Origin of the sequence: Isoptericola sp. NPDC060185 (genome assembly GCF_042728595.1) — a bacterium.
GTDB lineage: Bacteria > Actinomycetota > Actinomycetes > Actinomycetales > Cellulomonadaceae > Isoptericola.
In genome coordinates, this window is record NZ_JBHWYY010000005.1 from 1 (window position 1) to 44448 (window position 44448).

At 74.5% G+C, this 44448-nt stretch carries 38 protein-coding genes; 16 read left to right on the forward strand and 22 right to left on the reverse strand.

Translation table 11 applies throughout. From position 1 onward, the window contains the following. Positions 1–42 precede the first annotated feature (42 nt). Positions 43–1155 (reverse strand): histidinol-phosphate transaminase, encoded by a 1113-nt coding sequence (gene hisC / locus ACFWDO_RS03135; protein WP_380326170.1) that lies wholly within the window; start codon positions 1153–1155, stop codon positions 43–45. A 60-nt stretch (positions 1156–1215) separates the two neighbouring features. On the opposite strand from hisC, the gene ACFWDO_RS03140 reads away from it, so the two are divergent. Beyond that, on the forward strand, positions 1216–1614 hold the full coding sequence (locus ACFWDO_RS03140; RefSeq protein ID WP_380326167.1) for a phage holin family protein: 399 nt from the start codon (positions 1216–1218) through the stop codon (positions 1612–1614). A gap of 42 nt (positions 1615–1656) precedes the next feature. Here ACFWDO_RS03140 and ACFWDO_RS03145 read toward each other — a convergent pair whose 3' ends face one another. The 3 genes from ACFWDO_RS03145 to ACFWDO_RS03155 form a co-directional block, all read right to left on the reverse strand. Continuing rightward, positions 1657–3480: a hypothetical protein gene (locus ACFWDO_RS03145; RefSeq protein WP_380326164.1), complete on the reverse strand. Its 1824-nt coding sequence runs from the start codon at positions 3478–3480 to the stop codon at positions 1657–1659. Further along, entirely contained in the window at positions 3477–3752 is a 276-nt protein-coding gene (locus ACFWDO_RS03150; RefSeq protein WP_380326161.1) for a hypothetical protein, read from the reverse strand. The genes ACFWDO_RS03145 and ACFWDO_RS03150 overlap by 4 nt, the downstream gene beginning before the upstream one ends. A 202-nt stretch (positions 3753–3954) precedes the next feature. Beyond that, complete coding sequence (locus ACFWDO_RS03155; protein ID WP_380326158.1) at positions 3955–4869, reverse strand: sigma-70 family RNA polymerase sigma factor; 915 nt, start codon at positions 4867–4869, stop codon at positions 3955–3957. Between the two features lie 106 nt (positions 4870–4975). Between ACFWDO_RS03155 and ACFWDO_RS03160 the strand changes: the two genes are divergently transcribed. Together ACFWDO_RS03160 and purB are read left to right on the forward strand one after the other, a co-directional pair. Beyond that, complete coding sequence (locus tag ACFWDO_RS03160) at positions 4976–6337, forward strand: FAD-binding oxidoreductase (RefSeq protein WP_380326155.1); 1362 nt, start codon at positions 4976–4978, stop codon at positions 6335–6337. Between the two features lie 93 nt (positions 6338–6430). After that, positions 6431–7939: an adenylosuccinate lyase gene (gene purB, locus ACFWDO_RS03165; RefSeq protein ID WP_380317531.1), complete on the forward strand. Its 1509-nt coding sequence runs from the start codon at positions 6431–6433 to the stop codon at positions 7937–7939. 102 nt (positions 7940–8041) lie between these two features. Here the strand turns inward: purB and ACFWDO_RS03170 are convergent, their stop codons facing one another. Beyond that, the gene (locus tag ACFWDO_RS03170) at positions 8042–8893 is read right to left on the reverse strand and encodes a helix-turn-helix transcriptional regulator (RefSeq protein ID WP_380317528.1); all 852 of its coding nucleotides are present in this window, start codon (positions 8891–8893) and stop codon (positions 8042–8044) included. A gap of 203 nt (positions 8894–9096) precedes the next feature. Between ACFWDO_RS03170 and ACFWDO_RS03175 the strand changes: the two genes are divergently transcribed. Further along, positions 9097–9885 (forward strand): SDR family oxidoreductase, encoded by a 789-nt coding sequence (locus ACFWDO_RS03175; RefSeq protein ID WP_380317525.1) that lies wholly within the window; start codon positions 9097–9099, stop codon positions 9883–9885. Positions 9886–9900: 15 nt separating this feature from the next. Here the strand turns inward: ACFWDO_RS03175 and ACFWDO_RS03180 are convergent, their stop codons facing one another. Next, entirely contained in the window at positions 9901–10872 is a 972-nt protein-coding gene (locus ACFWDO_RS03180) for an SH3 domain-containing protein (RefSeq protein ID WP_380317522.1), read from the reverse strand. Between the two features lie 155 nt (positions 10873–11027). On the opposite strand from ACFWDO_RS03180, the gene ACFWDO_RS03185 reads away from it, so the two are divergent. Beyond that, positions 11028–12653 (forward strand): family 10 glycosylhydrolase, encoded by a 1626-nt coding sequence (locus ACFWDO_RS03185; protein WP_380317519.1) that lies wholly within the window; start codon positions 11028–11030, stop codon positions 12651–12653. A 137-nt stretch (positions 12654–12790) separates the two neighbouring features. Here the strand turns inward: ACFWDO_RS03185 and ACFWDO_RS03190 are convergent, their stop codons facing one another. Together ACFWDO_RS03190 and ACFWDO_RS03195 are read right to left on the reverse strand one after the other, a co-directional pair. Continuing rightward, on the reverse strand, positions 12791–13603 hold the full coding sequence (locus tag ACFWDO_RS03190) for a hypothetical protein (protein ID WP_380317516.1): 813 nt from the start codon (positions 13601–13603) through the stop codon (positions 12791–12793). Positions 13604–13657: 54 nt separating this feature from the next. Next, a complete protein-coding gene (locus ACFWDO_RS03195; protein WP_380317513.1) occupies positions 13658–14581 on the reverse strand; it encodes a hypothetical protein in 924 nt (307 codons plus the stop codon). A 221-nt stretch (positions 14582–14802) separates the two neighbouring features. Here ACFWDO_RS03195 and ACFWDO_RS03200 point away from each other — a divergent pair, with 221 nt between their 5' ends. From ACFWDO_RS03200 to ACFWDO_RS03220, 5 genes are all read left to right on the forward strand, one after another. Further along, entirely contained in the window at positions 14803–15204 is a 402-nt protein-coding gene (locus ACFWDO_RS03200) for a hypothetical protein (protein WP_380317510.1), read from the forward strand. A gap of 51 nt (positions 15205–15255) precedes the next feature. After that, positions 15256–16935 carry a phosphoglucomutase (alpha-D-glucose-1,6-bisphosphate-dependent) gene (gene pgm / locus ACFWDO_RS03205; protein WP_380317507.1) on the forward strand — a complete coding sequence of 560 codons (1680 nt, stop codon included), beginning with the start codon at positions 15256–15258 and terminating at the stop codon, positions 16933–16935. Between the two features lie 113 nt (positions 16936–17048). Further along, on the forward strand, positions 17049–17513 hold the full coding sequence (locus tag ACFWDO_RS03210) for a MarR family winged helix-turn-helix transcriptional regulator (RefSeq protein ID WP_380317504.1): 465 nt from the start codon (positions 17049–17051) through the stop codon (positions 17511–17513). Positions 17514–17579: 66 nt separating this feature from the next. Further along, complete coding sequence (locus ACFWDO_RS03215) at positions 17580–20114, forward strand: MFS transporter (RefSeq protein ID WP_380317501.1); 2535 nt, start codon at positions 17580–17582, stop codon at positions 20112–20114. Between the two features lie 2 nt (positions 20115–20116). Next, a complete protein-coding gene (locus tag ACFWDO_RS03220) occupies positions 20117–20953 on the forward strand; it encodes a YceI family protein (RefSeq protein WP_380317498.1) in 837 nt (278 codons plus the stop codon). 39 nt (positions 20954–20992) lie between these two features. On the opposite strand, the gene ACFWDO_RS03225 is transcribed toward ACFWDO_RS03220, so the two are convergent. The 4 genes from ACFWDO_RS03225 to ACFWDO_RS03240 all read right to left on the reverse strand — a co-directional run bounded on the left by ACFWDO_RS03225 (position 20993) and on the right by ACFWDO_RS03240 (position 24531). Then, positions 20993–22261 (reverse strand): glycosyltransferase, encoded by a 1269-nt coding sequence (locus tag ACFWDO_RS03225; RefSeq protein WP_380317495.1) that lies wholly within the window; start codon positions 22259–22261, stop codon positions 20993–20995. A 146-nt stretch (positions 22262–22407) separates the two neighbouring features. Continuing rightward, a complete protein-coding gene (locus ACFWDO_RS03230; protein ID WP_380317492.1) occupies positions 22408–23397 on the reverse strand; it encodes a DUF1524 domain-containing protein in 990 nt (329 codons plus the stop codon). A 62-nt stretch (positions 23398–23459) separates the two neighbouring features. Then, a complete protein-coding gene (locus tag ACFWDO_RS03235) occupies positions 23460–23798 on the reverse strand; it encodes a GNAT family N-acetyltransferase (RefSeq protein WP_380317489.1) in 339 nt (112 codons plus the stop codon). Between the two features lie 61 nt (positions 23799–23859). Next, positions 23860–24531, reverse strand: a complete 672-nt coding sequence (locus tag ACFWDO_RS03240) for a YitT family protein (RefSeq protein ID WP_380317486.1) — start codon at positions 24529–24531, stop codon at positions 23860–23862. A 95-nt stretch (positions 24532–24626) separates the two neighbouring features. On the opposite strand from ACFWDO_RS03240, the gene ACFWDO_RS03245 reads away from it, so the two are divergent. Continuing rightward, positions 24627–25928 carry an MFS transporter gene (locus ACFWDO_RS03245; RefSeq protein ID WP_380317483.1) on the forward strand — a complete coding sequence of 434 codons (1302 nt, stop codon included), beginning with the start codon at positions 24627–24629 and terminating at the stop codon, positions 25926–25928. 22 nt (positions 25929–25950) lie between these two features. On the opposite strand, the gene ACFWDO_RS03250 is transcribed toward ACFWDO_RS03245, so the two are convergent. The 4 genes from ACFWDO_RS03250 to ACFWDO_RS03265 all read right to left on the reverse strand — a co-directional run bounded on the left by ACFWDO_RS03250 (position 25951) and on the right by ACFWDO_RS03265 (position 34427). Then, complete coding sequence (locus ACFWDO_RS03250; RefSeq protein ID WP_380317480.1) at positions 25951–27270, reverse strand: MFS transporter; 1320 nt, start codon at positions 27268–27270, stop codon at positions 25951–25953. 352 nt (positions 27271–27622) lie between these two features. Continuing rightward, the gene (locus ACFWDO_RS03255; RefSeq protein WP_380346788.1) at positions 27623–31354 is read right to left on the reverse strand and encodes a hypothetical protein; all 3732 of its coding nucleotides are present in this window, start codon (positions 31352–31354) and stop codon (positions 27623–27625) included. Between the two features lie 107 nt (positions 31355–31461). Continuing rightward, positions 31462–33093: a hypothetical protein gene (locus ACFWDO_RS03260; RefSeq protein ID WP_380317471.1), complete on the reverse strand. Its 1632-nt coding sequence runs from the start codon at positions 33091–33093 to the stop codon at positions 31462–31464. Positions 33094–33233: 140 nt separating this feature from the next. Further along, a complete protein-coding gene (locus tag ACFWDO_RS03265; RefSeq protein ID WP_380317469.1) occupies positions 33234–34427 on the reverse strand; it encodes a VIT1/CCC1 transporter family protein in 1194 nt (397 codons plus the stop codon). A gap of 253 nt (positions 34428–34680) precedes the next feature. On the opposite strand from ACFWDO_RS03265, the gene ACFWDO_RS03270 reads away from it, so the two are divergent. Beyond that, positions 34681–35259 (forward strand): ribonuclease H, encoded by a 579-nt coding sequence (locus tag ACFWDO_RS03270; RefSeq protein WP_380317466.1) that lies wholly within the window; start codon positions 34681–34683, stop codon positions 35257–35259. Between the two features lie 109 nt (positions 35260–35368). After that, positions 35369–36301 carry a DNA-3-methyladenine glycosylase family protein gene (locus tag ACFWDO_RS03275; protein ID WP_380317463.1) on the forward strand — a complete coding sequence of 311 codons (933 nt, stop codon included), beginning with the start codon at positions 35369–35371 and terminating at the stop codon, positions 36299–36301. A gap of 87 nt (positions 36302–36388) precedes the next feature. On the opposite strand, the gene ACFWDO_RS03280 is transcribed toward ACFWDO_RS03275, so the two are convergent. The 4 genes from ACFWDO_RS03280 to ACFWDO_RS03295 form a co-directional block, all read right to left on the reverse strand. Next, the gene (locus tag ACFWDO_RS03280; RefSeq protein ID WP_380317460.1) at positions 36389–36583 is read right to left on the reverse strand and encodes a hypothetical protein; all 195 of its coding nucleotides are present in this window, start codon (positions 36581–36583) and stop codon (positions 36389–36391) included. Positions 36584–36737: 154 nt separating this feature from the next. Continuing rightward, a complete protein-coding gene (locus tag ACFWDO_RS03285) occupies positions 36738–37418 on the reverse strand; it encodes a DsbA family protein (RefSeq protein ID WP_380317458.1) in 681 nt (226 codons plus the stop codon). Positions 37419–37501: 83 nt separating this feature from the next. Beyond that, positions 37502–38992 carry a flotillin family protein gene (locus tag ACFWDO_RS03290; protein ID WP_380317455.1) on the reverse strand — a complete coding sequence of 497 codons (1491 nt, stop codon included), beginning with the start codon at positions 38990–38992 and terminating at the stop codon, positions 37502–37504. 42 nt (positions 38993–39034) lie between these two features. Next, entirely contained in the window at positions 39035–39508 is a 474-nt protein-coding gene (locus ACFWDO_RS03295) for an NfeD family protein (RefSeq protein WP_380317452.1), read from the reverse strand. Positions 39509–39704: 196 nt separating this feature from the next. On the opposite strand from ACFWDO_RS03295, the gene ACFWDO_RS03300 reads away from it, so the two are divergent. Together ACFWDO_RS03300 and ACFWDO_RS03305 are read left to right on the forward strand one after the other, a co-directional pair. Next, entirely contained in the window at positions 39705–40343 is a 639-nt protein-coding gene (locus ACFWDO_RS03300; protein ID WP_380317450.1) for a histidine phosphatase family protein, read from the forward strand. Positions 40344–40405: 62 nt separating this feature from the next. Then, complete coding sequence (locus ACFWDO_RS03305) at positions 40406–40939, forward strand: PH domain-containing protein (protein WP_380317447.1); 534 nt, start codon at positions 40406–40408, stop codon at positions 40937–40939. 17 nt (positions 40940–40956) lie between these two features. Here the strand turns inward: ACFWDO_RS03305 and ACFWDO_RS03310 are convergent, their stop codons facing one another. Further along, entirely contained in the window at positions 40957–42237 is a 1281-nt protein-coding gene (locus tag ACFWDO_RS03310) for a metallophosphoesterase family protein (protein WP_380317444.1), read from the reverse strand. A gap of 157 nt (positions 42238–42394) precedes the next feature. Beyond that, the gene (locus ACFWDO_RS03315; RefSeq protein WP_380317441.1) at positions 42395–43945 is read right to left on the reverse strand and encodes a DUF222 domain-containing protein; all 1551 of its coding nucleotides are present in this window, start codon (positions 43943–43945) and stop codon (positions 42395–42397) included. Positions 43946–44086: 141 nt separating this feature from the next. Between ACFWDO_RS03315 and ACFWDO_RS03320 the strand changes: the two genes are divergently transcribed. Beyond that, positions 44087–44448 (forward strand): hypothetical protein (locus ACFWDO_RS03320; RefSeq protein ID WP_380346790.1); only part of this gene is annotated, 362 nt, incomplete at its 3' end.

Here is a 44448-nt window from a genome sequence, read left to right on the forward strand (position 1 = left end):
GTTTCGGACCGAAACAGGGCCAAACGCCCGCTCACAACGAGATCAGGGGCGCCAGGTGGCGGCGACGGCGAGGAACGCGTCGTTCGCCTCGACCTCACCGATGCTGACGCGCAGGCCGTCGCCGGCGAACGGGCGCACGAGGACGCCGGCCGCGGTCGCCTCGGCGGCGCGGGCCATGGTCTCCTCGCCCAGCGGGAACCAGACGAAGTTGGCGTGCGTCTCGGGCAGGTCCCAGCCCTGCGCGCGCAGCGCCGCGGTGACGCGGTCGCGTTCAGCGACCAGGGCGTCGACCCGCACGCGCAGCTCCTCCTGCGCGACGTGCTCCAAGGACGCGAGGGCGGCCCGCTGGGCGATGTGGTTCACGCCGAACGGCGTGGACACCGCCCGGATCCCGGCGGCCAGGCGCGGCTCCGCGACGGCGTACCCGACGCGCAGGCCCGCCAGGCCGTACGCCTTCGACAGCGTGCGCAGCAGGACGACGTTCGCGTGCCGGCGCAGCAGGTCCACGCCGTCGGGAGCCTGCGGGTCGCGCACGAACTCGAGGTAGGCCTCGTCGACGATCACCAGCACGTCGCGCGGGACCGCGGCGAGGAAGGCCTCCAGCTCGTCGGCGTGCACGACCGGCCCGGTGGGGTTGTTGGGCGTGCAGACCATGACGACGCGGGTGCGCGGCGTGACGGCGGCGGCCATGGCGGGCAGGTCGAGCCGCCCGTCGGCGGCCACGGGGACGGTGACGGCCGTGCCGCCCGCGACGGCGACCACGATCGGGTACGCCTCGAACGAGCGCCACGGGAACACGACCTCGTCACCGTGCTCCACGACCGCCTGCAGCACGTGCCCGAGCACGGCCACCGAGCCGTTGCCCACCACGACCTGCTCGGCCGGCACGCCCACGTGGGCGGCGAGCGCCTCGACCAGCTCCGTGGCGTACATGTCGGGGTAGCGGTTGGTCTCCTCCGCGGCCTTCGTGATCGCCTCGAGGACGGACGGCAGCGGCGGGTACGGGTTCTCGTTCGACGACAGCTTCCACAGCTTCGCCCCCTCCGCGGGGCGGGCGCCCGGCACGTACGGGGGCAGCGCGGCGACGGCGGCGCGCAGCGGGACGGCGGATTTCTGGACGAGCGGCGAGTCGGCGGGGGATGTCACAGCGGTCAAGGATGCCACCTCGCCTCCACCCTCCCCCAGGTCCGGGCCCTGACGTGCCACGATGGCCGCATGAACTTCATCGTCCGCACCCTTGTCACGGCTGTGGCGTTGTGGCTGAGCGACCTGATCTTCACCAACCTCGAGATCAAGCCCGCGTACGACGGCGACAACCTGCTGACCTACGTCCTGTCGATCCTCGGCGTCGCGCTGGTCTTCACGATCATCAGCAGCTTCGTGAAGCCGATCGTCAGCATCATCTCGATCCCGCTCCTGATCCTCACGCTGGGGCTCTTCTACCTCGTCATCAACGCCTTCGTCCTGTGGCTCACCACCTGGGTCACCGACCAGGGTTGGTTCGGCGACTGGGGCGTCGACGTGAGCGGCGGCTTCTGGTGGTTCATCTGGATCGCCCTCATCCTCGCGGTGCTGCAGGCGATCATCGGGGCGTTCGCGCCCAAGAAGGGCTGAGCCCGCACCGCTCGTCTCGATGCAGCCCCTTGGTGCAGCATCTCAGTGCAGCGTCGCCCCCGTCGGGACTCCCGGCGGGGGCGACGTCGTCCCAGACGACGTCGTCCCCGGCGCCAGCACGACCGGCGTGCTCTCCCCGGCGCCGCTCTCCCCGGCGCCGTTCTCCCCGACCCGGCGGGCCGCGAACAGGCGCGTGCTGGCCCGCGCGCCGCCGAGCAACCGCTCCAGCCGTCGCGTCACGCCCGCCGTCGGCACGTTGCCGGACCGCTCCACCGCCTCGAGGGTCCGCAGGTGCGTGGGGATCCCGTGCGCCAGCGAGATCGAGCCCGACGCGGTGAGGTCGACCGGGTCCGTCGAGTCCAGCAGCCGCCGCGCCACCGTGACGCGGTCGGCGGTCGCCGGGTTCCCGGCGGCGGCACGCCCGTCGGTCGCCGACACGAGCTCCTCGTCGTTCTCCAGGTGCAGCACGGGGACCCCGGCCGGGGTGGCGAACGTGGCCGTCGGCGAGCCCGCGGTCACGACGCCGCCCACCGGGTGCTTCGCCCGGAAGGCCGGCGACGCCGCGAGCGCCGTCGCCGCGATGCCGCCCAGGCTGTGCCCGACCAGCACCACGGGCTCGTCGTCCGCGGCGCCGGCGTCGTCGAGCGCCTGCTCCACCGCCGCGGACACGTCGGCACTCTCGTGGGCCATGAGCTGCAGGTCGGTGGCGGCGTCGAACGGGTTCGACGTGCCCAGCATGTCCTGCGTGCCGGGGATCAGCACGGTCCACGTCGTCGTTCCGTCGTCGTGGGTCACGCGCTCCACCGCGAGCGTGCCCTCGGGCGCCCCCGCCGCCGGACGCCCGACCACCCCGCTGCCGTCCGGATAGAGGTCGCCCAGGCGGGCGAGCGCCTCGGAGACGGTGCCCGACGGCGCGTCCGCCCAGGCCGGCGGCGGCCCTGCCAGGTCGGCGTCCGTGAGCGCCAGCACCCGCACCTCGGACGCCGGCAGCATCGCGTCGACGAGGTCCGCGAGCCCGCCGGCGCCCCGGGTGACGCCGTCGACGAGCGCGCCGGGGCCGCCGTCTCGGAACCGCTCGAGGTCGCGCCACCGCCACGGGACGGCGAGCGAGTAGCCGCTGGCGAAGCCCCCGACCAGGTCGTCGGCCTGAGGCGCGATCACCCTCCAGAAGTTCGCCCAGGTGCCGTCGTGACCGCCGATCACCTCCGCGGCGCGCGGGGCAGGCGGGGTACTGGCCTGCACGCCGAGCAGCCCCGCCTCGGTGCCCTCCTCGGCGGACGTGCCGCGGACCCGGTCGACGAGGGGATCCACGATCGGCTCGACGACGGGGGCCACGACGGGAGCGAGCCGGTCCGCGACCGGGCCCCCGAACGGCAGGCCGAACCGGTCCACGTACCGCTTCCCCGCCGCGACGACCTGCAGGGGGACCGTCAGCGCCCCCACCGCTGCGCCGAGGCCCAGGGTGATCCATCTCAGCCCCGCACCGGCGGCGTGCTCCGCCAGGCTCTCGGCCGCACGGTAGAGGCCGGCGGCGATCCGCAGCCGGCGCGCGCAGCGGTCGGCGCCCGACGCCCGGTGGCGCAGGCGGGCCGCCACGTCGCCCAGCCGGGCGGCGGCCGCGGAGGCGACGGCGTCCTCGTGCGCCGTGGACGCCGCGGGGAACAGGCCGCCCGCCGGGTCCTGCTCCCACTGCTGCCGGTGCAGGGCCGTCCGGGCGGCGAGGCACCTCGTGGACGCCCGCCGCAGCTGGTCGGCGACGTCGTCGAGGAGCAGCGCGGCGCCCTGCACGGCGTCGGCGTCCACCCGCGCGAGCCCGCGACCGCCGGTGACGGACAGCGTCTCGGCCGGGGGAAGTCGCTCGCTCACCGCGCCAGCACCGCCGCCGCCTCCTCGACGAGCTGCCGGTCGGCGCCGAGCCCGGTCAGCAGGTCCGCGACCTCCTGCCGGAACCGGTCCGCCGCGTCGGACTCCCAGGAGACGGCGAGGCTGTGCCGTGCGTCCGCCGCGGCATCGTCGACGTCGCCGCAGGCCCTCACCGCCAGCATCCTCGCCTCGGCGGCCGGCGTGATGCCGAGGGTGGCGTTCGGGACGGACGGGGCCGGCGGGACGGGCGGGCACGGGGAGGGCGGCGAGGTCATGCCCGGGACGCTAGGCGGACGGACGCGCCGTCCACGGTCGAGCGACCGCCGCCTGTGGACGAACACCGGCTGGGGGCAGCGTCCCGGCCGCGGGGCGCGGCGGGGACGTCCTCTCCAGCGACGTCCACTCCAGCGACGTCCACTCAAGCGATGTCGTCTCAAGCGACGTCCACTCAAGCGACGTCCTCTCAAGCGATGTCGTCTAGAGAGACAGCGCGCCGTTCAGCCTCGCGCGGTCGGACAGGATGTCGATGCCCACCACCCGGCCGCCGCGCACGGTGAAGGCGAGCACGGCGTAGACCGTGCCGTCCTCGACCACCGTGACCAGCCCGGGCGACCCGCCCACCAGGGCGAGTCGCGAGAACCGCGCGGTGCCGAAGTGCAGGCGCGCCTGCCCCGCCACCGCCGCCGCGCCGCGCAGCACCCGCGACAGCTCCCCCGGCCCATAGTCGAGGCGCAGCGTGACCTCCGGGTCGAGGAGCTCCACGAGCCCCTCCAGGTCGCCCGCCTGGGAGGCCGCCAGGTACGCGGCCACGACCTCGCGACGCCGCGCGACGTCGTCCTGCGCAGGCACGGCGTCGCGCACCTTGCGCCGCGCGCGGCTGGCGAGCTGGCGCGTCGCGGGGAGCGACCGGTCCACGAGCGGCGCGATCTCCTCGAACGGCACGCTGAACTGGTCGTGCAGCACGAAGGCGACGCGCTCGGCGGGCGCCAGGGTGTCCAGCACCACCATCAGCGCGGCGCCGACCTCGTCCGACTCCACCGCCCGCCGCTCCGGGTCGTCCAGCTCGTCGACCGGCGCGACGAGCAGGTCGGGCAGGTGCCCGCCCCAGTCGGGTCCGTCCCCCGGCACGCCGCCCCACGGCGTCTCGCGGCGGGTGGACCGCGAGCGCAGGAGGTTGAGGGCCACGCGGCCGACGATCGTCGTGAGCCAGCCGCCGAGGTTCTCCACCCCGGCCGTGCCCGCGGCGTGCGCGCGCACCCACGCGTCCTGCACGGCGTCCTCGGCGTCGGCGGTGGAGCCCAGCACGCGGTAGGCGACCGTGCGCAGGTGCGGGCGGAACGTCTCGAACTGGTCCGCCATGAGCTGGCCTGCCGTGAACTGATCCGTGCTCATCGGTCACACTCCTTCGCCGCGCCGTGTCAGAGAGGGGACAGCGCACGCTGCCGGTGCCCACCCCACCACGCGGGTACGACACCGGCCCATCACCGAGGAGCCCCGCATGACCTCCCTGACCTCGCACGACACCGCCGTCCGCAGCCTGGCCGCGGCCCTCTCCGCCGATCTGACCGGCCGGCTGCTGCTGCCCGGAGACGACGGGTTCGACCGGGCGTCGACGCCGTGGAACCTCGCGGTGCGCCAGCCCGTCGCGGCGGTGGTGGAGGCCGCCGACTCCGCCGACGCCGCCGCGACGGTGCGCCGTGCCGCGGCCGCCGGGCTCACGGTCGCCGCCCAGGCCACCGGGCACGGCGCGACCGGCGACGTGGCGGGTACGGTCCTGCTGCGCACGGGCCACCTCGACGACGTCCGGGTGGACCCGCTGCGCCGCACGGCCCGCCTGGGCGCGGGCGCGTCGTGGGGCGCGGTGCAGGCCGCGGCCGCCCCGCACGGCCTCACGACGCTCCTCGGCAGCGCCCCCGGCGTGGGCGCCGTCGGCTACACGCTCGGCGGCGGGCTCGGCTGGTTCAGCCGGGTGCACGGCCTGGCGGCCGACCACGTGCGGTCGTTCGACGTCGTCGACCCGTCGGGCGCGCAGGTCACCGTCACCGCAGCCACGGACCCGGAGCTGTTCTGGGCGCTGCGCGGCGGGGGCGGCGACCTCGCCGTCGTGACCGCGATGGAGATCGACCTGGAGCCGGTGCCCGCGTTCTCGGGCGGCAAGCTCGCGTGGCCGGCCGAGCGCGCCGCGGAGGTGCTCGCCGTCTTCCGCGAGGTCACGACGGCGGCCCCGCCGGAGCTCAGCGTGTGGCTGTCGCGGGTGGAGGCGCCGGGCGCGCCGGCCGTCGTCGTCGTGCACGCCGCCCACCTCGGCGACGCCGCCGGGGCGCGCGAGCTGCTGCGGCCGTTCGACGCCGTCCCCGGCATCCTGGGGCCGGGAGTCGACGCCGCGATCGGCCCGGTCGCGCTGGCGGACGTCGGCGACATCACCGCCGACCCCACCGACCCCGCCGCGGGGAAGGGCCGCGCCGAGCTGCTGCGCGGCATCGACGACGAGGCCGTGGAGCGCCTGTTCACCACCTCGGTCGCGCCACTGCTCGTGCTCCAGCTGCGGCACCTGGGCGGCGCGCTCGCCACGCCCGGGGACGGCGCGGGAGCGCTGGGAGCGATCGACGAGCCGTTCCTGCTGTACGCGTTCGGGCTGGCGTTCGAGCCGGGGATCGCGGCCGCCGTCGGCCACCGCCTCGAGGCGCTGCCCGCCGAGCTCGCCGGGAACGCCACGCTGCGCAAGCCGGCCACGTTCCTCGCCCCGGGCGAGAGCGCGGCGGCCGCGTACGACGACGCCGCCCTCGCCCGGCTGCGCGACCTCAAGCGCGCCCGCGACCCACGTGGCACGATCCGGGGGGACTACCCGCTCCTCGGCTGACCTCGACCGCGTTGTGAGCGGAGGATTGGCCCTGTTTCGGGCCGAGACAGGGCCAATCCTCCGCTCACAACATCGCACGGGGCCCGTGGGAGAATGTGGGCCGTGACCTCCCCCGCGCCGCAGACCTCGCCGTCCGACGTCCCGACCCCCGCGACCGACCGCGTCAACCTCGCGGACGTCACCCCGCCGATCGCCCTCGGGCCGCTCGACGGCCGCTACCGCGGCGCCGTCGCGCCTCTGGTGGACCACCTCAGCGAGGCCGCGCTCAACCGGGCGCGCATCCACGTCGAGGTCGAGTGGCTGGTCACGCTGTGCAACGGCACGGCCGAGACCCCCGGCGCCGTCGTCCCCGGCGCGCCGACGCTGACCGACGCCGAGATCGCCTACCTGCGCGCCATCCCGGCCACGTTCGGGGCGGACGAGATCGCCGAGCTGGCCGCCATCGAGCGGGAGACGGTGCACGACGTCAAGGCCGTCGAGTACTTCATCAAGCGCCGCATCGCCGCGGCCCCCGAGGCCCTGGGCGAGGCGACGAGCCTGCCCGCCGCGAGCGAGCTCGTGCACTTCGCGTGCACGTCCGAGGACATCAACAACCTGTCGTACGCGCTCATGGTGCAGGGCGGCGTGCGCGACGTGTGGCTGCCCGCCGCGACCGCGCTGACCGACCAGCTCGCCGGCATGGCCCGCGAGCACGCCGAGGTCCCGATGCTGAGCCGCACGCACGGGCAGCCGGCCACGCCGACGACGATGGGCAAGGAGCTCGCCGTCCTCGCGCACCGTCTGCGCCGCCAGCTGCGCCGCATCGAGGGCGCCGAGTACCTGGGCAAGCTCAACGGCGCCACCGGCACCTACGGCGCGCACGTCGTCGCCGTCCCGGGCGCGGACTGGCCGGCGGTGTCGAAGGCGTTCGTGGAGCACCTGGGCCTGGTGTGGAACCCGCTGACCACGCAGATCGAGTCGCACGACTGGCAGGCGGAGGTCTACGCCGACGTCGCCCGCTTCAACCGGATCCTGCACAACCTCGCGACCGACGTGTGGACGTACATCTCGCTGGGCTTCTTCACGCAGATCCCCGTGGCGGGCGCCACCGGGTCGTCGACGATGCCGCACAAGGTCAACCCGATCCGGTTCGAGAACGCCGAGGCGAACCTCGAGATCTCCTGCTCGCTGCTCGACACCCTGTCGGCGACGCTCGTGACCTCCCGCCTGCAGCGCGACCTCACCGACTCCACCACGCAGCGCAACATCGGCCCGGCGTTCGGCCACTCGCTGCTCGCCATCGACAACGTGCGCCGCGGCCTCAAGGCGCTCAACGTCAACGCCGCGCTCATGGCCGACGACCTCGACCACAACTGGGAGGTGCTCGGCGAGCCCGTCCAGTCCGCGATGCGCGCCGCCTCCGTCGCCGGCGTCGAGGGCATGGAGAACCCGTACGAGCGCCTCAAGGAGCTCACCCGCGGCCAGCGCGTCGACGCCGCCCGGATGCGCGAGTTCGTCGCCGGCCTCGGCCTGCCCGACGACGTCGCCGCCCGCCTCGCGGAGCTCACGCCCGCGTCGTACACCGGCATCGCCGCACGGCTCGTCGAGGACTACCTGGCCTGACCAAGCCCCTCGCCCGAGCGCCGAACAGGCGGTTGCGCACCTCATACGCCACGAGAAGGTGCACAACCGCCTGTTCGGCGTCGAGCCCGGGTGCGTGACCCGTCAGCGCGCCATCGCCTGCCGGCCGAGGACGGCGAGCAGCGCGAGCTTCTCCTCCGCCTCGGAGCGGGGCGGGGCGGTGAGCACCAGCAGCGCCTGCGTCTGGTCCTCGGTGAACAGCACCTGGCAGTCCAGCTCGACGGGGCCGACCTCCGGGTGCAGCAGGGTCTTGTGGTCCGCGAAGCGCTGGTGCACCTCGTGCCGGTCCCAGAGCTCGGCGAACTCCGGGCTGCGCCCGCGCAGCTCCCGCACCAGCTCCCCCGCCCGCGAGCGCGGGCCGAGCATCCCGTGCGCCGCGCGCAGGGTGGAGACGAGGGATCTCCCCTGCCGGTCGCGGTCGTCCTCGGGATACAGCAGCCGCTCGCCCGGGTCGGTGAACCAGCGGTAGACGTCGCTGCGCGCCCAGCCCGTCAGCGCGGACCGGTCGCCGAGGAGGGCGACGGCGAGGTCGTTCGCGACCAGCGTCTCGCCGAGGGCGGAGAGCACGAGGGCGGGCGTGTCGGACAGGCGGTCGAGCACGCGCAGCAGCGCGGGCGACACGTGCGACGACATCGTCACGCGGTCGGGCGCGCCGCGGCCGGCGACGCGGAACAGATAGTCCCGCTCGTCGTCGGTGAGCCGCAGGGCCCGCGCGAGCGACGCGAGCATCTGCTCGCTCGGCTGCGGGCCGCGCTGCTGCTCGAGCCGCGTGTAGTAGTCCGCGGACATCGCCGCGAGCGCCGCGACCTCCTCCCGCCGCAGGCCGGCGGTGCGGCGTCGCGCGCCGGCGGGGAGGCCCACGTCGGCGGGCTGCACCGCCTCGCGGCGGCGGCGGAGGAACTCGGCGAGCTCTCGACGGTCGGCGGCACGGTCCATGCGTCCTTCAGGAGCCGTGCGTCCTTCAGGAGCCGTGCGTCCTTCAGGAGCCGTGCGTCCTTCAGGAGCCGTGCGTCCTTCATGAGCCATGCGCCCATCGTCCGCCGTCGCCGCCGGCACGACCAGACCGCAGCCAGGGACCGCCGGTCCCCCGATGACCGCTCCTCTCCCGCCCCGGCGGCGCTCGACGCACGGTGGACGGCATGGACATCACCCGCAGCACCGTCTTCATCCCCGGCGCGACGAGCGGCATCGGCCTCGCCTTGGCCCTGCGCCTGCAGGCCCGCGGCAGCACCGTGATCGTGGGCGGCCGCCGCACCGCCCTGCTCGACGAGATCGTGGCCGCCCACCCCGGGATCGACGCCGTCCGCATCGACACGGCGGACCCCGCGAGCATCGACGCGGCCCGGGACGAGGTCCTCGCCCGGCACCCGGACCTCGACGTCGTCGTCGCGATGGCGGGGATCATGCAGGCCGAGGACTGGACGTCGCCGGACTTCCTCGCCGTCGCCGAGCGGACGGTCGCGACCAACCTGCTCGGCCCGATCCGCCTCGCGGCGGCGTTCCTGCCGCAGCTGCGCGCCCGCGCGGGGTCGGGCGCGGGCGCCGCGTTCGTCACCGTCTCGTCCGGGCTGGCGCACGTGCCGCTCGCGGTGACGCCCACCTACAACGCGACCAAGGCCGCGATCCACCGCCTCAGCGAGGGCATCCGGCTGCAGCTCGAGCCCGCGGGCGTCCAGGTGATCGAGATCGTGCCGCCCGCCGTGCGGACGGCGCTCATGCCAGGACAGGAGGACAGCCCGATCGCCATGCCGCTCGACGCGTTCGCGGACGAGACGGTCGAGCTGCTCGCGACCCGCCCCGACGCGCACGAGATCCTGGTCGAGGGCGTGAAGTTCCTGCGGTTCGCGGAGACGTCGGGCGCGTACGAGGCGACGGTCGCGCGCCTCAACGCCTCCGACCCGCACTCGACCGACCCGCACGCCGCCTGACGTCTCCGCGGCAGGTCAGGGCTTGGTCGTCCCGAGGTACCTCGTGGCGACGAAGCCCTGCTTGCCGTCGACGTAGACCTTCACCCAGCCGTTCGACGCCGGCCAGATCTTCTTGACCGCCTTGCCCTTGTTCATGGAGCCGAGGATCGCGGCGCTCGTGCTCGGCTTCGCCCGCAGGCGCAGGCCGTTGACCTGGACGTAGCGGGTGCCCAGCGACGTGAGCGTGGGCGACACGTAGTCGGCGTGCATCCAGCCGGTCGTGCCGCTGTACGTCACCTTGCGCCAGACGCCCGAGCTCGCGCCGGGCTTGGCGGTGAGCTTGCGGTTGACCTTGACGGTCGTGAGGACCCGGTAGGCGGTGCTCGGGCCGGAGCGGAGGTTCACGCTGGTGGTCGTCCAGTAGGTGCACGACGTCGGCACGACGCGCTTGGCGGCCCACGTCGCGCCCGCGGTGAGCGACGCCCCGTGGTTCTTCATCCAGTAGTAGGGGTCCGCGGTCTTGCCGGACCCCTTGTACGCGCCCTTCCAGATCTCCAGGTGGAGGTGCGGCGCCGTCGAGGTGCCGGAGCTGCCGACGTCGGCGATGTGCTGGCCGCGCTTCACGGTCTTGCCGGCCTTGACGTACCGGTCCCCGTCGATGACGTGGCCGTAGACGGAGTAGACCTTGCCGCCGTCGACGCTCGACCGCACGACGACCACCTGCCCGAAGCCCGGCGCGGAGCCGGCCTTCACGACCGTGCCGGCGGCGACGGACCTCACGTCGACCCCCTTGGACGCACTCATGTCCTGGCCCAGGTGGTACGTGGACGCCCCGCGGATCGGCATGCAGCGCGGCCCGTAGTAGGACGAGAGCCCGTAGGTCCTGTCGGGCAGCGGCCGGACGGCGGCGGATGCCGCCCCTGCTCCCGCCACCCCGGTGGTGAGCGCCAGGACGCCGGCGACCCCCGCCGTGATCCCGGTCGTGATGATGCGTCGCACGGTGCGCATGTGGCCCCCTCAAGCCGTGGGCATCGTTGCCCAGGACGCACGGTAAGCACGCCCCGTGGGGTGGCGCGCGCGGTGCGACATCCGGGACACTCGTCTTCACCAGCAAGTCCGAGCGTGAAACTCTCTTACCGAGCCCCTGACCCGGAGGACCTGCAATGACGCACCCGTCCGTCTCCCGCGCCGCCGCCCTCGACCGGCGCGGCTTCCTCACCCTCGCCGCCGCGGGGATCGCCGGCTCGACGCTGTCGGTCGCCGTCGGCTCGATGACGCCCGCGGACGCCGCGGAGGCCGGCGCCGCTGCGGCCGTCGACGCCGCCGGCAGCGCCGTGCGCAAGCGCGAGCTGCGCGCGATGTGGATCTCGTCCGTCGTGAACATCGACTGGCCGTCGCGCACCGGCCTGAGCGCCGACGAGCTCAAGGCCGAGTACCTGCACTGGCTCGACGTCGCCGCGGACATGAACCTCAACGCCGTCTTCGTCCAGGTGCGCCCGACGGCGGACGCCTTCTGGCCCAGCCCGTACGAGCCGTGGTCGCAGTACCTCACCGGCACGCAGGGCGGCGACCCCGGCTTCGACCCGCTCGGGTTCGCCGTCTCCGAGACGCACGCCCGCAACCTCGAGCTGCACGCCTGGTACAACCCGTACCGCGTGTCGATGCAGACGGACCCCACGAAGCTCGTCCCCACCCACCCCGCCCGGCAGCACCCCGACTGGGTGTGGCCGTTCGGCGGCAAGCTCTACTTCGACCCGGGCCTGCCGGAGGCGCGCGAGCACATCTACGCGGCGATCCTGCACAGCGTCGAGCACTACGACATCGACGGCGTGCACTTCGACGACTACTTCTACCCCTACCCGGTGGCCGGGCAGACCCTGCCCGACGCCGGCACGTACGCCGCGCACGGCGACGGCTTCGCGACCATCGAGGAGTGGCGGCGGCACAACGTCGACACCTTCGTGCAGACGATCTCGGGGCGGATCAAGGAGCTCAAGCCCTGGGTCAAGTTCGGCATCAGCCCGTTCGGCATCTGGCGCAACAAGGCCACGGACCCCGCCGGCTCGGACACCGCCGGGTCGCAGAGCTACGACGGCCAGTTCGCCGACACCCGCAAGTGGGTGCTCGAGGGCTGGCTCGACTACATCAACCCGCAGATCTACTGGCAGTTCGGGCTCGCCGTCGCCGACTACCGCAAGCTTGTGCCGTGGTGGGCCGACGTGGCGGCGCAGTCCGGCACCCACCTGTACGTGGGCGAGGCGCTCTACAAGGTCACCTCGGGGGTGTTCACCGACCCCGCCGAGCTGTCGAACCACCTCACCTACTGCGCGGAGCTGGACGCCGCGGGCACCCCCGTCCACGGCAACGTGTACTTCTCGGCCGTGCACGTGCCGGCGGACCCGAAGGGCTCCATGTCCCGCGTCCGCGCGGACCACTACAGCCACCCCGCGCTGGTCCCCGCGATGGCGCACCTGCCCGCCACTCCCGTGCGCGTGCCGGTCCTCGCGGAGGCGACGGCAGGGGCCGACGGAGTGGCCCTCAAGTGGCTCGACACCGGCCCGCGCCGGACGGCGGCCACGTCGTTCGCCGTCTACCGGGCCGCCGGGAGCGGCGTCTCCGTCGACGTCGAGGACGCGCGCAACCTCCTCGCGACCGTGCGCTCGTCGGGGGACGTCGAGCAGTACTTCACGGACGTCACCGCCACGCCGGGCGAGAGCTACACGTACGTCGTGACCGCCCTCGACCGCGTGTGGAACGAGTCGCGGCCCAGCCGCCCCCGCTCCGCGTGAGAGGTATACCAAAGAGTGTGGCCGCGGTAACGTGAGCCGCAGGAGCCCCCCGCCCCCTCACCGGGCGGGGGGCTCCATCCACGTCCAGCATGCTCACGTCCAGCATGCTCACGTCCAGCATGCTCACGTCCAGCGGGTCAGCCCGGCCGGATCGGGTCGAGGGCGAAGAGCGTGCCGAGGTCGGCTCCGAGAGCGCGGCCGAGCTCGTCGTCGTCCAGCAGGCCACGCTCGGCGAGGACGCGCAGGGCTGCGTCACGGTCCGCGCGAGCCCGGTCCTGCTCCGCGGGCGGCAGGGCGGCGACCGCCCGCCGCGCGGCCTCCCGGTCGGACAGCGAGGGCGGGGCGGGCGGGCCCGGGTCCTCCACCTCGTCCGGCCGCACGTGACGCCGCGCGAGGATCGCGACGACGAGCCCCGCCGCCAGGAGCAGGGTCGCGATCACCGCCCCGTACGCGGGCGCCTCGACCCCGCCCTCCCGCGCGATCTGCGGCAGGGCGATCGCCGCGCAGGCGGCCAGCACGCCGGACACCCCGGCGATGCCCAGCAGCTCCGGCGACCACCTCGCGCCGCCGCGGAACCACAGCACCCACAGGACGACCTGCACGAGGGCGGCCACGACGAAGCACGCCGAGGCGAACGGCACCGCGACGCCGGCGGACACCTCCCCCGCGGTCGGGAAGCTGACCGGGTCGGTCATGTACACGGCCACCCCCAGCACCGGCGACGCCAGCGCGATCACCGTCAGCACCCCGAGCAGCGCGGTCCCCGCCCGCCGCACCCGGGACGGCGGCGGCGACCAGCGCGCCGCCAGGTCCGCGCCGTGCGCGCCGAACGTCGCCACGACGTCCCGGTGGTGCTGGAACGCGAACGCCTCGAGCCGCGCCAGCCGCGGCACGTTCGCCAGCGACTGGTCGCGCGCCCACTCCTGGGCGTCGGCGTACGGGAGGCTCATGCCGGTCCTTCCTGTGGCATGCGCACACGCTAGACGACGACGCCTCCGTCGTCCTCAGCGTCCCGCGAGCACGTGCGCCAGGTCCGTGTGCGCGTCGTGGCAGACGGAGACGAGCCACCCGACGGGCGTCGTCGCCCGCGCCTGCACCAGGGTCTCCGGGTCGACGGCGCGCCGCCCGAGCACCGCGAGCCGGCGCTGCCACGCCGCCTCGACGTCGTCCGGGACCGGGCGCGCCGCCAGCCGCTCGGCCGTGCGGCGCAGCTCGCGTTCGACCCGCGTGTTCGTCCCCGACGCGCGCTGCGGCCGACGTGGCGGCGCGGCCGGCCCGCGACGACGCGCCCGGTCGCAGCGCAGCGCGATCCCGGCCGCGAGCGCCACGGCCGCCGCGGTCGCGGGGACCCACCACGCCAGGTCGGCCGCGGTGAAGCCCCGGCCGTCGCCCGTGCCGACCGCCGCGCGGTAGATCAGGAGCGCGGCCGCCAGCCCGCCGACGGTCACGGCGAACGTCTCGCCGACGACGGCGGCCTCCCGGTCCGGCACGCGCAGCGCGAGGCCGACGAGCAGCGCGGGGACCGCCACCCACGCCGCGACCAGCGCGAGCGAGGCGGCGTCCTCCGGCTGGATGAAGGCGTTCTTGCGTCCCGGCGGGGCGAACATCGGCGCCAGCACCAGCACCGCCAGGAGCCCGACACCGAGCACCGTGCCCCACACGGCCCGGTACGCCGTCGAGCGGCGGCGCGCGCTCCGCTCGGCGGGCGACGGCTCGGGCAGCGGCTCTGGCTCACGTGCCGTCCGCACCATGTGCCGACGGCGGCGGTGCAGGTCGCGCAGGTCGTCGAACCACGCGGCGTCGAACCACGCGGCGTCCGACCGCGCGGCGCCCGATCGACCCGCACCCGACCGCAGCACGGCCACCGCCTCGCGGGCCACGGCCCGCACGCTCGGCTCGTCCCCTGCCGGGGCCACGAGCGCGGTCACAGGGCGGCTCGGGTCGCCGCGGCCACGCGCCGTCGGGGCGGGTCCAGGTGCACCGGGTCACGGTACCGGCGGTCACGACGTCAGGATCGCCACGCTCCCCGCGGGGTGCGTTGCCACCGAGCTGGCCGCGCTGGACAGTTGCCTCGTCCACGCACCCCCGCGCAGCGTCGCGCCCGGTGCGTCGTCACCGTCGACCGACTCACGACCGAGAGGGACCACGCATGTCCGAGGACACCACGCCTACCCCACCGCCGCGCAGCACGAGGGCCGCGAAGGTGACCGCGTGGGCCGCCGCCGTCGCCGCGGTGGCCACGCTGACGATCCTCGCCTTCCAGTTCTTCACGATCCGCACGCTCGCCTCGGTCCCGCCCGAGGGCCACATGAGCCAGGCGCTGAAGGAGGCGCTCTGCGTCCCGTACGTGAACGGGGTGCTCGAGCTGTCGGCGCAGGGCTACTCGGAGGCGCAGATCTACGACGTGTACCAGGAGATGGCGGCCCCGGCGGACCCCACCGACCCGAACGCGTACATCTTCATGTCCGACGAGTCCCCGTCGTTCGCGATGGAGACGTGCGGCACCCCGGGCGAGATCATCGACACGGCGAAGGCCGCCGCGACGAAGTAGCCGCCGCGTTCAGCCTGGGCGAATCATCCGGTGGCTGGCAGGATCGACCCCATGCACGAACGCGCGGGGATGCCGGCCCAGGACAGCGACCTCATCGACGTCGACCAGGTGGTGGGCGCGTACTACGACCTTGTGCCCGACGTCGCGGACCCGGCCCAGCAGGTGGTGTTCGGCACGTCCGGCCACCGGGGCTCCAGCCTGGACACGGCGTTCAACGAGGCGCACATCGCGGCGATCACGCAGGCGATCGTGGAGTACCGGGCGTCGCAGGGCACGGACGGGCCGCTGTTCATCGGCCGCGACACGCACGCGCTGTCGCTGCCGGCGTGGCAGACGGCGCTGGAGGTGCTGGCGGCCGCGGGCGTCACCGTCATGGTGGACGCGCGCGACTCGTTCACGCCCACGCCGGCGGTGTCGCAGTCGATCCTCATCCACAACGGCGCGACGACGGGCGACGGCGTGCGCACCACGGGCCCGGGGCTCGCGGACGGCATCGTCGTCACGCCGTCGCACAACCCGCCGCGCGACGGCGGCTTCAAGTACAACCCGCCGCACGGCGGCCCCGCCGGGTCCGAGGCCACGGGCTGGATCGCGGACCGCGCCAACGAGATCCTCCGCACCGGCGGGCTCGGGTCGGTGCGCCGCGTCGCGCTCGAGGACGCGCTCGCGGCCGACACCACGCACAAGCACGACTTCCTCACGACGTACGTCGACGACCTGCCGAACGTCGTCGACCTCGACGCGATCCGTTCCGCCGGCGTGCGCATCGGCGCGGACCCGTTGGGCGGCGCGTCGGTGGAGTACTGGGGCGCGATCGGCGAGCGGTACGACCTCGACCTCACCGTGGTGAACCCGCAGGTGGACCCGCGCTGGTCGTTCATGACGCTCGACTGGGACGGCAAGATCCGCATGGACTGCAGCTCCCCGTACGCGATGGCGTCGCTGGTGGAGCGCATGCAGGGCGACGCGCCGTTCGACGTCGCGACCGGCAACGACGCGGACTCCGACCGGCACGGCATCGTCACCCCCGACGCGGGCCTCATGAACCCGAACCACTACCTGGCCGTCGCGATCGAGTATCTGTACGGCGGCGCGCGCCCCGGCTGGCCCGAGGGTGCCGCGATCGGCAAGACGCTCGTGTCGTCGGCGCTGATCGACCGGGTCGCGGCCGGCCTGGGCCGGCGCCTGGTCGAGGTGCCGGTGGGCTTCAAGTGGTTCGTGCCCGGCCTGCTGGACGGCGAGGTCGGGTTCGGCGGCGAGGAGTCGGCGGGGGCGTCGTTCCTGCGCCGCGACGGCCGCGTGTGGTCCACCGACAAGGACGGCCTGCTGCTGGCCCTGCTCGCGTCGGAGATCATCGCGACCACCGGCCGCACCCCGTCGGAGCACCACGCCGACCTCGTCGCCCGCCACGGCGAGTCCTGGTACGCCCGCGTGGACGCGCCCGCGTCGCGCGAGCAGAAGGCGCGCCTGTCCGCCCTCTCCCCTGACGAGGTGACCTCGACGACCCTCGCCGGGCAGGACATCACCGCGACGCTCACGGAGGCGCCCGGCAACGGCGCCACCATCGGCGGCCTCAAGGTGACCACCTCCGACGCGTGGTTCGCCGCCCGCCCGTCGGGCACGGAGGACGTGTACAAGATCTACGCCGAGTCGTTCGTGTCGGCCGACCACCTCGCCGAGGTGCAGGCCTCCGCCAAGGAGCTCGTGGACGGCGCGCTCGGCGACGCCTGACCCCTTCCTGAGTACCGCCCGTACGGGCGGCGTCCGCATCGCGGTCGGAATTTGATTTCAGCAGGCAACGTTTTTATGTTTGCTCCCCGCAACCGATCAGGGAGTGGGCGAGCATGCCTGAGCACGCACGGTACGAGGAGCTCCAGCGACAGCTGCGGGCCGTCGGCGTCGTCAAGCGCACCATCGTGCGGAACCTGCCGCACGACTGCCCGGTCGGGCCGACCGCCGTGCTGTCGACGCTGCGCCGCCGGGGGCCGATGCGCCTGACCGCGCTCGCCGACCAGCTCTGGATCGACCTGTCCGTCACCAGCCGGCACGTGTCCCACGCCGTCGACCAGGGCTGGGTCGAACGCACGCGCGACCCCGACGACGGGCGGTCGTGGATCGCCAGCCTCACCCCCACCGGGCTGGAGAAGCTCGAGCAGATCGTCGCGCGCACGTCCCGCCTGTTCGCCGAGCGGATGGACGACTGGGACGGCGAGGAGATCGACCGGCTCGTCGGGCTCATGGCCCGCCTGCACGGCAGCTTCGCCGACTGCCCGACGGCGCCCCGCGGCGCCGTCCCCGCCCGGGCCTGACTCCCGCCCCGAGCACGACCCGCGAGCCCGAGCATCCTCGGACCGCAGCATCCTGAGAGGACCTTCATGGCATCGACCACGACGGCGGCGCCCGCGCACGCCAAGCGCGGTGGGCGCACCGACCACCAGCCCGGGGTCTCGATGAGCCACCGGCAGATCCTGGAGGCCTTGTCGGGCCTCATGCTGGGCATGTTCGTCGCGATCCTGTCCTCGACGATCGTCTCGAACGCCCTGCCGGAGGTCATCGCCGAGCTCGGCGGCGGCCAGTCGGCCTACACCTGGGTGGTCACGGCGTCGCTGCTGTCGATGACGGCCACCACCCCGCTGTGGGGCAAGCTCGCCGACCTGTTCAGCAAGAAGGTGCTGGTCCAGGTCGCGCTGGTGATCTTCGTGCTCGCCTCCGCGGCCGCCGGGCTCGCCCAGTCCGCCGAGTGGCTCATCGTCTGCCGCGTGTTCCAGGGCATCGGCACCGGCGGCCTGTCGGCGCTGGCGCAGATCGTCATGGCGACGATGATCGCCCCGCGCGAGCGCGGCCGGTACTCCGGGTACCTCGGCGCCACGTTCGCCGTCGCGACCGTGGGCGGCCCGCTGCTCGGCGGCGTCATCACGGACACCGACTGGCTCGGCTGGCGCTGGTGCTTCTACGTGGGCGTGCCGTTCGCGCTCGTCGCGCTGGTCGTGCTGCAGAAGACCCTGCACCTGCCGGTCGTGAAGCGCGACAACGTGAAGATCGACTGGGGCGGCGCGTTCCTCTCCACCGCCGCCGTCTGCCTGCTGCTCCTGTGGGTCACGTTCGCGGGCGACAAGTACGACTGGAACTCCTGGCAGACGTACGCGATGACGGGCGGCGCGCTCGTCCTCGTGCTGCTGTTCGTGCTGGTCGAGTCGAAGGTCTCCCAGCCGATCATCCCCATGCGGCTGTTCCGCAACCGCACGGTGGCGCTGTCCTCCGTGGCGTCGCTCTTCGTGGGCGTGGCGATGTTCGCCGGCACCATTTTCTTCAGCCAGTACTTCCAGCTGGCGCGCGACCAGTCCCCCACGATGGCCGGCGTCATGACCATCCCGATGATCGGCGGCCTGTTCGTCTCGTCGACGGCGTCGGGCCTCATCATCACCCGCACCGGCCGGTGGAAGGGCTGGCTCGTCTCCGGTGCCCTGCTGCTGACCGCCGGGCTCGGGCTGCTGAGCACCATCCGCTACGACACCGAGTACTGGCACGTCGCCGTCTTCATGGCCGTGATGGGCATCGGCGTCGGCATGATGATGCAGAACCTCGTGCTCTGCACGCAGAACCAGGTGGCCCCCACGGACCTCGGCTCCGCCAGCTCCCTCGTCACCTTCTTCCGCTCGCTCGGCGGCGCCATCGGCGTCTCCGCGCTCGGCGCCGTCCTCGCGCACCGGATCCCCGACTACGTCGCGGACGGGCTCGCGACGCTCGGCCCGAAGGCCGCCGGCGCGGCCCAGGGCGCCGCCGGCGGCTCCGGCGAGATCCCGGACATGGACCAGGTGCCCGAGCCGCTGCGCGGCATCCTCGAGAGCGCGTACGGGCACGGCATCGCGGACGTCTTCCTCATCGGCGCGTGCGCCGCCCTCGTCGCCTTCCTGCTCGTGGTCTTCATCAAGGAGGTCCCGCTGCAGACCAAGGGCGCGATGGCGCAGTCCGCCGCCGAGGAGGCGGCGTCGGAGGCGGAGGCCGACGCGGACACCGAGCAGTACGTCCCGGAGCTCGTCGCGGTCGGTGCCGAGCCGACGGCCCGGCGGGCCGCATCGACGGCGGACGTCGCGCCCGTCGGCGACGGCGACGGCCCGGGCGTCACCGTGCACGGTGGTGTCTCCGTGCACGGCAGTGTCTCCGTGCACGGCAGTGTCCGCGGGGCCGAGGGCGCGCCGCTGCCACAGGCGGCCCTCACCCTCATCTCGCTGGGCGGGCGCCAGCTCGGCCTGGCCATCGCGCGGTCCGACGGCGCGTACTCCGTCGACGCCCCCGGCGCCGGCACGTACGTGCTCATCGCGTCGGCCGACGGGTTCCAGCCGCAGGCGTCGACGATCGTCGTCGGCTCCGTCCCGCTGGCCCACGACGTGCTGCTCAGCGGCACCAGCGGCCTGCGCGGCGTCGTGCGCGGCGCGGACCAGCAGCCCGTCGCGGGCGCGATGGTGCTGGTCACCGACGTGCGCGGCGACCTGCAGGCGAGCGTCACCACGGCCGAGGACGGCACGTTCGCGCTCGAGGAGCTCGTGCCGGGCCCGGTCACCGTCGCGGTCAACGCCGCCGGCTTCCGCCCCCGGGCGCTGCCCGTCGAGGTGGGCGCCACCGGCGTCACCCGCGTCGAGGTGGAGCTCGCGGCGGGCGCCCGGGTGACCGGCGTCGTGCGCGCCCCGCACGGCCCGCTGGCGGACGCCCGCGTGACGCTCGTCGACGCGGCGGGCAACGTCGCCGGCACGGCCACGACCGGGACGGACGGCGCCTACGCGTTCGCCGACCTGGACGGCGGCGAGTACACCGTCATCGCGACGGGCTACCCGCCGGCGGCGACGGCGCTGAGCCTCACCGGCGCGGGCGTCGAGGGCCACGACATCGACCTCGCCCACCCCGCAGAGTGAGCGTGAGCGAGCAGGTGACCGGGATGCTGACCGCGACGGTCCGGACGCGTGACGGGTGGGCCGTGCCGCACGCCGTCGTCACGCTGACGGACGCCGCCGGCGCGCAGGTGCTGCGTGCTGACGCGGACGACGACGGCGCGGTGCGCGGCGAGGCCGCGCTGACGCCCGGCGCGTACGTCGCGATCGTCACCGCGGTGGGCTACGCGCCCGCCGCGACGTCGACGATCGTCACCGCCGCGGGGCGCGCCGCCCTCGGCACCGTGACCCTGGCCCGGCAGGGCGGCACGGAACTGCCGCCGCCCGGGCCGTGGACGATCGACCCGGCGCACTCGTCGGTGACGGCCGTGGCCCAGCACCTGGGCATCTCCAGCGTGCGGGGCCGGTTCACGGAGCTCGCCGGCCGCATCGACGTCGCCCCCGGCGACGTCTCGCGCTCCGGCGTGGCCGCCGTGATCGCCGCGGCGTCCATCGACACCGGCAACGCCTACCGCGACGGCCACCTGCGGTCCCCGGACTTCCTCGACGTGGAGCGGTACGAGCACATCACGTACCGCTCCGCCGGCCTGACTCCCGTCGCGGACGGCCGCTGGACCGTGCACGGCGAGCTCACCCTGCACGGCCGCGCGCACCCCGTCGACCTGGACCTCACCTATCTGGGCACCGGCGCCGACGCCCAGGGCGTGGTGCGCGCGGCCTTCCGCGCCACGACCGAGCTGCGCCGGGACGCGTTCGCCATCCGGTACAACGAGGTGGCCGCCGCCGGCGTCGCCATCGTCGGCACCACCCTCAAGGTGGAGCTGGAGATCCAGGCCGCGCAGGGCGACACGCTCCCCGGCTGACACGGATGATCTAGGCGAGCCCGCACGAGCCTCCGCGCGCTATGTCGGGTCGGCCCCGTCCAGGTCCTCCAGCTCGGCGACGAGCGTGCTGTGCTCGGCGTCCCGCCGGATCGCGGCCCCGAGGGCGCGCGCCGAGCGCGCGTACGACGGGTCGTCGAGCACCCGACGGACCGCGCCCGCGAACCGCGCCGACGACGCCGTGCGCGGCAGCCGCACCGCCGCCCCGCGCAGCGTGACGCGGACGGCGTTGTCCGCCTGGTCGCGCCCGTGCGGGACGACGACGGCCGGCAGGTCGGCCGCGAGCGCCTTGAGCAGGGTGCCGTGCCCGCCGTGGGTCACGACGGCCGCGGCCTCGCGCATCGCCCTCGCGTGAGGTGCCGCCGCGACGACCGTGACGTCCGGCGCCGCACGGAGCGACGACGGCGCCACGGCGGGGCCGGTCGTGACGAGGCCGCGCACGGGCAGCGTCGCGAGCCCGTCGACGACCCGCTGCAGCACGCCGACGTGGTCCTGGAACGTCGACGACATGGCGACCAGGACGAGCGGGCCGTCGCCGGGCGGCGGCGACCAGTCGTCGTCGGCCCAGGACGGGTCGTCGAGAACCGGGCCGACGTACCGTGCGTTCGGGGGGAGCACCGCGGGCAGGTCGAACGCCGGGCTCGTCATGACCAGCTGGCGCCGCGCGCGGTGCACCAGCTCCCACGAGTGCGCGACGGGCCCGACGCCGAGCTCGGCGCGCAGGGCGTTGAGCCGCGCCAGCGAGTAGCGGTCGAGCCCGGCGACGCTCAAGCGCCGCACGGCCGCGTCCCGTGCCCTGCCCAGGGGGCCGCGCGCGGGGGCCAGGCCCATCCCCATCGGCGTCGACCCGGGCGTGGGCGCTGCGTAGATGTTGGGCATGAGGACGTCGAACGGGACGCCGCGCGACTCGGCCGCGATCATCGCGCCGAAGGCGAAGATCGACGCGACCACGAGGTCCGGCCGGTCGGCGTCGATCGCCGCGGCGACGTCGCGCGCGTGCCCGGGCGCGGGCCCGGCGATCGCGCGGTCCCCCATGAGGCGCGCCTGCGCGAGCGGGCTGCGGCGCTCCCAGTCCCGGAGCGGGTCGTGCGCCGGGTCGCGGTCCGGGCGGTTGGGCCCGTGCTCCCACCGGGCGACGGTGGCTCCGGTGGCGCGCGCCTCGGGGAGCATCGAGTCCTCCACCAGGACCGTCACCCGGTGGCCGCGCTCCACGAGCCGTCGCGCGGCGCCGAGCTCGGGCGGCACCGTCCCGCCGCCGTCGGTCAGCGCGAAGAGGTACGTGTGCGGCATCCGAGCCCCCGGGGGTCGTGCGGAGGGTGGGCGACGTGCTCAGGCTCCACGGTAGGACGGCCGACGGCCGCCCACACCGCCGCCGCCCACACCGCCGCCGCCCACACCGCCGCCGTACACACAACCACGGCCCCGACCGCCGCCGCTCACTCGCAGGCGACCCCGTCCCCGTCGCGATCGATCCGTGACGAGTAGCCCGGGTCGCCGCGGTGCACCGGCGCCGCGCCGGCGGCCCGCGCCTCGGTGCAGTTCGCGAACGGCCCGCTCGCGGTGTCTTCGGAGGCGGTGTCTTCGGAGGCGGCGTCGTCCGAAGCGGGTTCGTCAGACGTCGCGTCGACCCGCGGCGCCAGGCTGCCGGCGGGCAGCGGCTCGTCGGGGCAGCGCGCGAGCACCGACTCGATGGCGTCGTGCTCGGCCTGCGTGACCCACAGCGCGTACGCCTGCTTCACGGCCACCTGCCGCGCCACGTACTGGCAGCGGAACGCCTTGCTCGGCGGCAGCCAGGTCGCGGCGTCGCCGTCGCCCTTGCCCGCGTTGGTGGGGCCGTCGGCGGCGAGCAGGTTCAGCGGGTCGTTCGCGAGCCGACGTCGCACCTCGCCGTCGAGCTGCTGCGCGCCCTTCTGCCAGGCGTCCGACAGCGCGACGACGTGGTCGATCTGCACCGCGGTGGACGTGGTCTGCCCGCGGCGGAAGTCGATGGTCCGGCCCGTGTACGGGTCGGCGAGCACGCCGCTCAGCACGATGCAGTCGTGGGTGCCCGGGTCGGTGACGGTGCGCCGCAGGTCGCGCGCCAGGATGTCGTTGCGGGTGTCGCAGCCGTTGTGGTCGACGTCGGCCCACGCCGGGCCGAACTGGTCGCGGGTGTAGCCGGTCTTGGGCGCGCGGCCCTTCACCGGCAGGGTGTCGAGCGCGGCGAGGGCGGTGCCCGAGGCTGCGGTCGCCGCGCCGTCCGGGGTCGGCGCGGACGTCGCGGCGGGCTCCTCGGCTCCGGGCCGTTCTGCGCCGGGCTGTGCTGCGCCGGGCTGGTCGACGCCGGGACCGTCGAGCCCCGTGGACGCGGGGTCGAGGCCCCCCGCGCACGCGCCGAGCAGGAGCGCGACCGAGGCGCCGAGCGCGGCGACCCCGCCGCGGCGCACGAAGGAACGGGGCGCGAGAGCGCGTCGCGACGGGCCCCGTCGCGACACGGAGGTCCCGGCCCTCACCGGGCGGGGTGCGCGAGCAGGTCGGCGTGCTCGGGGTGCCGCTGCACGTAGGCCTTGATGAACGGGCACAGCGGCACGATCTTCTCGCCCGCCTCCCGCACCTGGGCGAGCGCGCCGGCGGCGAGCTGCGACCCGATCCCCTGCCCCTCGAACGCCGGGTCGACCTCCGTGTGCGTGAAGACGACCACCCCCGCCGACCCGTCCCCCGCCGACCCGTCGCCGTCGGTCCGCTCGTAGTAGGCGCCGCCGGCGGTGCGGCCGTCGTCCAGCCGGGCGAGGAAGACCTGCTGGTCGCGGTCGTCGACCACGGTGACATGGGTCGGGGAGTCGTTCATGGCCCCCATCCTGGACGCCGACCCCGACATCTGTCGCCTCCCCCGCCGCCAGGCGCGGCGCTCAGCTCGGCCGGGCCTCCTGCGCGCCGCCGTCGGGCAGGAGGCGGTGCAGGAGCGGCTTGTTGACCCGCTCGGTGAAGAAGTCGATGAGCGGGCCGGCGAAGAACGCCGTCATCACGGTGCCCACGCCGACCGGCCCGCCGAACGCGATCGCCAGCCCGACGAACGCGAGGTCCTGGACCACCCGGATGACGCGGTAGCGCACACCGGTGCGGTCGACGATTATCGGCGCGATCGCGTCGTAGGGCGCCGTGCCGATGCCGGCCGTCATGTACGCCGACGCCCCGGCCGTGAACAGCACGATCCCGACCAGGAACAGCACGCCCTGCAGCAGCAGGCCCGGCGGGTCGGGCAGCACGGGGCCGAGCAGCGCGCTGAACCACTGCACGAAGAACCCGACCATCACCATGTTGATGACCGTGCCGAGGCCCACGTAGCGCCGCCCCCAGACCAGGACCGGCACGAGGAGCACCGCGTTCACGGCGAGCTGGTAGGGGCCGAGCCCGACGCCGAGGCGCGTGCTCACCCCGATGTTGGCGGACGTGAACGGGTCGACCCCGACGTGCGCGCCGAGCAGCACCGCCGACCCGAGGGCGAGGAGCGCGACGCCGCCGAGCGCCCAGGCGGCGCGCGGGGCGAGGTACGCCGCCTCGGCGCGCACGCTGGTCGTCATGCTCGGCACGGTAGGCGCTGCGGTGCCGCCGCGCGCGACGGGGGAAGCGCCCGCACGACGCTGCCGACGTCGTCGGGGAGTGGGAGAATCCGGCGGTGACCCTGCCCGTCCCCGAGAGCTCCGACGCGGCGTCGGGGACCCGGAACCCCAACCCGTACCTCGACGTCCTGCGCGTGCCCGGCGCCGCCCGCTTCTCGGCCGCGGGCGTCGTCGCCCGGCTGCCGATGTCGATGGTCGGCATCAGCACCGTGCTGATGGTGCAGACCTTGTACGGCTCCTACGCGATGGCAGGCCGCGTCTCCGCGGTGCTCGTGGTGGCGCAGGCGATCGTGTCGCCGCAGATCGCGCGCATCGTGGACCGGCGCGGGCAGGCGCGCGTGATGACGCCCCTGCTCGTCGCGACCACGATCGGGCTGCTCGGGCTGGTCCTGGCGGCGGTCGCGGGCGCGCCGGAGTGGGTGCTGTGGGTGCTGGCCGCCGTCGGCGGGGCGTCGCAGGGCTCGTACGGGTCGCTCGTGCGGGCGCGGTGGTCGCGCGCCCTGGACGACCCGAAGCGGCTGCACACCGCGTACTCGCTGGAGGCCGCCCTCGACGAGCTGGTCTTCATCGTCGGGCCGGTCGTCGCGACCACCCTCGCGACGACGGTCGCACCCTCCGGCGGCCTGCTCGTGGCCGCGATCGTGGGCGGCGGCGGGGCGGCGTGGTTCCTCAGCCAGCGCGCCACGGAGCCGCCCGCGGGGCGCGTCGCCGTCCCGGCGGACGGCGAGCACGTGGGGACGGTCGCGCACCCGGACGCCGTCGCCCTCGACCACCGCTCCGCGATCCGGATGGCGGGCATGCCCGTGCTGGCCGTCGTCTTCGTCGCGATGGGCGTCATGTTCGGCTCGAGCGACGTGGCGACGGTCGCGTTCGCGGAGGAGCAGGGCGTCAAGGGCATGGCCGGGCTGGTGCTGGCGTGCTTCGCGCTCGGCTCGATGATCTCCGGCCTGGCGTACGGGGCGCGGCACTGGGTGTCGCCGCTGTCCACGCGGTTCACGGTGGGCGCCTGCGCGATCGCCGTCGGCGTCTCCATGTTCTTCCTCGTGCACCACATCGCCGTGCTGGCGGTGGTGATGTTCGTGACCGGGTTCGCCATCGCGCCCACGCTCGTCAACGGGAACGCGCTGGTGCAGGCGCTGGTGGCGCCGCACCAGCTCACCGAGGGGCTCACCTGGGTGGGCACGTCGCTCGGCGTCGGCGTCTCGCTGGGGTCGTGGCTCGCGGGCGTCGCGATCGACGCCGTGGACTCGCACGCCGGCTTCCTCGTCACGATGTCGGGCGGCTGGCTGTGCGCCATCCTCGCCGTCCTCGCGCTGCCGGGGATGCGGCGACGGCGGCCCTACACCGCGACCGTCTGACGGCTCGTCCGGGGGTGCCGGCTCAGGGCTCCGGGTGGTGCGCGTCGTAGCGCCAGAAGCGGGGCTGCAGCCGCACGACGAGCCACAGCACCGCGATGCACGCCAGGCCTCCGACGACGGCCGCCCAGCCCTCGCCGAACCACGTGGCCTCGGTGCCCAGCACCATCTCGCCGAGCCGCGGGCCGCCCGCGACCACCACGATGAACACGCCCTGCAGGCGCCCGCGCATGTGGTCGGGCGTCGCGGTCTGCAGGATCGACTGGCGAAACACCGACGAGATCGCGTCGGAGCCGCCCGCGAGCAGCAGCGCCACCCCGGCCAGGACGACGGCGCCCCACAGCACGCCGTCGGGCGCCCCGGGGCCGACGGCCACGAGGACCGCGCCGAACAGCGCCACGCACATGCCCCACGCGGTGATCGCCCACACGATGATGCGGCCCTGCCACCGCACGCGGACCAGCGCGCCGGAGAAGACGCTCGCGAGGATGCCGCCGACAGCGAACCCGGCGGCGAGGACGCCCGTCGTCGTCGCCCCGCCGCCCAGGTACAGCGCGCCCGCCGCCGGCCACAGCACGCGGGGGAAGGCGAGCACCATCGCCGCCAGGTCGACGACGAACGTCGTGCGGACGTTGGGCCGCGTCGCGAGGTAGCGCAGGCCGTCGAGCACCGAGCCCAGCCCGACCACCCGCCGCCGGGGCGGTGCCGACGACGTCTCGGTCCCGTCGGCGGCGTCCAGCGCGTCCTCCGGCGGCACCGCCGGCAGCCGCCACACGGCCCACAGCGCCGCCGTGAACAGCAGCACGTCCAGCGTGTACGCGACGCCGTACCCGCCCCAGCCCACGAGCGTCGCGCCGATCAGCGGCCCGCCCGTGAGCGCCACGTTCATCGACAGGGTCTGCAGCGCATTGGCCGCCGGCATGAGCTGCGGCTCCAGCAGCCGCGGCACGATCGACGTGCGCGCCGGGTTGTTGATGGCGAACGCCGCCGACTGCAGCGCCACCAGTCCGTACAGCAGGTTCACCGACCCGACGTCGAGCCACGCCTGCGCCGCGATGCCCGCCGTCACCAGCCACAGCACCGACGACGCGAGCAGCGACACCCGCCGCCGGTCGTAGTGGTCCACCAGCGCCCCGCCGTACAGGCCGAGCGCCACCAGCGGCACCAGGGCCGCGATGCCGAGCGTGCCCACGGCCAGCGTGCTGCCCGTGAGCGCGTAGACCTGCAGGCCCACCGCGACCACCGTGACCTGCGTGCCGATGTTCGACACGCCCAGACCCCACCACAGCCGCCGGAACGCCGGGGAGACGCGCAACGGCGTGAGGTCGGCGATCAGGCGGGGCACGGTCAACCAGGGTAGGCGTGCGCGGGGTCGATGGTGTGCGGGTCGATGGTGTGCGGGGTCGATGGTGTGCGGGGTCGATGGTGTGCGGGGTCGATGGTGTGCGGGGTCGATGTGTTCCGCGGGCGGCCCCGGACGGGTCTGCCGTGCTCCTCCCCCGAGGAGCCCGGTGATCGTCCGTCCGGGGCCGCCCACGTGCCCCCCGGTCGCCGGCATGTCGCGGGCGCTGCCCAGCCCCCTGCGCTGTGCTGCGCTCGCGCCGACCCCAGCCGGGGCGGAGCTGCCACGGGACACTCCCCAGTGATCCCCCGTGGCAGCGCCGCCCCGTCCGGAGCCGGTGCCGGCTCCGGCAGGGTCAGCGGTGCGCGACCGCGTCCGCCGTCCGACGGCGCCGCGCCAGCGCGCCGCCCGCCAGCATCAGCAGCAGGGCCAGGCCCAGCAGCCGCACGTCGGCACCCGTCGTCGGCAACGCGGCACTCGTGCCCGCCGCCGACGCCTGCACCAGACCGTCCGACGTCAGCACGCCGTCCGGCGTGCCCGCCGCCGCGACCGGACCACCCAGCGGGTCCGTCGAGCCGTCAGCCCCGTCGCCGGTCCCGTCATCCGTGCCGTTCCCCGTGCCGTCACCAGGGTTGGTGCCATCACCAGGGTCCGTGCCGTCCGTGCCGTCACCGGGGTCGTCCGTGCCGTCACCGGGGTCCGTCGGGTCCGTCGGGTCCGTCGGGTCCGTCGGGTCCGTGGGATCCGTGGGATCCGTGGGATCCGTGGGATCGGTCGGGTCGACGGACGTCGCGCCGTCCTCGAGGACGTCGTCCACGAGGCCGTCCTCCGCGAGGAGGTCGTCGGTGACCGCACCGAGGTCGCCCTCGAGCAGGTCGTTCGCCGTGTCGTTGACGTCCTCCACGACGTGCTCGACGAGCTCGTCCGTCACGCCCTCCTGCGGCTCGTCGGCACCGATGACGTCGTCCACGACGCCGTCCTCGCCGGCGATCCCGTCGACCGTGTCCTCGACGAGGTCTCCGGTCCCCAGCAGGTCGTCCACCGCACCGGTGGAGTCCACGACGTCGTTCAGCACCGGGTCGAGGCCCTGGTCCTCCAGCACGTCGTCGACCAGACCGTCCTCCGCGGTCAGGTCGTCCACGACGCCCGGCAGGTCGCCGGCCGTCACCGAGTCGAGCGTCGAGTCGACGTCGTCCACCACGGCCTCCACGACGCCGTCGGTCACGCCCTCCTGCGGCTCGTCGGCACCGACGACGTCGTCCACGACGCCGCCCTCACCGAGCAGCCCGTCGACCGTGTCCTCGACGAGGTCGCCGGTCCCCAGCAGGTCGTCCACCACCCCGGTGGAGTCCACGACGTCGTTGAGCACCGGGTCGAGACCCCGGTCCTCCAGCACGTCGTCGACCAGGCCATCGTCGGCGGTCACTCCGTCGACCACCCCGTCGAGGTCGCCCTCGGTCAGGTCGCCGACGGTCTGCCCCGCGTCGTCCAGCACGGCATCGACCAGTCCGTCGGTCACGCCGTCCTGCGGTGCATCCGGCCCGACGACGTCGTCCACGATGCCGTCCTCACCGAGCACGCCGTCCACCGTGTCCTGCACCAGCGAACCGGTGCCGGCCGTGTCGTCGACGGTGCCCGCCAGGTCCGAGACCTGACCGACCACGTCGTCCACCGCGGTGTCGACGCCGCCGTCCTCGAGCACGTCGTCGACGAGGCCGTCGTCCGTGACGACACCGTCGATCGCGCCCGGCAGGTCGCCGGCCGTCACCGAGCCCAGCGTCGAGTCGACGTCGTCCACCACGGCCTCCACGAGACCGTCCGTGACGCCGTCCTGGGGCCCGTCGGCACCCAGCACGTCGTCGAGGACGCCGTCCTCGCCGGCGATCCCGTCGACCGTGTCCTCGACGAGGTCGCCGGTCCCCAGCAGGTCGTCCACCGCACCGGTGGAGTCCACGACGTCGTTCAGCACCGGGTCGAGGCCCTGGTCCTCCAGCACGTCGTCGACCAGACCGTCCTCCGCGGTCAGGTCGTCCACGACGCCCGGCAGGTCGCCGGCCGTCACCGAGTCCAGCGTCGCGTCGACGTCGTCCACGACCGCCTCGACCACGCCGTCCGTGACACCCGAGCTGGCCTCGTCCGGGCCGACGACGTCGTCCACCAGCCCGTCAGGTCCGGCCAGCGAGGTCACCGTCGACCGCAGCAGCGACGGGGTGCCCAGCAGGTCGTCCACCGCACCGGCCGTGTCCGCCACCGTGGTGATCAGCTCGTCCACCGTGCCGTCCAGCCCCGGCAGCGCGCCGGTCAGGTCGCCCAGATCGCCGGTGCCGAGGTCACCGAGGTCACCGAGGTCACCGAGGTCACCGAGGTCACCGAGGTCACCGAGGTCACCGACGATGCTGCCCGCCGCGCCGTCCTCCAGCGCGTCGTCCAGCACCCCGTCATCAGCGACGACCGAGTCGACGACACCGTTCAGGTGACCCGTGACGACCTCGCCGAGCGTGGCGTCGACATCGTCGAGGAGGTGCTCCACGACCTCGTCCGTCACGCCGTTCTCGGGCTCGTCGGCGCCGACGACGTCGTCGACCACGCCATCCTCACCGACCAGGCCGTCATCGCCGACCAGTCCGTCGACGGTCCCCTGCAGGACCGGACCCGTGCCCAGCGCGGCGTCAGCGGACCCGGCCACGTCGGAGACCGCGCCCAGCGCGTCGTCCACCGTGCCGTCCACCGTCGCCCCGATGCCGCCCAGGTCATCGAGGCCACCGAGACCGGCACCGGGCAGGCCGTCACCGGCACCGGGCAGCCCCGGCACCTCGGGCAGAGCGCCCACGACATCAGTCAGCCCGCCGAGGCCATCGGCCCCGGGAAGCGACCCCAGATCGCCGAGCCCATCGAGACCACCCAGACCGCCGAGGTCACCGAGGCCACCGGGGAGGCCGACGGCCGTGTCACCCTCGAGCACGTCGTCGACGAGCCCGTCGTCGCCACCGACGGAGTCGACGACGCCGTCCAGGTCGCCGGCGGTCACGCCGTCGAGCGTGGTGTCGACGTCCTCGCGCACGTGCTCCACGAGCTCGTCGGAAAGGCCGTCCTGGGGCTCGTCGGCACCGAGGACGTCGTCCACGACACCTCCGTCACCCACGATGCCGCCGTCACCCACGATGCCGTCGACGACCCCGCCGAAGGCATCGTGCACGGCGCCGGTCGCCGCGTCGACGGTGTCGCCGACCTGGTCGAGGGCCGCGTCGACGCCCTGGTCCTCCCGCGCGTCGTCGACGACCCCGCCGTCGGCGGTCACGTCGTCCACCACGCCGTCGACGTCACCGGCGGCGAGGTGCCCCACGCCCTGGTCGACGTCGTCGCCCACGTGCTCGACGACCTGGTCGGAGAGGCCCTTCTCGGGCTCGTCGGCGCCGAGGACGTCGTCCACGACCCCGCCGTCGCCCGTGACGCCCTCGACGCTGTCGCGCACCGCCGAGTCCGTGCCGAGCACGTCGTCAGCGGCGCCGGCCACGTCCGAGGCACCGTCCGAGGCGCCGTCGCCGGCCGAGTCCACCGCCGCGCCGACCTCGCCGACGGACGCGTTCGCGCCGCCGGTCGTCCCGTCGTCGTCGGGGGGCGTGGCCGGGTCGGCCGTGCCGCCGCCCGAACCTCCGCCGCCCGCGGCGTCCGGCGTGTCCTCGATCGCGTCGTCGACGACGCCACCCTGGCCCGCGACGTCGTCGACGACGCCCTTGACGTCGCCGGACTGCACGTCGTCCGCGGTCTGGTGGACGTCCTCGGCGACGGCGTCCACGAGGTCGTCCGTGGCGGTCGCGGACTCCTCGTCCGGGCCCACGACGTCGTCGACCGCGCCGTCCTCGCCGGCGACGGCGTCGACGACGTCCTCGACACCGTCCGTGTCGACCTTCGGCAGGTCGACCGGCGTGTCGAGCGACGCGTCGTTCGTCTCCTCGGAGACCTCGCTGAGGTGGAGGTCGACCGAGGTGTCTTCTCCGACGGTGACGTCGACGACGTCACCGTCCGCGGCATGGGCCATCCCGGCCCCGGCGACCACGAGGCCGCCCGCGACGAGCGCGGTTCTCACCGCTCGCCGGACATACGTATGCATGATCCGCTCCTGACTGACGTGGTGCGCGGGTGGCGGACGCCGCCCGCGGTCGCGGTCGCGCACCAGGGCGCGACGCGGCCACGTCAGGCAGGAGAGACGGGGATGTCGAGAGAGACCGCCGGGAGGCGGTCGAGCCGGTCGGCCGTCGGGGCCGTCCAGCTGTGCGCGCTGACGTGCGCGCGGCCCACGAGGTCGGCGGCGGCGTCCCCGCCGGACGACCCGCGGGTGGTCGAGAGGGAGCCTGCGCCGGCGGCGGCCACGGCGGGCGCCGCTGGTGCGGCCGGCGCGGGCTCGTGGTTCGTCGAGGTCGCGGCCCAGGAGGTGGCGGAGGTCGCGTCGGCGACGTCGGCCGGGGTGGCAAGGACCGGTGCCGGGGCGGTCGCCGTGGCGTCCGCGGCGTCGGTCGACGGGATGGTCGACGCGTCCGACGACGCCGCTGCCCTGAGCGCGGGCGCGGCCTCGGCGGGCTTGGTCTCGACAGACGTGGCCGACGCCACCGGGGCGGCCGACGAGTCCTGCCCGAGCACCGGGGCGAGCCCCGCATCGAGCACCGGCTCGACGGCGGGAGCAGTGGCCTCGGCGACCGGGTCGACGACCGGCGCGAGCACACCGCCCACCGGCTCGACGACCGGGCTCAGCGCATCGACGACGGGAGCGGCGGTGTCCAGGACCGGGTCGAGCACGGGCTTCAGCGAGCCGGTCACGGGCTTCACGAGCCCGACGACGGGGTCGAGCACCGGGTCCAGCGTCCGCACGACCGGTGCGACGACCGCGCCCAGCCCGTCCGTGACGGGGGCGAGCGGAGCGGTCACGTCGTGCACCACCTGCCCGACCGGTTCGAGCACGGGCGACGCCGCCTCCGCCACCGGGGACAAGACGTCCGCGACCGTGCCCGTCAGGGGCTCGAGCGTCTCACCGACGGGGGTCGTGACGTCCTCGACGACGTGCGCCACCGGGTCGACGACCGGAGCCAGCGGCGTGACGACACCTTCGACGATCTTCCCGACCGGCGCCGTCACCGCGCCCAGCGGCTCCACCGCCCGCTCGATCACGGAGTCGGACTTCGCGGAGCCGGACTTCGCGGAGCCGGACTTCGCCGGGTCGGCGGCATTCTCGGACTTCGCCGACGTCGCGGGCTTCGCGGCCGCGACGGGCTCCGCGGCGTCGGACTTCGCGGCGTCCGGGTCCTTCGCGGGCTCTGCGTCAGCGGCTTCGGCCTTCTCGGCCTCGACGGCTTCGGGGTCCTCCGCCTTCGCGGGCTGCTGGGCGTTCGCGGGCGGCTCGGACATTGCTGGCTTCGTCGTCGCGCCGGTGGCGCGCTCGACGGCCTTCTCCACGGGGGCGACGACGTCGTCGTGCACCGCCTGGCGCACGGGTTCGACGGTGTCCCGAACGGGGGCGACGACCTTCTCGACCGTGTCGCGCAGCGGGTGCGCCCGGGGAGCCTCGTCCTCGGCGGCGGGCTTCGCGGGCTCGTGCGCACGCGCGGGCCCCTTCGCGTCGTCCTTGCTCGGTCCGTCCCCGCCGTGCCCGACGACGGAGCGGACGACCGACGCGACCGCGCCGTCGTCCCGGCCGCCGTCGTCGGCGGACGCGGTGCCCGCGACCGCGACGCTCAGCGCGGCGGCACCGAGCAGGCCGGCCGCGACGGCCGCGGCGCGCGCGAACCAGCGGCGGCGTGCTGCCGCCGGCGCTCGGTCCACGCTGCGTGCCACTCGGCCCCCTTCGGATGCCACGCGAACGATGCCACTCGAAGCCACGAGCACGAGCCCGTGACTCACGTCACACCATGACGCCCGAGCAACGGTCATGCAACAAGAGCACCCCGGAATTCACCCGCGGGCTCCTGCCCGGGTCAGGAGACGGAGGTGCCGAACAGCAGGCCCAGCGCATACGTGACGGCGGCCGCGCCGAAGCCGATGGCGAGCTGGCGCAGCGCGCGTGACCACGGCGACGTGCCGGAGAGCAGACCGGTGATCGCGCCCGTGATCAGCAGCGACACCCCGACGAGCGCGGACGCGACGAAGATCGCCTGGCCGCCGGTGAGGCCGAGCAGGTACGGCAGCACGGGGATCAGCGCGCCCGACGCGAAGAAGCAGAAGCTGGAGATCGCGGCGCCCCACGCGGTGCCGTGGGTCTCGAGGTCGTCGTCCGCCTCGGCCTCCCCACCAGCAGCAGCGGCGGCGGGTTCGGCGTTCTCGTCGTGCAGCACCTCGGGCGCCAGGGTCCCGGTCGCGGCCAGCCCGGCGAGCACCCGGTCGGCGCGCCCCTGCGCCTCGTCGGCGGCCATGCCGCGGGCACGGTAGACGAGGGCGAGCTCGTTGGCGTCGACGTCGAGGTGCGGCAGCGCGCCGGCGCTCTTCGGGTCCGGGGTGGATGCCTCGAGCAGCTCGCGCTGCGAGCGCACGGAGACGAACTCGCCCGCACCCATGGAGAGCGCGCCGGCCAGGAGGCCGGCAACTCCGGTGAGGAGCACGGTCTGCGACGAGACGCCGGACGCGCCGATGCCGAGCACGAGGGCGAGGTTGGAGACGAGGCCGTCGTTGGCGCCGAAGACGGCGGCGCGGAACGTGCCGGACATCCGGTTGCGGCCCCGGGTGGCGAGCGCGCGCACGACCTCCTCGTGGATCTGCTCGTCGGCGGCCATCGTGGCGGTGGCGAACTCCTCGCTGTCGTACGTCGAGCGGGCCTCGGCGCGCTGCGCGAGCGCCAGCACGAAGACGCCGCCGAACCGGCGCGCGAAGACGCCGAGCATGCGGGTCCGCAGGTCGCCGCGCAGCGGCTTCCCGACGTCGTCGCCCAGCAGGTCGAGCCAGTGCTGCTCGTGCCGCTTCTCCGCGTCGGCGAGGGCGAGCAGGACGGCGCGCTCCTCGCCGGTGCGGCGGCTGGCGAGGTCGCGGTAGGTCGCCGCCTCGGCCCGCTCGTCGGCGAGGTAGCGGCGCCAGCGGCGCAGGTCCGCGGGGCGCCGGGAGGCAGGGTCGGGTGCGGGCTGGTCGTCTCCAGGTTGGTCGCGCTCGGGCATGCCGGGCATGGCGGGGCCGTCGGTCATGCCGTCATGATCGCCGCTGGAGGGCGGCCGTGGGTTCCGGGCGGAGCCGCCGCCACTTCCGGGGCCGCACGCCGGAGTTTTCGGACGTCCGCAGCCTGCGGCGGCCCGCCGGGGTGTGGACGCGCACTCGAGTGTCACCGGCTCGGGGCACAATAGGGGCGGCGTCCGGGGTCGGCCGGGCGCAGCCCGTGGTCGGCCATGAGGGGCGACCGCGAGCTCGACACCAGGGGCTCGGACACTGGGGGACTCCGGCGTGATCATTGTCAGCACTGACGGCTCGTGCCTCCGCAATCCCGGGGGCGCGATCGGCTGGGCGTGGATCGCCCACGAGGGCGGCCGCTTCGACTCCGGCGGCGCCGCGTCCGGGACCAACCAGATCGCGGAGCTCACCGCTCTGCTCCGCGCGATCGAGGCGCACCCGGGGGACGAACCGCTCCTCATCGAGTCGGACTCGCAGTACGCGATCCGGTGCGCGTCCGAGTGGATCCACGGGTGGAAGCGCAAGGGCTGGCGCACGGCGTCCGGCGGGCCCGTGAAGAACCTGGACCTGATCCGGTCGATCGACGACGCGATCACCGACCGCAAGGGACCCGTCCGGTTCCGGTGGGTGCGCGGGCACGTCGGCAACCCGTTCAACGAGCGGGCCGACCAGCTCGCCGGCCTCGCCGCGCAGGACTGGGCCGCGGGACGCGGGAGCGTGGACGAGCTGCTCGTCATGGCCGAGGAGCAGCGCGAGACTCTCGAGCGCCCCGCCGCACGGCCGGCGCGGGACGCGGAGCCGGTCGGAGCCCGCAGCGACACCGGCTGGGAGCTCGGAACTCTCTTTGACTAGCACGAGCGCGACCAGCACGACCGCGACAGGCCTGGGTGCGACAGGCCTGGGTGCGACAGGCCCGGGTGCGACAGGCCTGGGTGCGACAGGCCCGGGCGCGACCGACACGATGGCGCCGCTCCCGACGACCACCGCCGACGTCACGGTCGAGCACGTCTCGGACCGGCCGCTCGACCTCACCCTGACGCTCGCGCCGCTGCAGCACGGCGTCGGGGACCCGACGTTCCGCCGCTCCCCCGACGGCGCGCTGTGGCGCACCACGCTGGTGCGCACCGGGCCTGTCACGCAGCGCTTCGTCCCGACGGGCGACCGCTCCGTCGTCGTGCAGCAGTGGGGGCCCGGCGCGCGCGAGGCCGCCGACGCGGTCCCCCGGTTGCTCGGCGAGGACGACGACGCGTCCGCGTTCATCCCGCCGCCGCAGGCGCGGGACGCCGCACGGCGCACGCCCGGGCTGCGGATGTGCCGCAGTGGGCGGGTGCTGGAGGCGCTGGTGCCCGCCGTCCTCGAGCAGAAGGTGCAGGTCGTCACGGCTCACCGCGCGTGGCGGTGGCTGGTGACCCGGCACGGCTCCCCCGCGCCCGGGCCCGCACCCGACGGGATGCGGGTGGTGCCGTCCGCGCGGGAGTGGGCGGCCGTGCCGACGTGGGACTGGCACCGTGCGGGGGTCGACCCCCGTCGTGCGGCGACGGCCGTGCGCTGCGCGCAGGTGGCGGCACGGCTCGAGGACGCGAGCGCGCTGCCCGGCGACGAGGCGCGGGCGCGGCTCGAGAAGGTGCCGGGCGTCGGGCGCTGGACGTCGGCGGAGGTGGCGCAGCGCGCCTTCGGGGATGCGGATGCCGTCTCCGTGGGCGACTTCCACCTCGCGGGCGCCGTCGGCTGGGCGCTCACCGGCGAGCGGACCGACGACGAGGGGATGCTGCGCCTCCTCGCGCCCTACGCCCCGCACCGGCACCGCGTGGTGCGACTGCTGTTCCTCGAGCGCCGGCCGCAGGCCCCGCGCCGGGGCCCGCGGCTGTCGATCGCGGACTACCGCACCTTCTGACGACCGCGCCTACTGACGACCGCGCCTACCGACGACCGCGCCTACTGACTACCGCGCCTACTGACTACCGCGCGTTCTGGGCTGCGATCACTCCGGCAGGCTGCACACGCCGTCGACGCACACCGCGCCGTCGTCGCCGAGCATCTGCAGGCCGAGCAGCTGCAGCGGGCGTTCGTCCCCGCCGTGGTGGGGGGCGGCCGCCTCGGCCGCGCTGACGGACATCAGCGTGGTGCGGCGCGGGTTGGCGATCGAGCGGTACGAGCTCTCGGTGGCGTCGTTCATGTTTCTCCTCCAACGGAACCACGGCCGCGGCATGCCGGGCGGGGTGGGCCCGAGACCGCGGCGCCCGCGACGGTGCGGGCTGGCCTCGATTCTCGGTGATACTGCGTCTCACGGCCAGGGCTGGCGGTGTGAGATGCGCCTCGTGGCAGCGCCGTCAGGCCGCGTCGCCCTCGGCGAGCACCTGGTCGAGCACCTGGACGAAGACGTCCGGGTCCTGCGCGCCGGAGACGCCGTAGCGGCCCCCGAGCACGAAGAACGGGACGCCGTTGATGCCGTACGCGCGGGCGCGGGCGATGTCGTCGGCGACGGCCTCGGCGTACGTGCCGGCGTTGAGCGCGACGACCACGGCCTCGCGCTCCAGCCCGACCTCCGCGGCGAGATCCGCGAGGTCCTCGACGTGGCCGACGTGCTCACCCTCGGTGAAATACGCCTTCAGCAGGCGCTCCTTCATCTCCTCCTGCTTGCCGAACGCCTTCGCGAGGTGCAGCAGCTCGTGGGCCTTGAGGGTCTTGGTGTGCCGCACCTGGTCCATGCGGTAGGTGAGCCCCTCGGCGGCCGCGAGGGCGGTCACCTGGTCCTGCATCTGTTGGGCGGTCTCCAGGGGGATCCCCTTGTGGTCCGCGAGGAACTCGGTCGCCGTGCCGTCGAAGTCGACGGGGGTGTCGGGCGAGAGCTCGAATGAGTGGTACTCGACCTCCACCTCGGGGGCGGCGCCGTCACGCTCCGCCATCCGCTGCAGCGCGGACTCGAAGCGGCGCTTGCCGATGTAGCACCAGGGGCACGCGACGTCCGACCAGACGTCGACCTTCAGCGGGGAGTTCTCGGTGGTGGTCACGTACGCACGAACGCCCCGCCGCGGGAAGGGATTCCCGGGGCGGGGCGTGTCGTGCGTCGCAGGCGCCTCTGAGCTACGGCGCGTCAGTTCAGCGGTGCGGCACCGTTCGACGCGGCCTTCGCGCCGCCGTCGGACGTGGGCAGCTGCCCGCCGGCGATGCCCGCGATGAGCTGCTGGATGTCCACGCCGGTGAGCTGCTTGACCACGCCCTGGCCCTCACCGAGCACGGACGCCACGGTCTTGGTCACCGCGGACGCGCCGTCGGTCGAGATCACCGTCATGCCCTGGATGGAGCCGATCGGCTCCGCCGCGGCGCGGACGATCTCGGGCAGGCGCTCGATGAGCTCCTGGACGAGGGCGGCCTCGCCGTACTTCTTGAGCGCCTCCGCCTTGGCGTCGGTCGCGACGGCTTCGGCGCGGCCCTCGGCCTCGACCGCGAAGGCCTTCGCCTCCCCCTCGGCCTTGATGCCCTCGGCGAGCGCGATCTGCCGGTCGCGCTCGGCCTCGCCGGCGCGGCGCACCGCGGCGGCGGACGCCTCGGCGTCCTGGATCGCGGCCGTCTTGTTCGCCTCGGCGATGGTGGTGCGCTTGAACGCGTCCGCCTCGGTGGCCGCGTTCGCGGCGTCACGGCGGGCCGTGGCCTCCTGGACCTCGGCGTACGCCTTGGCCTCGGCGGGCTTGCGGACCTCGATGTCGAGGCGCTCCTGCGTCACGCGGGCCTGCTCGGCCAGCGCCTCGCGCTCCTGCTGCGCCACGAGCCGGTCCTGCTCGGCGCGTGCGAGCTGGCCCGCAGCCTCCGCCTCGGCGTTCGCGCGGTCCGTGTCGGCCTTGATGGCCGCCTTCTTGAGGTCGAGCGCCTTCTGCCGCTCGGCGATCTGCTCTGCCGCCTCGATCACGGCGAACTCGGACACCCGGCGCGCCTCGGCCTCGGAGACCTCCGCGACCTGCAGGGCGCGGGCGCCCTCGGCGCGGCCCAGGTTGGCGAGGTACTCCGACCCGGGCGTCGAGATGTCGGAGATGTTGAGCAGGTCGACCTGCAGGCCCTGCTCCGCGAGGTCCGTCTTCGTGGACTCGACGACCCGGTCCGACAGGCCCTTGCGGTCGGAGATGATCTGCTCGATCGTCATGTCGCCGACGATGGAGCGCAGCGAGCCCTCGAGCGACTCCTTGATGATCTCGGTGAGCATCTCCTGCTGGGACAGGAAGCGCTGCGCCGCGCGGCGCACGCCCTCGTCGTCGCCGCGCACCTTGAAGTTGATCGACGCCTTGATGGCGATCTTGATGCGGTTCTTGTCGACGCCCTCGACGGTGATGCCGATCTGGCGCTGCTCCAGCGAGATCGCGAAGCCCTGCTGCAGGATCGGCCAGACGAACGTGCGGCCGCCAATGACGACCCGCTGGCTCTGGGCCGCGGACTCCTTCTTGCCGGCCCCGCGGCCGACGATGACGAGGGCCTGGTTCGGCGGCACCCGGCGGATGCGCTGGGCGACGAAGATGCCCACCGCGAGGAACGCCACCACGAGGGCGAGCACCGCGATCGTGGTGATGAAGCTGCTGTCGGACGAGTCGAACATGGTGCGCGCCGGAGCGCGTCTCCTTCCGGTCGGGGGGAGAGGTCAGGGGGCCTGCGGGCCGGGGACCCCGACACGCACGGTGGAGCCGGAGTGCTCGAGCACCACGACGCGGGAGCCCGCGGCGATCGGTTCGTCGGAGCGGGCGAGGCGGCGCTCGAGCTCGCTCGGGACGTCGAGGGAGACCTCGCCCGACGTCGCCGTCACGTCGGTCGTCGCCGTGCCGTGCGCGCCCACCAGCGAGACCGCGACGCCGTCGTCGCTCGACGCCAGCCGCCGCACGAGCGCCTGCGCGAGGAGGACGGCCAGCAGCCCGACGACGGCGGACGCCACGTACGCGACCCAGGGCGCGAGGTCGTTCGCCGTGACGATCGTGCCCACGGCGCCGAAGACCACCGCGCCCACGCCGAGCGACGTGCCCGAGAGCATGCCGTCGCCGAGGTCGACGAGCTCGCCGACGAGGAGCGAGATCAGCAGCAGGAGCATCCCTGCGGCGCCGATGAGGACGAAGACGAGCACGCGATCTCCCGTGTCGATGAACAGGCGGTGTCGATGAACAGGCGGTGGCGGTGAGCGGCCGGTTTTGCCAGGTGATGAAGATGTGATGGTCGTGTGACGGCGGCGCCACTCTAGCGAACTCTGGGAGGCTGCTGAACAGCCGGTCCACAGGGTCCTTCCGGGTGCCCGGCGGGCGCCGCTGCGCGATGCTCGGGGCATGCCTCTCGCGCCGAGCAAGGACCCCCAGCTGGTGCTGCTGCGCCACGGCGAGACGGAGTGGAGCGTCAGCGGCCAGCACACCGGCCGCACCGACATCCCCCTCACGCCGGCCGGCGAGGAGCAGGCCCGCACCGCCGGTCGCGCCCTGGCCGGCATCCCGTTCGCCGCCGTGTTCGCGTCGCCGCTCGAGCGGGCCCGCCGCACCGCCGCGATCGCCGGCCACCCGGACGCCGTCGTCGACCCCGACCTCGCCGAGTGGGACTACGGGCCCGTCGACGGCCGGTCGAGCGCCGACGTCACCGCCCTCCTCGGGCACGACTTCCAGATCTTCGACGACGGCGTACGCGTCCTGCCGCCCGACCCCGAGCACGGCGACGGACGGCCCGGCGAGCTGCTGGAGGACGTCGCCGCGCGCGCCCGGCGCTTCGTGGGGCGGGCAGACGCCACCCTGCAGGACGGCGGCAACGTGCTGGCCGTCGCACACGGGCACCTGCTGCGCGTGCTGGCGACCGCGTGGCTCGGCATCGACCCGCGGTTCGGCTCCCGCCTGGAGCTCGGCACCGCCGCGATCTGCCAGCTCGGCTACGGGCACGACCTGCGGACCATCGAGGGCTGGAACCTGCCGCCGCACGTCTGATCCCGGTCCGACCGACGTCCGACCAGCCCGAGGGCGGTGCGCCGTCTGGCAGCATGTGCGCCATGGCGCTGAACGAGGACGACCTCATCGACGGCGAGCACGTCGTCATGGAGCTGCACGAGCACCCGAAGGCCGTGGTCTGGCCGTTCCTGCTCCTGCTGGTGCTGCTGGTGGGCGCCGCGTTCTCGTTCGTCGTCGAGATGCCCGACGTCGCGCGCTGGGTCGTGCTCGGCCTGCTGGTCGTCGTCGCCGTCGTGTGGGTGCTGGTGCCGTGGCTGAAGTGGCGCACCACGTCGTGGACCGTCACGACCAAGCGGATCGCCATGCGCTCCGGGATCGTCACCCGCGTGGGCCGCGACATCCCGCTCTACCGGATCAACGACATCGCGCTCGAGAAGGACCTCCTGGACCGGATGCTCGGCTGCGGCACCCTGCAGGTCTCCGACGCCACCGAGAAGGCCGGGATGGTGCTGCGCGACGTGCCGCGCGTCGACCGCGTGCAGGTGCAGCTCCAGGAGCTGCTGCACTCCGCCGACGACGGCTCGGACGACGGCGAGTGGCCCCCGTCCGAGCCGACGCGCGGCCGGCGCCGCTGAGCACTAGCGGCTGAGAACTACTTGCCGCGCGGCAGCGGCAGCGGCTCCATCCACTGGTCGTCGGCCGTGAGGTCGATGCCGAACTCCGACGCGAACCGCATCGTCGTGTCCACGAGCACGCCGTCCACCGACTCGTCGAGCCGGTACACGCGCGCCCCGCGCAGGCGGTTGCGCTCCGCGCCGCTCAGCCCGTACGTGCCGAAGCCCGTGTTGCCGGAGTAGCCGAGCAGGACGCCGTAGTAGTTCCCCGAGTACGTGTTCACGTGGTCGTGCCCGCAGAACACGCCGCGCACGTCGCCGCGGTGCTGGATCGCGGAGAACAGCCCCGAGTTGAACGGGCCGGGGCACTCCTCCTCGTTGCGCTCCCCCACGATCTGGTGGCGCGCGACGCCGCGCTCGTGGTCCGCGGCGGTGCGGCCGTCCACCGAGCCGAACCACATGAACCGGTACTCCCACAGGGGGATGTGGATGAACATCAGCGACGGGATCGCGCGGCGGTGGCGCCTCTCCAGCTCGACCGACGTGCGGTAGTACCAGTCCACCTGGTCCATGCGCACCCAGTCCCACGTCGGGTAGCCGGTGAGGTTCTGGCCCGCGATGGTGCTGGGCGCGTACCGGCCCGAGTCGAGCAGCCACACGTTGAACGCCGGCTTCCCGTCCGTGCCGTCGATCAGCAGGTGCGAGTTGCCCTGCCCCGTGACGCCCTTCGCCGTCGGGCCGTTCACGTTGTACCGGTACGAGCGGTAGAACGCGAGCATCTGCGCCTCGTCCACCCCGCTGGTCGGCGTCGAGTCCTCGTCGTGGTTGCCGAACGTGATCGCCCAGGGGATCTGCCGCTCCTCCATCGGCTGCACCACGTTGTTCATCGCCTGGCGCATCTCGAGCGGGGTGTCACAGCCGCCCGTGATGTTGTCGCCGTTGAGGATCACCAGGTCCGGCCGCTCGTCGTCGAGCACCGCGCGCATCAGCTCCAGCGTGCGGCGGTCGATCTTCTCGTCGTCCTGCGTGTCGTTGAACTGCACGATCGTGTACGTGCCGTCCTTGCGGAACCGCAGCTTCGGTGCCCCTGCACCGGCCGCCCCGGCACCGGCCGCCGCCGACGTGGCCCCGGCGACGGAACCCGCCACCACCGAGCCCGCCGCGCCCAGTCCCGTCATGGTCATGAACGTACGGCGGCCCAGGCCGGACCGCTCCTCTGCATCCCGCACGTCGGTCGTCGGCACGTCGGTCGTCGGCACGTCGGTCGACGGCACTTCAGGCGGGCGTCCGATCGAGTTCTCGTTCGCGTCTTCGCTCATGACCCGGAACGTAGGAGCCCGGCGCGACGGCGAGCAGGCCGCCCGATGAACCCTCCGTGCACAGATCCGGAACACGACCGCACCCGAAGACGGCGGCCCTCGACCATGCCCGCCGATCCTGCCGGATGACGCTGGCCGTTGCCGCCCCCGCGGGCACTCAGAACGGCGGTGGCCCGTCGTCCCTCGGCGCTCGACGCCTGCCCGGGTCGCGCTGCTGGTCCGGGTCGCGCTGCTGGTCCGGGTCGCGGTGCTGGTCCGGATCATGGCGCGGGTCGTGCCGCACGGGGTCGCGCCCGAACTGGTGCCCTGTCGGTGCGGTCCACGTCGTGGCACCCGACGCCGGGTCCCGGAACACCTCCCAGCCGCCGACCGTCTTGGCGCGGTGATGAGTGCGGCACAGCGCGTGGAGGTTCGCGCCATGGGTCTGCGGACCGGTACATGCCGGGTCGAACGGGTCGACGTGGTCCAGGTCGGAGGACGCGGCAGGCACCTGGCAGCCGGGGAACGTGCACGTGACGTCGCGCGCCACGACCGCCGCCCGCAACGCCTCGCTCGGCCGGTACGACCGCGAGGACACGTCCGTGAGCACGCCGCTCCCCGGGTCGGTGAACAGCCGCTGCCACACCGCGTCCGGATCGGCCGCGAGGGCGCGAGCCATCGACGCCGGGATCGGGCCGTGGCCGGCGAGGATCGCAGGCAGGTCGTCGGAGCCGAGCAGCGTCGACGCCGCGACGGAGACGCGCACCGTGCCCCGCCGTCGCGCACGGGACGGCGCCCCGGGCACCGACCCGCCCTCCGTGTCCCCGCAGCCCGCGACGACGTGACCCGGGGTGACCCGGCCCGGGGCGACCTGCCCCGCGGCACCCTGCCCAGTAGCACCCTGCCCAGTAGCGCCCTGTCCGTCGGGGCCCTGGCCGTCGGCGCCCTGGCCGTCGGCGCCCTGGCCGTCGGCGCCCTGGCCGTCGGCGCCCTGGCCGTTGGCGATCCTTCCCGAGGTGACCTGACCAGTGACGAGGGCGACGAGCGCGTCGGCGCGGCACTCCGCGAGGCGCCGGGACTCGCCGGGCGCGCGGCGCATCGCCAGCGCCAGGTCGTCGACCTCGGCGAACGCGCGCGCCGCGTCGTCCGCGGGCAGGTACGCGGTGAGGTACGCCATGGCGTCGTCCACGGGCTCGAACCGCACGAACCGTTCGGCCCGCGCCGCACGACGACGCTCGTCGGCGCCGCCCGGGTCCACCGCGATCTCCGCCCGGCGCATCCGCGCGCGGATCTGCGGCACGGTGAGCCGCTCGACGTCGGGGAGCACGGTCGCGACCGCCTCACGCCGGAGGTCGTCCGGGAGCCGTCCCGCCTCGACGAGCGCCTCCGCCTTGCGACGGTCCACGACCCCGGCCGCGAGCGCGCCCGCCACCTCCGGCAGCCGGGCGGTCCCGTGCGCCACCGTCACGAGCTGCGCGGCGCCGCGACGGGTGGTCCCCAGCCGAGCCGCGACGGCGTCCGCCACGAACTCGTGCCGCGACGACCCGCGGGTGCGCTCCAGCATCTCCGCCAGGACCCGCGCCGAACCCGCCTGAGCCCACGACGCCACCCGCTCCCACGCGGCCAGCACCTCGAGGATCGTGAAGTCGTCCAGGTCCGCCTCGTCCACGGACTCCAGCAGCGCGGCCAGGTCCGGCCCGGGGGCCATGTCGTCGAGCGCCGCGAGCAACGGACGACCGGCGCGAGCACGCTCGGCACCCTCCGCCCGCGGACCGCCGGACGGCGCCGGGCCTCGACCGGCGTCGACGGGACGACGTTCGACATCGACCGGACGCCGTTCGGCGCGATCGACGAGGTCTGCGCCCGGCCCGTGGCCTGCCACCCGCCCGCGGTCCGAAACCTGCACGCGGTCCGCACCCCGCTCACGGCCCGCACCGCGTTGGTGGTCTGCACCGCGCTGGTGGTCTGCACCGCGCTCGGCGCCGCCACCCTGCTCGACACCGCCCTCGCACCCGAGCTCGAGCACCGCACGTGCCGGCGCCCAGCGCAGGCCGACGCCCCCGAGGTCGGCCGCACCGCCGACATCGGCCAGGCCGTCGACATGGACGAGACCGCCGACCAGACCGGCGAGCTCCCGTTCGAGGACCGTCGCGGGGGCCCCCCCCCCGGGCCGGGGCGGCGGGGGGGGGGGGGGCGGGGGGCGCCGGGGGCCGGGCGCGGCCGCGGCCCCGG

What these genes read in the sequence shown, in the direction of transcription:
- ACFWDO_RS03170 (WP_380317528.1), bottom strand. Translation starts at nt 8,893, where the DNA reads ATGGACCGTGCCGCCGACCGTCGAGAGCTCGCCGAGTTCCTCCGCCGC.
- ACFWDO_RS03190 (WP_380317516.1), bottom strand. Translation starts at nt 13,603, where the DNA reads ATGAGCCTCCCGTACGCCGACGCCCAGGAGTGGGCGCGCGACCAGTCG.
- ACFWDO_RS03175 (WP_380317525.1), top strand. Translation starts at nt 9,097, where the DNA reads ATGGACATCACCCGCAGCACCGTCTTCATCCCCGGCGCGACGAGCGGC.
- ACFWDO_RS03290 (WP_380317455.1), bottom strand. Translation starts at nt 38,992, where the DNA reads ATGTTCGACTCGTCCGACAGCAGCTTCATCACCACGATCGCGGTGCTC.
- ACFWDO_RS03305 (WP_380317447.1), top strand. Translation starts at nt 40,406, where the DNA reads ATGGCGCTGAACGAGGACGACCTCATCGACGGCGAGCACGTCGTCATG.
- ACFWDO_RS03240 (WP_380317486.1), bottom strand. Translation starts at nt 24,531, where the DNA reads ATGACGACCAGCGTGCGCGCCGAGGCGGCGTACCTCGCCCCGCGCGCC.
- ACFWDO_RS03215 (WP_380317501.1), top strand. Translation starts at nt 17,580, where the DNA reads ATGGCATCGACCACGACGGCGGCGCCCGCGCACGCCAAGCGCGGTGGG.
- ACFWDO_RS03140 (WP_380326167.1), top strand. Translation starts at nt 1,216, where the DNA reads ATGAACTTCATCGTCCGCACCCTTGTCACGGCTGTGGCGTTGTGGCTG.
- ACFWDO_RS03180 (WP_380317522.1), bottom strand. Translation starts at nt 10,872, where the DNA reads ATGCGCACCGTGCGACGCATCATCACGACCGGGATCACGGCGGGGGTC.
- ACFWDO_RS03300 (WP_380317450.1), top strand. Translation starts at nt 39,705, where the DNA reads ATGCCTCTCGCGCCGAGCAAGGACCCCCAGCTGGTGCTGCTGCGCCAC.
- ACFWDO_RS03210 (WP_380317504.1), top strand. Translation starts at nt 17,049, where the DNA reads ATGCCTGAGCACGCACGGTACGAGGAGCTCCAGCGACAGCTGCGGGCC.
- pgm (WP_380317507.1), top strand. Translation starts at nt 15,256, where the DNA reads ATGCACGAACGCGCGGGGATGCCGGCCCAGGACAGCGACCTCATCGAC.
- ACFWDO_RS03265 (WP_380317469.1), bottom strand. Translation starts at nt 34,427, where the DNA reads ATGACCGACGGCCCCGCCATGCCCGGCATGCCCGAGCGCGACCAACCT.
- ACFWDO_RS03150 (WP_380326161.1), bottom strand. Translation starts at nt 3,752, where the DNA reads ATGACCTCGCCGCCCTCCCCGTGCCCGCCCGTCCCGCCGGCCCCGTCC.
- ACFWDO_RS03160 (WP_380326155.1), top strand. Translation starts at nt 4,976, where the DNA reads ATGACCTCCCTGACCTCGCACGACACCGCCGTCCGCAGCCTGGCCGCG.
- ACFWDO_RS03200 (WP_380317510.1), top strand. Translation starts at nt 14,803, where the DNA reads ATGTCCGAGGACACCACGCCTACCCCACCGCCGCGCAGCACGAGGGCC.
- ACFWDO_RS03275 (WP_380317463.1), top strand. Translation starts at nt 35,369, where the DNA reads ATGGCGCCGCTCCCGACGACCACCGCCGACGTCACGGTCGAGCACGTC.
- ACFWDO_RS03280 (WP_380317460.1), bottom strand. Translation starts at nt 36,583, where the DNA reads ATGAACGACGCCACCGAGAGCTCGTACCGCTCGATCGCCAACCCGCGC.
- ACFWDO_RS03155 (WP_380326158.1), bottom strand. Translation starts at nt 4,869, where the DNA reads ATGAGCACGGATCAGTTCACGGCAGGCCAGCTCATGGCGGACCAGTTC.
- purB (WP_380317531.1), top strand. Translation starts at nt 6,431, where the DNA reads ATGTGGGCCGTGACCTCCCCCGCGCCGCAGACCTCGCCGTCCGACGTC.
- ACFWDO_RS03225 (WP_380317495.1), bottom strand. Translation starts at nt 22,261, where the DNA reads ATGCCGCACACGTACCTCTTCGCGCTGACCGACGGCGGCGGGACGGTG.
- ACFWDO_RS03310 (WP_380317444.1), bottom strand. Translation starts at nt 42,237, where the DNA reads ATGAGCGAAGACGCGAACGAGAACTCGATCGGACGCCCGCCTGAAGTG.
- ACFWDO_RS03235 (WP_380317489.1), bottom strand. Translation starts at nt 23,798, where the DNA reads ATGAACGACTCCCCGACCCATGTCACCGTGGTCGACGACCGCGACCAG.
- ACFWDO_RS03185 (WP_380317519.1), top strand. Translation starts at nt 11,028, where the DNA reads ATGACGCACCCGTCCGTCTCCCGCGCCGCCGCCCTCGACCGGCGCGGC.